Origin of the sequence: Staphylococcus lloydii (genome assembly GCF_015775975.1) — a bacterium.
Classification (GTDB): domain Bacteria; phylum Bacillota; class Bacilli; order Staphylococcales; family Staphylococcaceae; genus Staphylococcus; species Staphylococcus lloydii.
Genome location: NZ_CP064056.1, coordinates 461371 through 519041, shown reverse-complemented (window position 1 = coordinate 519041; position 57671 = coordinate 461371). Strand labels below are relative to the sequence as shown.

Here is a 57671-nt window from a genome sequence, read left to right as displayed (position 1 = left end):
TTAGGTAAATAATCAACATAAGGATAGTTAGTACCTAACATGATTAATAAATCTGCATCTTGTATTGTTTGATAAGATACTTTAGTACCGATTTTACCTAAGTTACCTAAATTATAAGGGTGCGCATCTGGTAAAATACCTTTCGCTGGTAAAGTAATAATTGAAGGTATTTTAGCCGCTTCAATAAATTCTCTTACTTCATCTTTAGCGTGTTTAGCACCAGTACCAATAATCATTACCGGACGTTTACTTTTATCGATTAATTTTGCTGCTTTTTTAATACTACGTGGTTTTGGAGCTACACGAGCAGGTGGTGCAGTATCTACTTTTGTATTCGTAGTGTCTTTAACTTTTTGTGATAATAAGTTATTAGGTAATATTAATACTGATACACCTTTTTTCTCATATGCTGTACGAATAGCTTCATTGACAATTCCAAAAACATCTTTATCTTTTTCAGTAATTTGATGTCTATACACAGCTACGTCTTCAACCATATTATAAATATCAGTTTCTTGGAATGCTTTAGTTCCAAGTTCTGTTGAATTAGTTTGGCCAGCTAAGATTAATTGAGGTACGTTATCCATCTTAGCATCATACATACCGTTTAATAAGTGAACGATACCAGGTCCACCAATACTTAGTGCTACACCAATTTTACCTGTTAATTTTGTGTAGCTTGCAGCTGCTAAGCTTCCAACTTCCTCATGTCTTACGTGTAGAAAATCAATGTTATCTCTTTCTGTTCTCAAGCTATCAACGACTGCGTCGATTGAATCTCCAGGGATACCATAAATATGATCTATATCCCAAGCTTGTAACGCTTTAACTAATGCATGATTTCCTTTAATTTTTGCCAATGTAAAAAGCTCCTTTCAAATACTCAATATTTTAAATTATACGATTTAGATTTTGCACTTTCAAAATAAATGCTTAATTCATAGTTTAATAAAGTAATAACAATAATAATGGTATGATAACCGAACTTAATATAGCATTTAATATCATACCAATCGAGCTAAATGCACCAGATTCGATATCAAGTTCAAGTGCCTTAGCTGTACCGAATGCATGGGATGAATTCCCATAAGTCAATCCACGGGCAATTGAGGTTTGGAATTTCGCAAGTTTTAACAAGTATGCCCCTAAAATACTACCTATTAATCCTGTACATATAATAAACATGACAGTAATTGTATCTGTGCCACCGAGTTGGTCTGATAATTCAATGCCTACTGCAGCTGTGATTGATCTTGGCAGTAAAGTTACTATAACTTCTTTTGAGTAACCCATTAGCTTTAAAGTAATAAATAGCAGAAAGAAATTAATTACAACTGCTGCAATAACGCTCGTAAAAATAATGTTAGCGTGTTGCAAAATCATTTTTCTATTTTTATATAACGGATAAGCTAAACATACGACCGTTGAATTTAACAAGTAATTAATCCATTTCCCACCTGTCATATAATCATTATAATCCTGACTAAAGATTAATAAGATAATAATGATAAATAATGAAGATATTAACGCTGGATTTAATAATGGATGCTTATACTTTTCTTGTAACTTTTTGGCCAACAGATAAGTTATAACTGTTAAGGCAATCATAATGAATGTTTGTAAAATCAACATCTAATGACTCCCACTATTGCCATCTGAAGTTTTGAACATTTTTTCAGCGATATAACCTGAAATCAATGCCACACTACAAGTACCGGCAATAACTAGTAAGAAAAATACAATGTAATTTAAATTAATATTAGAAGCAATATCCATTATACCAACGACAGATGGTACAAAGAAAAAGACCATTGTTGCAAGTAAGAAGTTCGCACCTTCTTTAATCCATTTTTCTGGAATTATTTTAAATTGTAATAATACGAAAAACAGTGCGAGTCCAACAATGCTACCTGCAATCGGTATATGCAATGCTTGTTGTAAAACATTACCTAAATACGTTATGCCTGAAATTACTGCAATTTGAATTATAATTTTGACTACTTTTAAAGCTAACTGCATTCAATCATCACCCTTTTCTTAATGATTCTAAATAGTGGTTGTTTTGATTACAGTTATTATTGTAAGCCCTGCATTCTTATAATAAAAATATTGATTTTACATACTTTTCATTACTTTTTTCTATGAAAACGATTACTTACATTACGAAACATAATAAGAGAGATGCTATGATAAGCCACAACTTTTATTAAAGTAGTTCAAAATAATTGAACAATCGTGCCTTATTGCATCTCACTCATTTGATACGATTTATAGTCTTTGCTCCATAAAGTCAATCCATTTTCGTGTTGCATGACTTAGATATTTATCTTTTTTCCAAATAACGCCTAATTCCCATTTCATTGAGGGGTCATCAAATGTAATAGCTTTAAAATCGCTATCTAACATTTGAACAATACTTTCAGGTAGAATACTGACGCCCAAATGAGCATTCAATAAATCATCTATGAAGTTCCACTGTGAGATTTTGGAAATCGTTTTAGGTATAAAACCTGCGTTTTTTGCCGTTTCTCTGATTTTGTCATTTAAGTAAAAATCTTCATTAAACAGAATAAAATCTTCTTCCTTTAATTCAGACATAGACACAGTGGCATTATTAGCTAGTCTATGTTCACTATTAAGTACGAGTTTTAAATCTTCTTGATATAATGAAATAGAATTAAAAATGGTGCTATCAACAGGTATAGTCGTTATGCCTATATCAATTTCATCATTAAACAATTGAGATTCAATCATTTTCCCACCGTTTTCAACCATATTATAGGTCACATTCGGATACAATTGATGGAATTCACCTAACAATTTAATAAATTGCTTCATATTCATGACTGCTGATAAACCTATACTTATATGCCCTGTTTCAAGGCCTAGCAAACTATTTATTTCAGTAGGCAGATTATTATATAAGGCTAATATTTCTTTACTTTTCTTATAAAATATTTCTCCAGCGTCTGTTAGTACAATTTGTCTTTTACTGCGGTCGAATAAAGGCATCGCCAATTCGTTTTCTAAATCTTTAATTGCTTTACTAATCGTTGGTTGCGCTATATAGAGTGCTTTCGATGCATTTGTCATGCCACCATGATTTACTACCTCTACAAAGTAATTCATTTGTTTTATATCCACAGCTCTTTACACCTACCTGTTCATTTTTCTATATTAACTAAAGTTTATCATGAATATGTCGCCACCCGTTATATAAACGATACTTTCAAATTAAATATCATCTTATATTACAGTAACATTATATATATTGCTATTATATTAAAGGTTGTTTTTGTTAAGGTAACGTGTATTGTTCAACTTGATAATTTCTTTTATTATTAGAAAAGTATTAATAATAAAAGAACTGGGGATAATTTATAAGGATGAAAAAATTATTGTGTCGCATCGCTATCGCCTTCACTTTGCTATTCACGACGAGCGTTACTTTCCAAATGATCAACAACACGAATATTTCTCATGCTGCTAAAAATTATTATGCAAAACACAACTGCACTTGGTATGTTTTCAACAAAAGAGCACAAGTACATAAGCCAATCCCAAATGGTTGGGGCAATGCAAAATATTGGTATACTAATGCCAAGCGTTCAGGTTATCGTGTAGGGACGAAACCTGCGCCAAAAGCAATTCTTCAATCGACTGCTGGTTACTATGGGCATGTTGCTTATGTAGAAACTGTTTATAAAAATGGTAGCATTAAAATATCAGAGTATAATTATAATCGTGCCCTTGCTTATGGCACACGCACGCTAAGTAAAAGTACCGCAAGTAAATATCGGTACATATATTAATTAAAAAGACAGTTATAAGTCACATTATTTGTACTTATAACTGTCTTTTTTTATTTATTGTTATTACGATATTCTTTTAACAGTTGCTCAGCAGTTGCTGTATTAGCTTGTGTTGCATTTTTCAAAGCGTTGGCCACATAACTAATTTCATCACCTTGAGCGCCAACTACAATCGCTAATGATTTATATTGTAACGACATGTGTCCTTGTTGAATCCCTTCGGATACTAATGCTCGGCATGCTGAAAAGTTTTGAGCTAGACCGACGGCCGCAACAACATGTCCTAGTTCTTGCGCGCTTGCTACATTTAATATATCTAATGAAGCTTGAGCTATTGGCAACACCTTCGTGCCGCCACCTACAGTTGCTAAAGTCATCGGCACCTCTATTGTGCCCACTAAACGTTGTCTATCACGATCATATTTCCACGTTGCAAGCCCACGATATTGCCCATCTTTGCTGGCATATGCATGCGCACTCGCTTCGGCACCCCGTGTATCATTTCCAGTTGCTAAGACAACGGCGTGTATGCCATTCATTACACCTTTGTTATGCGTAGCAGCACGATGAATATCCACATGAGCTAATACTGATGCCCTTTCCATACGATGCGCTACGGTTTCACCATCGAAGTCACCTTTAGCTAAGTCAGAGACTTCAATTTCGCCTTCAACCTTAACGACAGATGCTGTAGCATGATTAGACAATATACTCATTAATACATTACTATCTTGGAGTTCAAGCTTTAAATGTGCTGAAATTCCTTCTAATATAGTATTTAACATGTTAGCGCCCATCGCATCTTTCGTGTCGACAAAAACTTTGAGAGACAATAAGTTTTCAGTTGGGAAAGTGTCTATTTCGATTCGTCGATAGCCACCACCACGTTTAATAATGGAAGGATATGCCTCATCTGCGATTGATTTAATCTGCTCTTCCATTTGGTAAATTTTAGTTGCTAATGCTTCAGTATCTTGCACGTCATCAAACACGATTTGACCAATCATTAATCGTTCACTAGTGACCACTTTAAAACCACCAGTATTATTTACCAATTTGGCGCCATAGCTTGCTGCTGCTACGACAGATGGCTCTTCTACCATCATTGGTACTGCGTAATTTTTTTGATCAACTATAATGCTTGGTAGTACCCCCACTGGGATTGTACCTTGTCCTATAACATTTTCAATAAGACTGTTAGCAATATCTTCGTCTATAACTTGATTTTGCAATAAATGTTCTTTGTATTGTTCAGACAACAAGCCTTGAGTTGCCAGTTCATTTAACTTTTCTTCTCTAGATAGATGTCTAAATGATTTATCTAATGCGCCCATAATTGCTTAACGTCCTTTCTCTATTAATAAAGCTATGCCTAAGCCACCGCCTATACATGCAGTAGCAATACCTGTAGATTTATTTTCTTGTTCTAATATATTTACTAGTGTTGTTACTAAACGTGTACCACTTGCGCCGATTGGATGACCCAATGCTATTGCACCACCGTATAAATTCAATTGCTCATCTGCGATACCTAAATTAGCTTTAACCGGAATACTTTGAGCAGCAAATGCTTCCGTCATTTCGATAACATCTATATTCGCAATCGTATTACCGCTTTTTTCTAACAATTGTGACACTGCATAATAAGGTGCGTATCCCATATATTGTGGGTCACAACCAACTTCTGCATAATCTCCTACAAAGCCTAAAATATCATAGTTATGTTCTCTCGCATATTGCTCATCCATTAATATGATTGCTGCTGCACCATCATTAATACTTGATGCATTGCCACCTGTCACAGTACCATTTTCATCAAAAATAGTTTTTAACGTACTAAGCTTTTCAACACTGCTATTCGCTCTAATACCTTCATCTGAAGTCATCATTGCGCCTTCATTATCTTTTATAGGTACAATTTCGTTATTAAATTTACCTTGTTGCGTTGCTTGCGCAGCTTTTTGCTGAGAGTTATTAGCAAATTCATCTTGTTGTTCACGTGTAACACTATATTTTTGAGCAATTTTTTCTGCAGTTACACCCATAGGTACATGATGAAAGGCATCTGTTAGACCATCATGCATAAAACTATCTACTGGCGATTCATCACTATTTAAAAGTAACTTCGGTGCATTGGTCATACTTTCAACACCACCTACTGCAACTACTTTTGCTTCTCCCAATTGAATTAATTGTTTTCCTAATATAATGGATTTAAGACCAGAGCCACATACTTCGTTAATTGTCATTGCAGGCGTTGTATTAGGAATACCTGAATTGATACCTATTTGGCGAGCTGGATTTTGACCGCTACCACTTTGTAAGACATTCCCAAAAATAACTTGTTCGATTTCATTTGGATTAATATTTACTTCATCCAATGCTGCTTTAAGTGCAGTAGTTCCTAGTTCTACTGCCGAATAATCACTTAATTTTCCTCTAAATCTTCCAATCGGTGTTCTCTTGGCACTAACTATAGCTATTTTATTCATTGTTATTCCCCATTCCTTAATCTTTAAAATAATTGTATTTATGAAGCCTATTTTGGTATGATACAGGTGCTTATTTATTAATAGAAAGGTGTCGATACATAATGACTATCGGTATAGATCAACTTGATTTTTACGTTCCACAATTTTATGTAGATATGGCTAAACTAGCTGAAGCACGCAATGTAGAACCCAATAAATTTTTACTTGGTATCGGTCAAACAGAAATGTCTGTTAGCCCAGTAAGCCAAGATATTGTTTCAATGGGTGCTAATGCTGCTAAAAATATCGTCTCTGAAGAAGATAAAAAAAATATTTCAATGGTAATTGTTGCAACAGAATCTGCGATAGATTCTGCCAAAGCATCAGCCGTTCAAATACATAATCTACTGGGTATACAACCCTTTGCACGATGTTTTGAAATGAAGGAAGCATGCTACGCTGCTACACCTGCTATTCAACTTGCAAAAGATTATTTAGCAAATCGTCCAAATGAAAAAGTATTAGTAATTGCAAGTGATACTGCACGTTACGGACTACATTCTGGCGGTGAGCCAACTCAAGGCGCTGGCGCGGTTGCTATGTTAATTTCACACAATCCACGCATTCTCGAATTAAACGATGATGCAGTGGCATACACGCAAGACGTTTATGATTTTTGGAGACCATCTGGCCTATCATATCCATTAGTAGCCGGTGCTTTATCTAAAGATGCATATATCCAATCATTCCAAGAAAGCTGGAATGAATATGCAAAACGATACAATAAATCACTTTCAGATTTTGCTTCTTTATGTTTCCATGTTCCATTTACAAAAATGGGTAAAAAAGCGCTTGATTCAATTTTAACAGAAGATATTGATTCTGAAACGCATAACCGCTTAACATCAGGTTATGACGCTGCAACTTATTACAACAGATATGTAGGTAATATCTATACTGGATCATTGTATTTAAGTTTAATTTCTTTATTAGAAACACACGACTTAAAAGGTGGCCAAACTATTGGCTTATTTAGTTATGGTTCAGGTTCTGTCGGTGAATTCTTCAGTGGTAAACTTGTTGACGGTTATAGTGAAGTGCTAAACGTAGAGCACCATAAAGCTTTATTAAACTCTCGTACTGAATTATCAGTAGAGGAATATGAGCATTTCTTCAATCGTTTCGATAATCTTGAATTCGATCATGAAACCGAATTAACAAGCGACCAACATGGTATTTTTTACTTAAACGATATTAATGATCATATCCGTAATTATAATACCTTAAAATAAAATTTAAATCACTGGAAAAGATGCTTAATATGCTAATCTTTTCCTCTACAAAATAAATTAAGGCTAAGCACCCACATTAATTATTTAATGCGCATGCTTAGCCTTTTTATTTTTATGGTTTTGTACTATAACTTGGTACGTAAAATGAGGACATATCGACTTTTTCGTTGTTTAGTAATTTAATCTTTCTATCAATACCACCACCAAAACCTGTAAGACTTCCATTAGCGCCTACAACTCTATGACATGGAATAATAATTGAGATAGGATTACTTCCTACTGCGCCACCTACTGCTTGTGCAGACATTTTACTTTGTCCTCTTTCTGTAGCAATTTGTTGTGCAATATCCCCGTAAGTGACAGTCTCACCGTAAGGAATTTCCCGTAACTTCGACCATACGTTCATACGAAAATCGGTCCCTGTTGGTTTAAGCGAGAAATTTATCGTCGGCTTATTTCCTGAGAAATATTCATCTAACCAATGCGTGACCTTATCAAATATAGGTTGGTATTGTTCTTTTACTGTATCGTTTAACAATGTCTCATAATTTTGTTGGTTTTCAAACCATAACCCTGTTATATTTTCGCCATCCGTAGTAATCGTTAAATTCCCTACTGGTGACTTATATGATCGTTTAAATTGCATTTATGACACCTTCTTTCTTTAGAAATATCAGAATCTATATTTTCTATAAATTAAAACAATATACATAGCTTTATGTAAAACGTGACAAACATCACCAGTGCACCTATTCCCGTAATTATCGATTCAATAACAATTACCGTTTAGCACCAAATTTATTACTGCGTTTTGCCTTTATTTATAAATTTATCTTGCACGATAATCATACATAGCGCAATCTTTAAACTTAACAATCACAACAAAAAATAAGGCTGAGACATTAAGTCCCAACCTTTTTTTAATAATAATTTATTTATTTTGATTCGCAAACACCTGACTAATGCTTCTTAGTTTTTCTGGCGCATCACCTTGAGCCATTTTAACTTCTACGAAATGCATTTTATTACCTTGTGCTTTGATGTTTTCAAAAGTATGTTTCAAGTCTTGTGCATTTGCAACTTCATGTATACCAACATTATCTCCACCAAACACTTGTGGTAAAGCTTTGTAATCCCACATATGAATATCGTTGTAAGGTTGATGTTCTCCATGAATTAATCGTTCTACTGTATACCCATCGTTGTTAATTACAAAAATAATAGGATTTATTTGTTGTCTAATCATAGTTGATAATTCTTGTACAGTTAATTGTAATGAACCATCACCAATAAATAAAATATTTCTACGTTGTTGATCTGCCATTTGTGAGCCTAATAATGATGGTAAAGTGTAACCGATTGAGCCCCATAATGGTTGCCCAATAAATTTATTGTTTTTATATAACAATAAATCATATGCACCAAAGAAAGAAGTACCTTGTTCTGCTAAAATGACATCATCTAAACCAATAAATTGTTGCATCATTTTGAAGTAAGTTTCCTGTTCTAATGGCTCATTCGTCAACTCAATATGGTCATCAAGTTCACGATTTATTTCAGGGAACATCGCATCATTATGATAATCAATTGCTAATAGGCTATTTAGTATAGTCGGTAAATCTATATCTTCGCGTCTTGTTTCATTCATTTTGAAATTGCGGTGATTTAACATCACTACATCATCAATATCAAATTGGTATGAGAATCCAGCAGAAGCTGAATCAGTTATTTTTGCACCAATATTTAAAATAGCATCACTTTGATCGACATAATTTCTAACGTTTTCTTCTGCTACGCTACCGTCATATATACCTAGATAATGTTCATTTTCTTCGTTAAATGCACCTTTACCAAGTGATAATTGGGCTAATGGTATATTTGTTTTATTAACAAATTGTTCTAATTTTTCGTGTAAATCAAAACTATTAATTTCATGTCCTGTAATTATAACTGGTTGCGATGCACTACTTAATTTTTGTGAAATCATGTCAACAACTTGCTCGTTAATTGTTGATTCTTTCACAGTCGGCTGAAATGCTTCGTTTACTTCAATTTCAGTCATTGCAACATCTATTGGTAAATGTACATGTACTGGTCGACGTTCGTTGATAGCAGCGTTGATTAATCTAGGGATTTCTTCTATAGCATTATCAGTAGTGATATAACCTTGTGCCGTCGTAATGTGTTCAAACATTTTTCTATAATCATCAAAAGTGCCTTCTCCTAATGAGTGGTGCACAAATTTACGTTCTTGTTCTACTTTAGTTGTAGGCGCACCTGTTATAGCAATAACTGGTACACGTTCTGCGTACGAACCAGCAATACCATTTACTGCACTTAATTCTCCTACGCCAAATGTGGTAATCATTGCAGCTAGTCCATTCATTCTTGCATATCCATCTGCGGCGTAACTTGCATTTAATTCATTTGTATTGCCCACCCATTTTACGTCCTTGTGCTCAATAACATCGTCTAAAAATGCTAAGTTAAAATCTCCTGGAACACCAAAAATCTCATTTACTCCTGCGTTGTGAATAGCATCAATTAAATACTGTCCTACTCTCATTTTCATAATTCATTCCACCTTTCACAATTGGCCTTACAATTAATATAATAACTGTATATCATAAATAGGTCAACTATATTGACTTAATTATGACAACATATATATTTTTGCTATAATAGGTGCAACTATTTAATTCAAAGGAAGTTACACTATAATGACAAACCATCGTGATTACGAACACATGTTGTTTTATTTTGCTTATAAAACATTTATTAATAGAGCCGACGAAATTATTGAACAATCGGGTATGAATCGCCAACACCACCGTTTTTTATTTTTTATCAATAAACTACCAGGTATTACGATTAAACAATTATTAGCAGTTCTAGATATTTCAAAGCAAGGTTCACATGCCACATTGAAAACACTTAAAGAGAAAAAATTAATCATCGAACAACCGAGCCCTGATGATATGCGCGTCAAACAATTATTTATCACAGATGAAGGACATGAGTTAGTAGAACAACTCAATAGCGCACAAAATGATTTATTACGCCAAACCTTTAACGAAGGCGATAATGATTGGTATCGTATAATGGAAGAACTTGCCGATCATCGTGAAGGATTTAGAGATATAAAACACTTAATCAAAGAAGATAAACATTAAGCAAGACAAAAAAACTACCTATTAGCCACATAAGCTAATAGGTAGTTTTACTATGCATATTAAAACATCTCTGAAACTACTTTTTGTTCTAAGAAGTTTAATAAGTAGTCAGGGCTTCCTGTTTTGGCATCTGTACCAGACATTTTAAAGCCACCGAATGGGTGATAACCCATAACTGCCGCAGTACAACCACGATTTAGATATAAGTTACCTACATCGTAATCACGACATGCTCTAATCCAGTGCTCACGATTATTAGTGATGACTGCACCTGTTAAACCATAATCTGTGTCATTAGCAATTTCTAATAACTCATCAAAATCAGAACCTTTAACAAAGCCGACTACAGGTCCAAAGATTTCTTCTTGCATTACACGATCTTTAGATTTTAAGCCTGAAATAATTGTTGGTTCGATAAAGTAACCAGTACCATCGTCAGCACCGCCACCTTGTTCAATCTTACCTTCTTTACCACCAATTTCGATATAATCTTTAATCTTATCGAATTGTTTTTTGTTAATTACAGGACCCATGTAAGTGTTATTTAATGTGTTGCCCACTTCAATTTCTTGAGTTAATTTGATTGCTTTTTGTAACACTTCATCATGTACATCCTTGTGTACAATTGCTCTTGAACATGCTGAGCATTTTTGTCCAGAGAAGCCAAATGCAGATGACACGATTGATTCTGCTGCTAAATCAGTATCACAATCTTTATCTACGATAATCGCATCTTTACCGCCCATTTCAACGATAACGCGTTTTAAGAATTGTTGACCTTCTTGTACTTTAGCTGCGCGTTCAAAAATACGAACACCCGTCGCTCTTGAACCAGTAAATGTAACAAAGTGCGTATGTTTACTATCAACTAAATAGTCACCAATTTCTTTAGGGTCACCAGGCACAAAGTTAACTACACCTTTTGGTAGGCCTGCTTCTTCTAAAATTTCCATTAGTTTATACGCAGTTAATGGTGTATCTTCTGCTGGTTTTAATAATACAGTGTTACCTGCAACGACTGGTGCCAATGTCGTACCAGCCATAATAGCGAATGGGAAGTTCCAAGGTGGAATCGTAACACCAGTACCAATTGGTTTATAGAAGTACTTGTTATGTTCCCCTTCTCTATCCAATACTGGCTTACCATCAGCTAAGTCCATCATAGATCTTGCATAATACTCAATGAAGTCAATACCTTCACTTGCGTCGCCTACAGCTTCATCCCATGGTTTACCTGCTTCATAAACCATTACTGCCGCGATTTCTTCTTTTCTTCTGCGAATAATTGCAGCAACACGTAATAACACTTCTGCACGATCTCTATGAGACCATTTTCTCCATGATTCGTATGCTTCATTTGCCGCATCAAAAGCTTTATCTACTTCATTCTTAGATGCTTTTGATACTTCTGCAATTACTTCAGAAGTTTTTGCTGGATTAATAGACGTATACGTATCTTTTGTAAACGACTCTTCTCCATTTATTACTAAAGGAATTTTTGTATTCAATTCACCTTTAACTTTATTTAAGGCCTCTTTGAATGATTCTACGTTTTCAGGATTTGTAAAATCAATTCCAGGTTCATAACTATACTTTACTACCATCTTTTCTACCCCCATGTCGTTTGTAAATAGAAAAACTAAAAATGGAATCTTCCATTCATTTAATATTCTAGCTACTTCTAAGCATAATTGCAAACGCTTGCAGCCAATTTTCTGAATTTTCGTTGCACACTACTAATTAGGTATAGCTAAAACTTAAATTCCACGAGTGAAAACATTGATATGACGGCGTTCATTGGTATTGTAATTGAAATTTAATCTTTATTGAATGTAAATTAATATTGTATTTAATTTATATATGTTATGATTTCTTTTTGATTATACAGTGAATTGAAATTTACATTTATATAATGCACAACATTTTAAGAGAGGTATAGCCTTAATTATGAAAACTTATACATCAGTGATTTTTTGGATGCGCACAATCGCCTGTCTTAGTATTGTGCTTATTCATTCTATAACGACAACATTTATCCAAAGTGACAATTTAGGCAAAGGAACATTAATTCGTATCGTTCAATTGCTTTTAATGTTTAGTACGCCATTGTTTGTTTTTATATCTGAATTCTTATTAGCTAAAAACTATCATACTACTATTAAGAATGGATTCTTCAAAGATAAATTAATTTATCTAGGTATCCCCTATGTATTTATAAACATTGGTATTTCATATTTTTATTATAAACCCGATTCTTTTAAAGCCTTTATGGGACATTTAAATGACACCATGTTTCATGGCGGCGCAGTTACATATTTTATTGTAATCATTATGCAATTTTACTTATTGCATTTCTTTTTTGCTAAATATTTAGTGAGATGGAAACCTATACCTATGATAATTGGCACAACAATTTTCGCCACGCTATATTGGGCATTCAGACAATTTGTACCGCCAGCTCATGGCGACATCCTCTCTATGTTTTGGGATCGTGAAGGCTGGATGTTATTCCTAGGTTGGATTAGTTACTTTGTACTTGGTTTTTATACTGGCGTATATTATGAAACACTTATGAAAAATATTAAGAAATACACTATATCTATTATCATAGGGACAATTTTAGCTGCAGGTTTATTAATTTGTAACTATGTATTTGGAGTGAGTACTTGGGTAGAATCAAAACGTTTTGATATACCTATCTATGTCACAATGGTCATTTTAATGTTTTTCTTATTTTCATCGTACGTCAAATACGTGCCAAAATTCATATTATTTATAAGTAATTATTCTTTCTGTATCTATCTATTGCATTACTTTTTCGTCAATCAACTTGGGATGCTACGTGAAGATAGTGCGATAAGAAATATTGCTTTCACATTTATAATCACCTTAACTGTAGCCATTTGCTTAGCTTATTTACTAAACTTATTTAAATTCGGTAAATATGTAGTTGGTGGCATCGGTCATATCAAATATGAAAAGGTCTACGAAAGTTATAAACTTGGTAAAATGGATTAATACTACAATCAGCATATAATAAAAGAGAGCGCTAACTTTAGCGCTCTCTTTTATTATTTTGATGATGTACAAAATCTAGTTGCTATCACATGTAATAACGTAAAATTATTTTCTATTACTACGTTTATATTGTTGGCTATTTTGCGAATTTTTATTAGTCGCTTTATTCTTTACTTGCTTAGCTTGTTTTTTAGCATATTGCTTTGCCTTATCGCTACGTGCCATTAACATTATACCTGCGATTAACCATAATAATGAAGTGATTAAATTACCAGTCAATAGGTTAACAATGGCCATGAGTATTAATAGTATGCCTATTGTTTTAGGTATGCGACGCATTAATTGTGTCATAATTATTGCTAAAATAAAGCATACAATTGCTATGATAATGATAATAATCGCACCATGTTTTACAAGATCGAATAACTCTGATGGCGTGACTTGGGATAAACTTTGATGCAAACTCCCGTCAGCTTGCATCGATTGAATTCGATTCACCGCTTCTTTTTTAATACTATCGTCATTTAAAAATGGTAATACCAACGCTATTAAAGCAATCATTAGTATTTGGAATAGTATCCCTATCCATGTTAAAACCTTCTCAGCTGTACGTTTCATGTTTGTACCTCCTCAAACAAAATTCTTTACTCATTGTTAATTATAACTGTTGATATATAAATAACGCAAAACAACTTATATTCCTTACATTTATTATTTAAACCTCTACTTACTTTTTCAAACTATTAATCCCGTTACTTTTAATATTAAATATAATCATTATGTATATGTTTATATTGTGTAGGGTAATGAACATAAAACGATAAAAATGCATAAAGGAATGAATAGTAAATATGAACGATAGAGCAAGGAAACATAAATACATAGTTTATTCAATTTCAGTAGCTATTATTCTAATCGTTACTTTAATTGCAGGCATATTTCCTAAACCATTTGGCAGTTATGCCCAAACTTTATATTCTGCTATTACAAACACGTTCGGTTGGCTATTTCTAGTCATTATTTTTATTTTAGATATTTTCCTAATTAGTTTAGCTGTTTCGCGCTATGGACGCTTTAAATTAGGTGATGATAATGAGGAACCCGAATTTTCTCTTATGTCATGGATTGGGATGTTATTCTCAGCTGGTTTAGGTGTCGGCATTGTCTTTTGGGGTGTGGCAGAACCACTCTCTCATTATTTACATTCGCCATTCCCCAGCAAAGCATCAGGAGAATCAGCCGCTTCAGCGCGTTTAGCTATGGGTTACACATTTTTCCATTGGGGGATTTCACAATGGTCAATATTCGCTATAGCTGGTTTAACTGTAGCCTTTTTCCAGTTTAGAAAAAAGCGTGATGGTCTAATTTCGACTGCAATGGAACCTGTATTTGGCGAAAGCTATAAACGACCTATACGTAATATTATTGATATTTTGGCAATTATTGCCACAGTTATGGGTATTGCAACATCAATAGGTTTAGGCATTATGCAAATCAGTGGCGGTTTACATCACGTTTATGGCGTCCCTAATAATAATTTCACAAAAATCTGTATAACATTATTAATGGTTATTATATTTTTAGGGTCTGCAATTACAGGATTAAATAGAGGAGTAAAATGGCTTAGTAATATTAACATTGGTTTAGGTGCTATCTTACTTATTTTCATACTTATTTTTGGTGATTTAAGATTTATTTTAGAATCTTACACCTTAGCAATTGGAGATTATTTACGTCACTTTGTCGAATATAGTCTACGAATAAGTCCATACACCGGTCATAATGCTTGGATTCAACAATGGACTGTATTCTATTGGGCTTGGGTAATTTCTTGGTCTCCATTTATTGGCGGCTTTGTAGCAAGAGTATCTAGAGGTAGAACAATACGAGAGTTTGTAATTTGCGTGCTTATTGTCCCACCTTTAATCTCATTTGCTTGGATCGCTGCATTTGGGGGTACTGCCTTGAAAATTGCCTTAACACAAAATGATAATATTGCTCAACTTGTAGATAAAGATTATACGATAGCCTTATTCGAACTTTTATCTAAGTTCCCACTTGCAGATATTACTAGTGCAATAGCAATAGCACTGATATATATATTTATTATCACGAGTGCAGATTCTACAACACATATCGTAGCAAGTATGGCTACTGGTGGTCTAACACATCCTAAGACGATTCATAAAGTTATTTGGGGCGTATTGATTGGGGCTGTATCTATTGCAATGACATTAGCTGGTGGATTAACAAGTCTACAAACTGCTTCAGTGGTCACTGGTTTACCTTTTTCAATTATATTATTACTCATGGTGTTCTCAATCATGAAAGCATTAAGACGTGAGCCTATAGAACACTTTGAAATGACTTATATTGAAGACGATAAGGATTACTCTATTCCGTTAGAAAAACGTGAAATGGAAGAAAACGAAGATAGACATAAAGATTAGCGCCCTTAACACACATAGCCGCACATGGATTTGATATAATAACGTTATACAATTAAAGGGGATGGTAACATGGATTTAAGTCAAGCGTCGCCTAGTAAAATTAGACAATATATTCGTGAAGGGCAACTTCAGGGACATACAAGTGGTTTAGCAAAAGGCTATGTACAAGCGAATGTGGTGATATTACCTTCTGCATATGCATACGATTTTTTAAAATTTTGTTTTAGCAACCCTAAAACCTGTCCATTATTGGATGTATCTGAAGTCGGCGATCCTTCATTCCCAACTTTTGGTAATTCGGCGGATATTAGAACAGATGTAGCCAAGTATAACGTTTATGAAAACGGCACTTTAGTCTCTTCGCCTACCGATATCAGTCATCTTTATACCGAGGATTTGGTAAGCTTCTTAATCGGCTGTAGCTTTACATTTGAACATGCCTTATTAGACGCTAATATCCCGGTACGTCATATAGAAGAACAGCACAATGTACCGATGTATGTTACAAATATACCTGCAACTTCTAGCGGCGTATTTAAAGGTCCAATTACCGTAAGTATGCGTCCTATGACAATGCAAGAAGCTATTAGAGCGACTGAGATTACGACGCACTTCAAAAACGTTCATGGCACACCTATCCATATAGGTAATCCACAAGCAATAGGTATCGATAATATTAATAAACCAGATTTTGGAGAAGCTGTTTCTATTTATAATAATGAAGTCCCTGTTTTTTGGGGTTGTGGCGTTACACCACAATCAGTAGCATTAGAAGCTAAACCTTCATTAATGATTACACACGCTCCTGGTCATATGTTTATCACAGATGTAAGAGACAGTGACATGTCACATTAAGAAAAGCGCAATTTCAGTTGAAATTGCGCTTTTCTTTAATTTTCATTATCGTTTATAGATTTAACAACTTTTGCCGGTGCTCCGATTACAAGTTGGTTGTCACTAATACTTTGCGTCACAATACTACCTGCACCTACAACTACGCCATCGCCAATAGTCACGCCAGGCAAAATGATAACATTTGCGCCTAACCAAACATTGTTACCAATAATAATAGGTAATGCTTGTTCTAAACCTTTATTTCTCGTTATTGCATTTAAAGGATGATTAGCCGTATATAAACCACATTTAGGTCCTATAAAAGTATTGTCACCTATAGATATCGATGCACAATCCATAAGGTAGCAATCGTGATTAATAAATACGTTATCTCCGAGCATTATGTTGTAACCATAATCAACCATAAACGGACTTAGTATTTCTATATTACTATAAGCATTATTAAACAGTGAATTTAATATTTTGAGCCGTTGCTCTATATCACTCGGTTTAGTATGGTTTAAATCAAAACATAAATCTTTGGCTCTTATCCTTTCTTCTTTTAAAGTATTATCATAGTTAGCATCATACCACTCGCCAGCTAACATTTTCTTTTTTTCCTCCACTTTTAAGTCCCCCTAATAGTCATTACAACGAAAGTAATAAATGATAAATAAGTGTTCCTGCATAGTTACCGATAATGTAACCTAACGTCCCTATAATTAAAATCGGTCCGATTAAATTGGTCCATCGTTTCCCTATTGCTAATGCTGCTGCAGTAGTTGGACCGCCAGCAGTAGCATTACTAGCTAACAGTATTTCTTCAATTTTAAAATGGCATAATTTGCCGACAATTAAACTAAGTCCTAAGTTAAATATTAGTATGATAATGACAAAAACAAACAATAAAGGTGCTGTTTGTATAATCGTAACAAATGATGCAGGAATACCTATAACAACAAAGAAAATATATATTAGAAATGTTCCTATTTCCGATGCGCCAGCTAATTTTTCAAAGAAATCTCCCCAAATAGCCACCACAATTAAAGTGAACGTCGTTAATAATAAATACTGATCGCCAAAGAATGACACGATAATCGTTAAAAAGGCGTTACTCTTTGGTACCCACTGTTGTATTAACTCTGATAATTTAAAACTTACTGCTACCAATGCAAAAGCAGTTGCTACAGAAATTGCAATATCTAATATTTGAATCTTTTTCGGTTCCCAAAAAGATTGTTGTTCTTCATCTGTAGTTGTACCTTTATAGTCAGTTTTAAAATACTTTTTGACCACAGGCATGGCAGGTATTGCTATAAGTAATAAAAAGTAAAGCGCCATTACGCTATTATCTGCGACAACTGTCGACGATATCATATCTTTAGGTGTGTCTAGTTTAGAACTGATAGCCGCAAAATTCACGCCGCCACCGATATAACTACCTGTCATCATGGCCCCAATTTTTTCTAAATATGGAATCCATTTATGTAAAGTTAAAAACCCAACAACTACTCCAATCATTGTTCCTACTGATGCAATTAGAAAAATAACTAATAATCTTCTACTTTCTTTCCACACCTTTATAATGTTCGAACCGAATAACAATAAAGGAATAGATAAAGGTACAATATAGTCCCATACGGTATCATATACAGGTGCCTTCGTTGGTATTATTTTAAAATTGGATAATAACATCGCACCTACTAATGCAATGATTGCACCAGATATCGTACTAGCCCACTTATAACGTTGCTCAAGAAACAAACTTACCGTTGCCCAAATTATAATGATTGCCCATAATACCCATGTATCATCTTTCGCAATTACCGTATTTAACACCATTAGCGTCACCTCTTCGGTTTTATTGATTACAATGATTTGAATTAATTTATTCTATATTATCAATGAGTATCATGATTTAATCAACTTTTCAGAATATTGTAAAATTAATTCACATATTATTGTGCTGACAGTAGTTAATTGATATTCTTAGTGGTAGCAGTTTCATAAAACAAAGGGGGACGTTTTATATGAAACAAAAAATAGGATTAATACTTGGCCCAGCCTTATTTTTAATTTTCTATTTTATTCCTGGGATTACAGGTCTCAGTGATGCACCGAGAGCAGTATTAGCTGTGACTTTATTTGTAGCGACTTGGTGGATTACGGAAGCTATTCCTATTCCTGCAACTTCGTTATTACCACTAATCCTTTTACCATTAACTGGTGGTACAAGTGAAAAAATTGCAGCTTCTGCTTATGCTGATCCTATTGTTTTCATGTACATGGGTGGTTTTATTATTGCCATTGCACTAGAAAAATGGAACTTACATAAACGTATTGCGATGACAATAATAACGATGATGGGATCAAACAGTAACCGGATTATTCTAGGTACAATGATAGCTACTGCATTTATTTCAATGTGGATATCTAATGCCGCTACGGCTCTGATGATGTTACCGATCGCATTAGCACTAATTGAAGAAATTAAAGAAGCAAAGTTTTTATCACCTGAGTCTACCCATAAATTTTCTAAAGCATTATTATTAACAGTTGCATATTCCGCTTCCATTGGTGGTTTGGCAACATTAATAGGTTCTGTACCGAATGCGGTATTTGCAGCTGTAGCTTCTTCAAGTTTACATAGAACAGTATCATTCGCTCAATGGATGTTGTTTGCTGTACCAATCACAATTGTTTTATTGGCAGCATTATACTTCCTATTAACTAAATGGTTATTCAAAATTGAAGATGCGGATCAAGTATCTTCTGACTTTGCCAAAAAAGAGTTACATGATTTAGGTCCAATGAGCATCGAAGAAAAACTTACTGGTATCGTCTTTTTATTCGTTAGTATTTTGTGGATTTCTAGCAGTATATTACCTGCATCATTACATTTATCAGATACTGTAATTTCTATGAGTGGTGCTGTATTACTTTTCTTAATACCTGCTAAATCTAAAAAAGGCGGTTTACTCGTTTGGGATGACTTATCCAAACTTTCATGGGGCATTTTAATTTTATTTGGTGGTGGCCTTTCATTAGCTGCCGCATTTGAAGATTCAGGTTTAACAAAATGGATGGGTGGTCTATTAGATATTGTTAAACCATTACCACTTGTGCTAATCGTTATTATTTTGACGACAGCAATTTTATTCTTAACAGAAGTAATGTCAAATACTGCTGTGTCTAATATGTTAATGCCGATTAGTATTGGGCTGGCTGCTGCTATTCACCAAGATGCATTCTTTATCATGGCAGTTGTAGCACTTTCATCTACATGTGCCTTTATGTTACCTATTTCAACGCCACCAAATGCTGCGGTGTTTAGTTCAGACGAAATAGAAATGAAAGATATGATTAAAGCCGGATTTATTTTGAATATATTTACAATAATCATTATTTCCTTATTCGTTTACTTCTGGCTACCAATCGCTTTTGGTATCTAAACCACCATAATATACTACTAAGGTTTGATACAACTTCTATACTAAGGACGCATGATATTATTGTATTAAACAGTTACAATATATATATCAAGTATTTAAAGGAGTTATTAATTATGAAAACATTATTAAGAGGTGCCATTGCAGTATTATTAATACTTGGAGCTATCAAAACGTTCCAAGAACACGATGTAACTGAAGACGCTCATCATTACTACAATCAAGTTAAAAATGGCGAGATTTTGCAAAATGTTGAAAACATAAACTTCAAATCATTAAAGAATATTGATTTTAAAGATTTAAACCCAGCTGACTTCTTTTAAAGCTTTATTTTATTAAGGGAATACAGCACCTAAAACAAGTTTTTAAACTCCTATTCACTTACTTTTCATATATATAAGCAAAGACTGATGACACTTAAAAGAGACGTTAACTATAAAATGGTTAGCGTCTTTTTTTTAGTTATTTTTAAGACAACCTTGCTACAAACTCATCGTACCTATAATCATTTTTAAACATTATAATAGCCCATCCCAAACAATAAATTAAGGCGATTTCTATGTTATTAACAATAGAAATCGCCTATTTATATAAAAGAGATAATATTTATTTTCTGGAGGAACAGTTAAATTTTAAATTGGTAGTAGCGTCACACTAGTCATCAAATTGAATGTTTAACTATTCGATGAGAATGTATAAATGCCATTATCGCAAATATACAGTAAATAATTGAGTAAGCTATCATTACAATATAAACAGGTGTTAACGTACTCGAGCCCATTAATTTCATAAATGCTAAGGCTGCAAATAATGAATGTAATAATGACACCACTAAAGGCATACCAAAATTAAATGCTACTTTTAACGCTAAGCCTAATGTCATATCTTGATGCGTGTAACCCATTTTTCTTAAAATACGGAAGTTGCCGATTTCATCTTCAGTTTCATCCATTTGTTTAATATAGATAATACAACCAGCTGCAACTAAAAATGCTAAGCCTAAGAAACTTGTTACAAATAATAAAATACCTGTACTTTGATCTGCCTGTTTCTTAACTTCTCTTTGAGATGGTAAATTAGGGTTAATTTTATGTGCTATCTTTTCAGCCTGTGTCATTTGTTTATGATTAACAATATCAAATCCAGACTGTGTTCTCACGTCTTCACTATGTTGTTTTAAATCATTATATTTGTCCTCACTTACTAATAGTACTGGGCTATTAAACGATGTTTGTGTTGAAAATTCAGTCGTTTTACTTGTAGATGTCACTTTAAAAGCATGTTTTTTTGACCCTTGTACTACAATGTCTTTATTAAGTTCCGGATGTATGTCTGGCCCTGTTATTCCCATGTTAATTAGTTTAGCAGTGTTTCCTTTAACATCTTTATCATGGAAATATTTATTACTAGTCACTATCATCGTTTCAACATTGCTATACATTTGAGGCGCATTTAATACATTATCTTTTAACAACTTAGGTGTTGCAACTTCTTTATATTTTAACTTGTAATTAATATTGTGTTGCTTTAATTGTTCTGCAAACTTGTCAGCTTGCTTTGGTTTTTCAAACGTAAAATCTTGTGGAGAAGATGAGGCAATTTGATTACCTAATTGCACTTTACTGAGGGCGCCGAAACACAAGATAGTAACTGTCACGGCAGAAATAGTCGCAATAATTGTAAGCGACAAGGCATTCTTTTTCATACGGTGCATAATTGATGACGTAAATACTACATCTGTAATAGAAACATGACCTTTTTTCATACGTTTAGCCGTTTTAAATATGAGTGATACAGAGCTTCTAAAGAATAAATAAGCACCCACTACTGTTAAAGCTAAAATAATAAATGGTAATATCATTGCGGCCCCAAGGAATTTATTGAACATTTCTGTAGATAAGTAATAACCAATAAGAATCATTACAATGCCTAACACACCTGAAATCGTTTCTATAAATGTAACTTTTGGATTTTTGACATCTGATTTTGATTGATCACTCATCATTTGTAAAATACTACGTTTTTTAATAAATATATAATTTTGGCACATGATTAATACAAACGCTAGTACAAGCATCAAAATAGTTTGGAACAATGCTTGAAAATGGAAGTTAATCGACACACTCGTGTGTACATTGAGTACTTTAAGTACAATCATTAATAAAATTTTTGACCCAAATATACCAACAATCAATCCGATTATGCCTGTAATAACAAACATTGCCATTTGTTCAATCATCAACATGCGCATAATATTCTTTTTAGTCAGACCAATGAGTTGATACATGGCGAATTCTTTAGTACGTCGTTTAATAAATAAATGACTCGCATACATTAAAAAGATAATAATTATAATAAATAGAAAGTATGCACCTGTCGCAGCGCCTTTTTTAATAACGACAGTTGAATCGGCATTGTTAATGCTATGCGTGTACTTTAATGTAACGAAACTAAAGAATAAAACAATACTAACGATTAATGAAAAGATATACATTCCATAATGTTGTATATTTTTTTTGAAGTTTTTCAATACTATTTGATTAAACGTCATTTGTTACACCACCTAAGGCAGTTTGCATATGAATAATATTTTTGTAAAATTCATTATTTGTATCGTCGCCTTGGTATATTTCTGAATGAATACTGCCATCTTTTAACATAATAACTCTGTTAGAATAACTTGCAGCTACTGGGTCATGCGTAACCATGACAATCGTCGCACCGAGTTGCTTATTCATTTCTTCTAATCTATACAATAAGTCTTGTGCACTTTTTGAATCTAATGCACCTGTAGGTTCGTCGGCAAATATAATTGAAGGTTTATGCACGAAAGCACGTGCTGCTGCAGTACGTTGTTGTTGCCCACCTGAAATTTCATTTGGATATTTATGTCCTATTTCGCCTATACCTAAAGTTTTTGTTACTTCTTCATAGTTTTGCATCATTGTTGCTTTTGACAAGTTTTGTATAGATAAAGGCAACATAATGTTTTCTTTTACCGTTAACGTATTAAGTACACTATAATCTTGGAAGATAAAGCCCATTTCTTTTTTTCTAAAATCAGCCAATTTTTTATTACTCATTTTATTAATTTTTTGACCTTTAATTTCAACTATCCCACTCGTAATATAATCAATAGAACTTAACACGTTGAGCAACGTCGTTTTCCCTGAACCTGATGGCCCCATTATTGATACGAATTCCCCTTCTTCAATAGAGAAATCTAATCCTTTTAATACTTCTTGACGTTGATGTCTATTTCCATATGATTTTGTTAAACCATTTACGTTTAATATAGACATAACACACACTCCTTTTATCTAATTTGTAAGTTTATTGTAAAAAAAATTTGCTGTGATTACGTTCGTTTGACCTAACAAATTCTCCTCCAAATATGACAAAAATGTCACTTTGGCCATCTGTATCTTCCATTACGTTTTATTTCATCGTTTATATCTTATCATTTTCCTTAACAAAGGTAATAAAAATTCCAAACAGCTACGTTGACTTTTATACCTACTAGGGGTATATTGAAACCTATAAAGTTACTAAATTAACAAGGAGGTGCTAATCGATGAGTACTCATAAAAAAGACACACTCGCAATTACGGGTATGACGTGTGCTGCATGTGCAAACCGAATAGAAAAGAATTTAAATAAACTAGATCAAGTTACTGCTACGGTAAATCCATCTACCGAAAAAGCCACTGTTGAATACGATGCTCAACAAAATTCATTAGCAGACATTACACAGACGATACAAAAGACTGGTTATGATGTTGTAACTGATACTATTGAATTAGACGTATTTGGTATGACATGTGCTGCATGTTCTACACGTATTGAAAAGGTACTTAATCGTACACATGGTGTCCAACAGGCCACTGTCAACTTAACTACCGAACTAAGTACTGTCACATTCAATCCTGAAATCATATCTTCAAGCGAGTTAATTAAAAAAATTAAAAATATAGGTTATGATGCTCAGCTTAAAGCGAATTCTAAAGACAAAACATCTCAAAAAACTAAAGAATTACACCATAAATTAATTAAACTATGTGTTTCAGCCGTGTTATCTATACCATTACTATTGACGATGTTCGTACACTTATTTGGCTTACCGTTACCTCATCTATTTATGAATCCATACTTCCAGTTTGTATTAGCCACTATCGTACAATTTGGTATAGGCTGGCAATTCTACACTGGCGCTTATAAAAGTTTACGTAGCGGCTCGGCAAATATGGATGTCCTTGTTGCTTTAGGTACTACTGCCGCATATGGTTATAGTATTTACGAAACAATCAAATGGATTATCCAACCTAACATTACGCCTCATTTATATTTTGAAACGAGTGCCATATTAATTACATTGATACTTTTCGGTAAATATTTAGAGGCCCGTGCAAAGACTCACACGACACAAGCTTTAAATAAATTACTCAGTTTACAGAGCAAAGAAGCACGTGTTATTCGGAATGGTACTGCTCAGATGATACCAGTAAGTGAAGTTGTCGTTGGCGATATAATCGAAGTTAAACCCGGTGAAAAAATACCAGTAGATGGCACTGTAACTAAAGGCCAAACTGCGATTGATGAGTCTATGCTTACCGGAGAATCATTACCAATTGAAAAAACGACAAATGATCAAGTTATAGGCGCTACATTAAATAAAAATGGCGCAATTACTATGGAAGCTACACAAGTTGGTGAAGATACTGCACTTGCTTCAATTATTGAATCTGTAGAAGCTGCTCAAGGTTCTAAGGCACCTATCCAACGTTTAGCAGATGTTATTTCTAGTTATTTCGTCCCTATTGTCGTTGGTATTGCTATGATTACCTTTTTAATTTGGATTATTGTCGTCAATACCGGGCAATTTGAACCTGCTTTAATCGCTACAATATCTGTACTTGTTATTGCCTGTCCTTGTGCTTTAGGATTAGCCACGCCAACCTCTATTATGGTTGGTACAGGTAAAGCTGCTCAAAATGGTATTTTATTTAAAGGTGGAGGACATATAGAACAAGCACATAAATTAGATACAATTGTCTTTGACAAAACAGGAACATTAACTAATGGTAAACCCGAAGTCACTGACTTTACAGGTGATTTATCAACATTACAACTTGTCGCAAGTGCCGAATATTATTCTGAACACTCTTTAGCCGAAGCTATTGTAAATTATGCAACACACAAAGAACTTACATTACTTGAAAGTACAAATTTCGAAACAATACCGGGCCACGGTATTCAAGCGACCATAGACGACAAAGAAGTCTTGATAGGTAATTTAAAACTAATGAACAAACATGGAATAAGCGTAAATCATGTACAAGATGACTTATCTTCCTTTGAAAATGAAGGTAAAACGACGATGTACATTGCAGTATCGGGTACATTCGCTGGTATTATAGCCGTAGCAGATACCGTAAAATCAAATGCCAAACAAGCTATCGCGCAATTACACGCGTTAAATATTAATGTAGTGATGTTAACCGGCGATAACGAGCTTACTGCAAAAGCAATCGGCAAGCAAGTCGGTATCGATCATGTAATTGCAGGCGTTTTACCGGAACAAAAAGCTAATGAAATAAAGCAATTACAACAAAACCGTACTGTAGCAATGGTCGGTGATGGTATCAATGATGCACCTGCATTAGTCCAAGCACAAACTGGTATCGCTATAGGTACAGGTACCGAAGTTGCTATTGAAGCAGCTGATATCACTATTTTAGGTGGCGATTTATTACTCATTCCTAAAGCGTTAAAAGTGAGCCAATATACTATTCGCAATATCAGACAAAATCTTTTCTGGGCTTTCGGATATAATGTTGCGGGCATTCCTATTGCTGCAATTGGCTTGTTAGCCCCGTGGGTAGCAGGTGCCGCAATGGCATTAAGTTCTGTCAGCGTTGTTACGAATGCTTTAAGATTGAAACGTATGAAGTTATAATCTTATACTTTAAAGGAGGTGATTAATATGGCTACAAAAACAATTCAAGTCGAAGGTATGAGCTGTGAACATTGTAAAAGTGCAGTGTCAGGCGCTTTAAATAATCTAGATGGTGTATCACAAGCTGATGTTAATTTAGAAGCTGGTACCGTTGAGGTCAATTATGATGACGCCAAAGTTGATGATGCAACAATGGCTGAAGCTATAGAAGATCAAGGATATGACGTTAAGTAAACATTCACAGAAAAGCACGTTCCTATAACATTATAGAAACGTGCTTTTTTTATTGTTGATGATATAACGATTGTAATGATTTGAGTCTAGCAATCGCTTCTTTCAATTGTTCGTCGTCTAATGCTAACGACATTCGAACATAGTGTTTGCCATTTTGTCCAAATGGTATGCCCGGTGCTACAAGGATAGACTGTTCTTGTAATAAGTACGATACAAATTGTTCACCATCATAATTTGGAGGGGTTTGCAACCATAAAAATATACCCCCTGCCATTGGTTCATAAGGTATATTAACTTCGTCTAACTGTGCTTGAATATAATCTCTTCTATTTCTAAATTTAATATTTTGTTGTTCTAAAAAGTCGTCATAATTATTGAGTGCATAAGTTGCAGCATCTTGCAAAGCGCCGAACATACCGGCATGTGTATGCGATTGATACTTTTTTAATGCCCGTATTATCTCTTTATTTCCTACTGCAAAACCAACTCGAAAACCAGACATATTATAACCTTTAGAAAGAGAAAATATTTCAACCGCTAAATCTTTAGCCCCTTCAGTTTGCAAAATACTTGGGTTTTTAGCGTCAAAGCCGAATGCACTATAGGCAAAGTCATGTACTATTTTAGTTTTAGTTCCTTTAAATTGTTTTATTGCATCATCAAATACTTGTTGTGAAGCAACAGAACCCGTAGGATTGTTAGGGTAAGTAAGATAAACTAACTTCGTGTTAATTAATGTATCATTACTTATTTGTGTCCAATCCGGTAAATAATACGGTGGTGCTAATGGTAAAGTCTTAGGTATGCCATCAGCCAATTGTACACCTGCTAGGTAGTCTGTATATCCGGGATCAGGTAATAGTACATTTTCTCCAGGATTAACTATACAAGTAGGCAATCCTACCAGACCATTTTTTGTACCGTATAGAATACACACTTCTTCTTCAGAATCTAACTCCACACCATATTGTCGTTGATAAAAATTTACGATAGCTTGTTTAAATTCAACTTTCCCGTGAAATGCAACATATTTTTGATTTTCAGGTTGATATAGTGCATTTGCAAAATGATCTAAAATACCTTTAGGCGTCTCGCCATCCGGTATCCCTACAGCCATATTAATTAACGGTAAAGGTCCATGTTCAATTTCACGTCCCATTGTTTTACCAAAATAGCTTTCTGGTATTTGAGCTAATCTATCAGATATAATCAATACAACTACCCCTTCCATTATATTTACCAAATGTGTACTCAATAAATGCCAGCACATACTGTGCTGTTAAACTTTCAAATTAAGATTAAGTTTAACAAAAAGCGTTCGAGTGTCAACTTCATTATTAACTATAAATCATTCTTTAATTTTTATAGAATGAAAATAAAAAAAGCTAAGACATCTAACTATGTCCTAGCTTTTAAAAATATTTATTTTAACTAAATCTTACCACCAGTTGTTTTTGCTACGGAAAGATACAGCTGCGTCAACTGAACCATAACGTTGATTAGCGTAGTTGATTAAACCTTTAGTTTGTGTAGCTACTGAACCAGTTCCCCAAGATTCTTTAGTTTGTCCTAAGCCTCTGTATCCTAATTCGTTAACAGCGTTAGGGTTACCACTTGATTCTGGTAAAACGATAGTGTTCCAAAGCGCTTCAGTACCACCTGCAGCTAAGAATTGAGCTTTAACAGATCCACCAGTTGATGCTGATGAAGATGATGAAGAACTTGAAGTACTTTGTGTACTTTGTGTACTTTGAGTTGTTGTTTGTGTTGTTTGAGCACTTTGTGTAGTTTGTGCTTGGCTAGTAGAAGCTTTTGGAGCTGCTACAGTTTTAACTTCAGCTTGTTGAGAAGTTGTTTGTTGTGGTTGAGCAACTTGAGCTGAGTTGTTGTTTGTGTATGATGCTGAAGCATCTTGTTGAGCATCAACGTGTCCGTCTACTGACCAAGTCCATGTGTTACCATTTGATTGGAAGCTGAATGAATGACCAGCGTAGTTGAAGTTATAGTTATAAGCGCCAGCTTGTACTGGGTGCTCATTTAATTCTGATGAGTTGTTTAATGCTAATTCAGCTAAGTGCGCTTTGTTTACGTTACCTTCTGAAGCGTGTGCTTGGTTATGGTCACTGCTTGCTGCGTAACCTGTTACTCCTAATGCTACTGCTAATGATGATACTAATACTGACTTTTTCATAATTAAAAATCCTCCAGTTATTTTTGTTAGTAAAACTATATTTGAATTTAATAAATTTCGTATGTGCTAACTTAAAAAAATAATGTATTGCTTTTTCGACAAGACATAATATACCACAAAAAATCTTCATTTGTATTACACGTTAATAACAAAACATTTACAAAACATGTAAATTATATGACAACAATATCGTAATGTAACAATCTGTAACATTGTTCGATAAATTTAAACCAACTTAATAGCAAGCAATTTACCTATTTATAAACTTATGCGACAGTATTCGTCGGAATTTTTGTTATTATCAGAAAAATTACATGACATACTTTTATTACATTCTTGTAATATAATAATTTGCACGAAAATTAAGTTACTTAATAAAAATCAGTCAAATTTCACCCTAAAATCTAAAAAATAAAGTAAATTGAGCAAAGATATTGTGTAAATTACTTTGTAATAATACACTATAAGTGAAGATATTAGTTTGTAGCATTTATTAACGAGAAGTATTCAGCATTTAAGCAAGTTGGAAATGACTCCACGTTACCATTTGAAAGGAGGATTTTGTTATGACTACTTATAATGATACACGTTTACGAATTGACAAACTTTACGAAACACGGTCTCCACGTATTTCTACTATGATTGATGAAGGTGGACTTGGTGCCGATCGCTATTATGACATTGAAAAGTACAAACTGAGTCAATTGTCTGACGACCAACTATATAATTGGTATAGTCACAAAAGTGATATCGAGCTTGTTGAATTGTTAGAAGAATTAGTAAAAGATAATACTAAAAATACTAACTATCATTTAATTAGACCACTAAAATTAGTCATGTTAGAAAGAATGAAACAACTTTAAAAATATCGCTTATACGCTTATACGCTTAACTAAAAAGATGGACGTTCTCTAATTGATTAGAGAACGTCCTTTTTATTTTTCATTATTGGGATTATAAGTAATAATTACGCTAAAAATTTGAATATTTCTCTATCATATAATTTAAAGATTTTCATATAGATAGCATTGACCGTGAAGCCTACAATAAACGGTACGACAAAAAATGCTATAAACACTAATAATAACCTCATCAATGGATCAGCTTCCATTAATTTAAAAGCACTAATTGGACCTATCAAGCCGATTATTCCAAACCCAGCCGATTCCTTCGTGCCACTAATTTCTAATAATCCACCTACAAAACCTGAAATAATAGCTGTTGTAAATACTGGAAGTAAAATCATAGGGTGTCGAACCATATTGGGCATCATCATTTTCACGCCACCTAAAAATATCGTTAATGGTACGCCTGCTCTATTTATTTTAATCGTCCCGGCTACTAATGCCGCTTCACAGGCCACAATACCTATCGATGCTGAGCCAGCCGCTAAGCCTGTTATACCTATAGCTAATGAAGTTGCTACTGTTGAAATTGGAGATATAATAAGGAAACTAAAGACGATAGCGATTAAAATTGACATTAATATAGGTTGTAACTCAGTAAATGTATTAATAAGATTACCTATACCTGTAGTAATTAATTTTATGTATGGAAGTATCGTGACGCCTATTAAACTTGCTGAAACACCGACTAACGTTGGTAAAAATATTAATCCAAGGCTACCAAAGCGATTCCCAATTATTAAAATAAACAAAACTGCTATTGCAGCCGTAATCATAGTATTAATTAAGTCACCTACACCTACTAACACTACCGCTCCATTTTTAAATTGTGCAACGCCACTCCCAACAAAAGCAGAACTTGCTACGACAGCCGTTGCTAATGGTTGAAGCTTAAATTTCATTGCAATTAAAGTACCTACCAATAATGGTACGGTAAATTGAATGGCAAGGACTATTTGTAACGGGGTTTGAAAGATTGTATTTTTACTTGCTAAAAATTTTAATAATTCTCCTAGAATTGCGTTAGGCACAAGGCCTGCTACTATCGCAATTGCTACACCTGATAAAACATTGTATAAAAATTGTTTAGGACTGATTTTTTCCATATAAAATCTACCTCCTGGTAAAATATAAGATATAATATACCATGTATCATTTATAAAAAAAATAGTTATTAAAATTTTTATACAAAATTCACACCAAATATTAGCCCCTTACAAAATTAGCATTGTACATTTTGTAAGGAGCTAAAGTTTAAATTATTGCATGTCCTCTGCTGTGAGAACTAAACCTTGTGTTTTATTTTCATAAAATGTTAACTTTTCTAATTTATTGCCTTCAGGTATAACTCTAGCAAATTGGTCCCATATCCATAAAGCAATATTTTCGGCAGTTGTATTCATTGTAGGTAACGTTGCGTTTACTAATTGATTATCTAAATAAGGCGCAATGTATTCGTCATAAATTTTATCCACTTCATTAAAATCTAACGCCAAACCTAAGTCATCAATCGGCGATAAGATTTCAACATCGAATTGATAAAGTTGATTCTTTAAATCAATATGCTTCGTTTTCGAAAAATATATTCGGTTATCGCAAGTAAATTGAAAGTAATTTTTTATTCTGACTGAGGCATTTTTATATTTAAATTGTTCGGGTGGATGTACATTATTTATATCAGACATACACAAATCCTCCTTAGCGTATTGTTCTAATATATTTACCCTTTATTTCGATAACTAAAGATGTGGGCACTATCACAATTCGTAAATACTATGCTCTTTATCGGGTAGTTTATCTATAAACGGTTTGGGGTCTTCTGCATATTTATTTCCCACTCCATTTTTCATCCTTTGAAAATGTATGTGTGGCCCTGTAGTTTGTTTACCTGTATTCCCAGATAATGCAATTACATCTCCTGGCTTAACTTTATCTCCAACTTTGACCTTGTATTTATTAAGGTGCATGTACCATTGATGATATTGACCATTATTTTCTGCAATTTGTAATACTTTGCCACCGTACTCATTATCAAACGTTCGTGTAACTGTTCCAGGTGTAACAGCTTTTACTTTAGTATCTTCTGGCACACCATAGTCTATACCATAATGTTTACCTTCACTACTCAATTCTTTATTTTTATAGTCACCAAATGATTCAGTTTCCCTACTTTGTTGTTTAGAAATAAAGTCATTAAATTCAGCTGATTTTTTATCTACACCTATATTGTTTTGAAATGTATCATCCAAATGATGCCTGACATTACCAATATTAAATGTGTAGATAATGATAGGCACCATTATAATTAATATCCAAATACACGCTTTTATTATGCTTTTCACTTACTTAATCATCCCTTATATAAATAGATCGGATTATTAAGTATACTTTTCTACTATATTAAATGCGAATAATTTACACTTTATATAGTAGAAACTAGCCATATTTTATAATGTTAGACAAATTAAGTATTACTTTCTAGTTAATATAACGCATCACTATGTGTATCTGTACTATCAAACAATGTTTTTATTATTGTAAATAAATAGCTATTGTTAACTATTATTATCTTTAATGAATTTTAGTACGTCCCCAGTTAAAGGAATGGCATTATTACTTTCATTTTCAACGCCACCATAATGTAATGCTATCAACTCATTGTTATCGTTAAATACACCTGAACCAGAGTTACCGCCATATGTACTGGCATCATATGTCATACTTGAAGCACTATTTGATAAGATCTTACCTTTACTTTCCCACATTGTCGCAGTAGGTTTATCACCTGGATAGCCAGTTACTGTCATGTTATCTCCCTTTTGTTCTTGAGTTGGGTCACCAATAGTAACCGGATCAACTACATCACCTAAATGTTGGCCTTTGTCATTGGTTTTAAAATGAACTACTGCTAAGTCAGCATCCCCGTCATATTGCTCACTACTTTCTTCTTCAAATTCTCCATATGGGTATGTAGAACTATCAGAGGCCGCCGGTGCAAATTTCATGTTGCCGTTAGATAAGTCGGTCACGTGTTTATTTGTCAAAATGGTATTTTTTCCTATTACTACTCCTGTTGCAATATTTTCACCCATATCAACAAACCCTAATGATTGGTAATGCCCACTCGTAGTCTCAGTTATTTGGTGTCTATCTTCATTCGGTAATATAACCCTAACGTTAGGCTTATTCGATTGTTGTGTGTTTTGTGTATCATTATTAGTCGCAGCTTTAATATTATGGTGACTGAAATTAATTACAGAAGAAACAGCTAATACCGTCGCTAAACTTGTTATTACTTTTTTTGACATAATAAAAACCTCCTAATTTTTCTTATTACTTAATTTATATTTAATACGAAAAATAATCAATCGTTTTATAAAATTAATTTTAAAACATAATTACTTTAATAAACATTAGATTTAACAATTACGAGGAAAAACTATAATCAAATTACTAAGTACTGTTTAAATAGCTAAAATAAAAAGCCCGTACTTTGAAAAATAGTACAGGCTTTTTAAGAGAATTAAATTTCATTTTAAATCTTTAGATAATTACCAAGCATTAACATTTTAGCCATTCAGGTTTACTTGCCCCTCTTGGCGTTAATGTATATTTATATTCTCCTGGTGTTTCAGTCATTTCCACTTGATCAGTGACGCCAACATAATGACCTAATGGCGTATCGTCTTCGAATTGATCAGGACTTACTATGGTATGTTCATCGGTAGAATTATAAGTGCTAGTTACATAGTTTTTATCAAAAATACCTAGGGATAACAGATATAATGAAATACGACTTAGATTAACTTGAATTTTATAACTGCCACCTTCTTGCGCTCTTCTTTCAAGTGCTTTAATGGCAGCAGTTTCCATCAACCAAGAAATAACATAGTCATTGACTACAACGATTGGTGGTAATTTAGGTTTATCAGGTGTGCCTTCTAAATCCATAACGCCTGTTACACATCCAGCCGTTTGATCAAAACCATTTCTGTCTGACCACGGTCCTTCTTCACCATAACAACTAACTGAACAATGAATAATACCAGGTCTTTGTTCTGCTAATTCATGTGGCGTTAAATGTTTTTCAGTCATAAATCCGCTACGTTTATTCAAAAAGAAAATATCGGCGTCTTGTAATAATTCATCAAATTTTTGTCTGTGCGCGCGTTGGTTATCAATATCTAAATACGTTGAGCGCATGCCAATATGGGAAGTTAAAAGTAATGATTCTTCTTCAAATTCAGAAGGACGCCACACATTCAATACATCGGCTCCATGTAATGCTAAACCACGACCAAGTCCAGCCCCTGCAATTACATGACCCATCCCAAGTGCACGTATGCCATCTAAAGGTTGAGAAGGATTACTAGTAAAAGGTTCCGGATCAGATTCACCAATTTTTTCAATTGTCACTAATGGATTTTTAGCTATATATTCAAATTGTTCTTCATTTAAAAATTCTGGAACAGAGCGCACGACAGGCATCACAACACCATTTTCGGCAGCTTTCTCTTCTAAGTCATGTGAATGCCATTGTCTAATAGCATGTGAAATTGATTTTTTATTTGGCAGTGCATTTAACAATTCTAATGTATGTCTTTGTGCACTAGGATAAGGATTTAAAGGCATAACCCAGCGTCCATCTTTTGTTTGGTAGAAGTCAAAACGCGTAGGATTATCGGGAAATATTTGGGCTTTTGCTGCAAAACCATTCACTGTTTCCCACTTTTTTTCATAAAACGGAGAAAGTCTTTTTAATGCCTTTCTTATATCTACTTGAATATCTTGGCTAACTCCCGTTCTTGTCTTCCATAAAGATGCAATAGCTACCGATTTAGCTGCCAATCCAATTCCCGCAAGAGAAGCGATTTTCAAAGTACTCGGTTGTATAGGGTCTTTACCGTAAAATTCAACCTTGCCTCCTGTGTCATCTATAGAATAGCCAATACCGTTTAATACATTTTCTAATTCTTTATTAATGTTAAAATCATCTTGTTCGGCTGACTTGATACGTTGATTATAATTATTTAACAAAGTTTCTTTTAGTCTTTTACTATCCATCTAACTCCTCCTAGTATTTATTACTCCTAAGATAATAATTCTACTAACTTATGTATTTTGCAATTTTTCCGCCTATATATTTTTTGTTCACACAAAAATAAAGGTTGAGATACCGTCTGTTATCTCAACCTCGTAATTTATTAATTTAAAATTTTTGCCATCGAACGATCGACGCTCGTAGCATACATACCACCAAATTTTAATAAGTGAATCATTAAAATATATAACTTATAAAATTCCATACGGAACTCTGCACCTTTAGCTAATGGGAATTGTTTATTATATTCTTCATAAAATGCTTGATTAAAACCACCAAACACAGTAGTGATGCCCATATCAAACTCTCTATCACCATATAACGGGGCGGGATCAAATAAAGCAGGTTCCCCATCGGCTAGAAACATATGGTTGCCTCCCCACATATCCCCGTGGAGCAATGAAGGTTTACTATTATGTTCTTTTAAAGCCTTATTGATGACATCTTTAACTTGGTTAAAGGTATCTACGTCGTCCTCTATCCATAATCCTTTATCTACTAGCGCTTCTTGTAATGGTACTAAACGTCTTTCAACGAATAATTCTTGCCATGTATCACACCAACTATTATCGAATGAAATATCGCCACCTTCATGTGGCATTTCAAACCCAAATTTACCGTCAGATTGTTGTTGACTATGCATTTTAGCAACCAATTTTGCTAAATCCCGTTGGTCTCCACGTCCAGCTTCTTGTAAATAGCTTAATAATAAATAAGCATCGTTATCTATTTGACCGTTACCCTCTACGATAGGTGCTTTGATACCCGCTTCTTCAAATTTTTTCAAACCTGCAATTTCCGCGGCATAAAAATCTGCCTCTCTATTTTTTTGTACAAGTAAAAAATAAGTATCATTGTCTGTCTCTACTATATATGCATCATTAACATCGCCTCCACTAACCGGGGAAATGCTTTTAATATTATTTAGTGGAAGTTGTTCTTGCCATGATTGATTCATAACATCCCTACTTTCTTTCACGTCATATATTTATAATATTACCTGTTTCCTCACTTGTTAATCTCATTGCTGCAACTTCATTTACAAGATAAGTTAACTATTTGCTTATAGTAACTTTATTTTACCTTCCATTTTATTATAGAATAAAGATAATTATTAAAGCTAAATTGTATTTTCAAAATCAAATTATTGGAGCGTAATCAATGTATAAATTAATGAAACCTTTATTATTTAAGATGGATCCTGAAGAGGCTCATGGTAAAACAATTAATGCACTTAAATTAACACAAACTCATCCGTTAATGTTATCAACTATTAAACGTTTTTTTCATTATGAACATGCATCACTAACACAGCATATTAAAGGCATTACATTCCATAACCCAATTGGCCTTGCCGCAGGTTTTGATAAATCTTGCGAAGTACCAAAAGCACTTGAAATGGCAGGATTTGGCGCAATAGAACTTGGAGGTATAACACCGAAGCCACAAGATGGTAATCCTAAACCTCGCATGTATCGTTTACTTGAAGACGATGCATTAATAAACCGCATGGGTTTTAACAATCTGGGCATGAATAAAGCCTTAAGTAATTTAAGACGTTTTGCTTACTCATTACCTATAGGACTTAATGTAGGTGTTAATAAAACCACGACATACGAAGCAAGATATCAAGATTATATTAAAGTTATTGATACATTTAAAAATGATGTTACATATTTTACAGTCAATATTAGTTCACCAAACACAGCAAACTTACAAAACTTTCATGACAAAGATGAATTTACAATGTTGTGCCAAGCAATTACCGATTATAAGGAACAACATCACTTACAAATTCCAATATTTATAAAACTTACTTCTGACTTACAAACATCAGAATTAAAACACATATTACCTTCAATTGTTGAGACTTTTGATGGCATAGTATTAGCAAACACAACTCAGCATAGAGATAATTTGGCATCACCACATAAGAATGAATCTGGTGGCTTAAGTGGTAAACCACTATTTGAACGTAACTTAGAACTTATCAAATGGACTTATAAAGAGACTAATGGCGACTTCTTAATCATTGGTACAGGAGGAATCTTCACTACAGAAGATGTCATAACTATGTTACGTAGCGGGGCATCCTTAGTTCAAATTTATAGTTCACTCGTATTACAAGGACCTGGACTAACTAAAAAAATAAATAAAGAACTGGCTACTTATTTAGCTCAACACAACTATAATAATGTTAGCGAAATTATTGGATTAGATGTATAAACTTTATCTATTTATTTAACTATAGAGACATGTAATTTTTCAAAAACAGGGTATATGTATTGTAAAGGGGGCAAAGATTATGTATAAAAATATTTTATTAGCATATGACTTTGAAAACTCATTTACGAACGTGCCAAAAGCAATTGAAAATCTTAGTGGTGGCCAAAATGATGCTACGGTAACTATTTACAACGTTATATCTGATGCAGAATTACAGAGCTCTGTACGTTACGATAATAGACACGTTGAAGATTTAACAGACAAAAAGAAAGAAAGATTACAACCTTTCGTGGAACAACTTCAATCTACAGGCGTACAAGTTAATATAAAATTTAGCTCTGGCCCAATCAGAAACAGAATTTTAGGCGAACTTGAAACTAATAAATATGACGTTGTAGTAATGAGCAATAAACGTGATAAAGCAAACTTAGGAAACGTCTTAGGGAATGTAACGCATAAAGTAGCTAACAATTCACCAGTTCCCGTTCACATCGTAAACTAAATTTTAAATATTAGGAAAAGGTTACAGCCATAGTGCCATGGCTGTAGTCTTTTTTGTCTATTGATAGACACACAATATTTATCATTTTCTATCAAATACATTTTGTGGCATTCCAAATATAAATAAAAGAGTGGTCTCCTAATATCGTTGGAAATCACTCTTTTTAATATATGAATTAACTACTATTGTTGTTCTTTTAAATATTTTTCAATTACTTGTAAAACACCTGATTCTTCATTAGAAGGCGCTCGATGCTGTGCAACTTCTGCCAACTCTGGACTGCAACTTTCCATCGCATAACTATGCGGCGTTAACTGTAGCATTTCGATATCATTGTTAGCATCACCAAAAGCTAATAACTCATCTTCTTGAATATCCCATTTTGCTAACAACTCTTTTATCGCTTCTCCTTTATTAACATGCGGCACCAACAAATCTAAACTATCAAATCCACTCGTAACTGAGCGAATTGATTCACCAAATTTGTCGTTTAATTCGTTAACCACATTATTTAATAAATTTCCATCCGTAATGAGCATTGCTACTTTGACAATTTTATCATGGCTTAAATCATCGAAATTGTCTACATATGTAAGATCTTTATAATATAATTTAACGTGCTTTTTAAACGCTTCAGGCGCATCATGATGTAAATATGCAGTCTTAGCGCCGCTTAAAATAATATTTTTTATATGATGTTCCTGTTCTAAAAATTTAACTACATCTTCGATTAAAGTAGCATCGAAATGATGCGCATTAAGTAATTTATCTTTGAAAAATGTAACTGCCCCGTTTTCACCTACAAAAGTAATTTCTTCATCTTTATCCGGGAAAAATGATTGTAACTGTGCGTATTGATTACCACTGGCAACGATAAATTTTATGTTTTGTCGTTTAATTTCTGTAAATAATCGATCAAAATAAGCTCTATCATATGAATGCTCTGAATTTAAAAATGTTCCATCTTTGTCTACTGCTATTGCTTTAATCAAAATATCCCTCTTTCCTACATTGTTTATAACAAGAAAGAGAGTGTGACAGACGTCTAATTTTCAACATAGACTTCGTTGCCCCACTCTATTATCGATGACACCTTTTCATCACAAAAACGTAGTTGTTTATGTCATCTTACTACAGAAAATATAATACCATATTACCAGAGCTAAAGTAGCACTATAGTTATTATTTACATTGCAATGATATTAAAACGGTTACCATCTGGATCACTAAATAATCCTCCATAGTAGCCTTCCAATTTAGTTCCTCTTTGCAATACTTTACCATTTGTATCGTCTACTAAAGTTAACAACTCATCAACTTCTTCATTTGTAGATACAGATACAGAAACTAGTGCACCATTGTTCGTTGTGTCGTTCACATTCGCTGCTTTTTTAAATTGTTGTTGTTCAATCAACATAATAATATGACCGTCTGCCGTTTGAACACCTAACATTTTATCCAACATTTCTGCATTTTTCTTGATTTCAAAACCTATTTTGTCATAAAAAGCTTCACTTTGTTTCAAATCAGCAACACATAAATTTAACCAATTACCTGTGATGTTCATTTTAAATCCCCCTTTTTAAATAAAAACTGTTTCAACGATTAAGCATCACTTTTTGAATGATGTGTAAGTTGACGCATATGGTTAAAATCAACTTTTTCTAAAAGTTTAGCATACGTATTACTCGCATCATTTATAATTTCGGCTCCAGCTTCAGTTAAATAAATGTACATAGCACGATGATCTTCTACACATTCTCTCCTACATACATAACTAGGTGAAAAGCTTTCTAACCGATTAATTAATCGTGACATGGCACTTTGACTTAAATCTACTACCTTTATTAAATCATTGATTTTATACTTATTCCCTTTAGCATTGTTAATTTCATATAATACATAAAATTCTTTTAAGCTGAGGTTATATTGTTGTCTTAAACTTTTCTCCATCATCGTTTCAATATAATGCACATATTGCGTTAATTCTAACCACTGTGCAATTTGTTGATCTTGTCTCATATTTACAACTCACACCTCCTTAATAAATTGTTCATATTGTTTTTCATTCATTTAAGTATATATGATTTGTACAAGTATTTGAAGTTCTAGGCACTGTAATGCATAGACTAACTTATATTCAAATAAAAATAACTCCTACGATAGATAAACCTATCATGGGAGTCATTTTTAATATTTACGATGCAACTTATTTTTGTTGTTTTAATAATTTAGATTTTAAATCTTTACGTTCATAATCTAATGAATAAGGATCGTTCAACCAATAAATACCTTCATCAACTTTGATATCGTGATGTTGTGTTACCGCCTTACTATTTTTCCATACGTCTTTGTCACCAAATGATAACTTAGCACCTTTAGCTACTGGCGTAATAACATAGTCTCCAGTCATTTTTGGAATTTCTTCTTCTGAAATTTCCGCTAAATCATTTTTCTTAGTTGCTTTAGCAACATTAGATGGCATTTTTAGACCAAATGAATCATATAATACTTCACTTCCGTGACCGTATGTTTTACCTAGTACATATAATTTTTTATCGAAGTCTTTAATGATTGATACTGATGTATCATCACCAATTGCTTTCTTAATTTCTTTACCGTCATTTTTTGTCTTTTTATCCCAATTTTTAACCCATTGTTTCGCTTTATCTTCTTTACCTACAAGTTTACCTAATTCAATGTGTTGCTGTTTGTAATCATGTTTTTGATAATCAAATGCTACTGTAGGTGCTACTTTTTGTAGCTTTTTAAGATTTTTATCAGTGCTATAATCAATGATTAAATCTGGTTTTAATTTCGCTACACTTTCAACGTTTTCTGGGTCTACCTTTTTGACGTCTTTAAATTTATCTTTAAGTACTTTGCTGTCGTTTACGATTTTGGCAACACCAACTACGTTAGCATCCAACTGTTTTAAACCACCCGCATATGTAGCACCTAAAACAACGATACGTTTAGGTTTTTTAGGAACTTTTATCGTTTTCCCTGAATCTTGTTTATAATTTTTTGTTGCCTCTTTATCGTTCTTATTATCAGAACCATTACTACAAGCCGTTAAAACAAGTAACATTGCAATTAATGTGACAATTAATTTTTTCATTTTCTGAACCCCTCTTTTTCTTTAATACTAAAATAACGAACTGCTTTATCTGACGGTTATTGAATCTTATATGTATGACTCAAATCTTCTAAAAGATGCTGAAATATGGGTAATACCGTTTCGGCATTTATATTACGATAACCAGTAGTTGGTTTTATTACTCCTAATAATTGCGCTAAGGTTGTTTTACCTACGCCACTCTTTCTATAATACCAATTTTTTCAACTTTTTGAAGGTCAAAATTAATATTTTTTAAAATATTATGCTCTTTAATTTGATAGTATAAATTAAATAATTGAATCATAATTTCATCATATATGACTTTGCTACTTTGTTAAAATCTTTAGGTATAATTAGTTAAGTACTGCATGTAACATTTATTGAGATTCACAGTGCGCTGTGGTTCTCAATTTTCAATAAAATTACGCGTCTTGAACGATTATTCTATACACAACCTAATAATTTGGTATAAACTAATATCATTGAGAAAATTGCAAGAGCGAAATTAATTGGAGGACTTCTAATGACAACAATATTTGAGTATAACTTTACGGTCGAAACTTCTTGGATAGATCATAACGACCACATGCATGATGCTAAATATTATTCATTATTTAGTGATTGCGTCGTCTATTTCTTCAAATCTGTCGGTTATGAATTTGAACGTGAAGATTTGCCAGTAACCATTTTCAGTTTAGAATCACATATTTCTTTTTTAAAAGAATTACGTTTAGGTGATACTTTTACTGTAAGACCTTATATTTATGATTATGATGCCAAACGTACACATCTAATTTTAGTAATGACTAATGCACAAGGTGAAAAAGTGGCTACTTATGAAGTAATGATGATTAGTGTAAGTAATAAGACACGTAAGAGTGCACCATTCCCGGATAAAATTTATCAAACTATCGCAGATTATTATTCACAACAACCACAGTTTGAAGTACCTAAACAAATCGGTCACGTAATTGGGATTCCGAAAAAATAAATTAATAAATAAGAGGTTGAGAAATGATACTTTGCTCAACCTCTTATTTTATATTTGGCTTTATGTCTATGATTGCTTAAACATTTTATACAGTCCATCTTTTACAAATAATGCAAACTGCTTATAACTTTCACCTTTAGTATAGTTATTATTTATTATTACTGGGATATTTAAATTTAAAATTTGTGCAATGACCGTACGTATAAAGAACTCTGGTTCAACGTCACGCATCTCCCCATTACTGATAAACCATACAATTTTATCTTTTAAACTACTCGTTAGCTTATGAGTGAAAATATTAACTAATATATTTTGGAAATTCTCGTTAGTAATGGCTTCATTCAAGACAACTTTAAGAATACGTCTATTGTCATAAATGAATTGAGACCTATTGTCTACAAACAAATTGATAAACTCATCAAAATGTTTTGTGTCGTTTAATTCATCTGTAAATTGTTTAACAGCTACTGGCGCAATGTGGTCTCTTAAAATTGGAATTAAACCTGCATATAATAACATTCGTTTACTTTTAAACTGTTTAAATACTGTGCCTTCTGCGACATTTGCACGTTGCGCAATTTCTTTAGTACTCGTTTTATCAAAACCTTGCTCACTAAATAATGCAATAGCGCTTTCTATGACACGTCTTTGTTTATCGCTTAAATATTCCAGTTGTGGCACAATCGTTTCAACTAATGACTTGATATCTTGATTCATACTGACCTCCTATACTTTTCTATATCTTTTCATGCCTATAATATTTAAAATCAATAAGAAAATGAAAAATGCTAGTAATACAATTAAATAAATGTATATATCATTAAATCCATATCCCTTAATCATAATATTTTGCATCGTTTGCCCGGTATAAAATAATGGCATGATATGAGAAAAGTACTGTAACCCTTTATTCATTGATTCAATTGGTATAATACCAGCAAATAATACTTGTGGCACTATGACTAATGGTATAAATTGAATCATTTGGAATTCTGAGGAAGCAAAAGTTGATAATAATATACCAAATGTCACAGCGACGAGTGCTGTTAATATTGCTGTCAATAGTACGAACCATATCGAACCTACTAGGTCTATGTGTAGAATATAAATTGCATATAATACTACGACTACAGTTTGGATAACACTAAAACTACCATAACCGAAGACATAACCAAAAATAATTTCACTCCTTTTTATCGGAGAAGCAAGTAAGCGTTCTAATGTACCTGAAGTACGCTCTTTTAACAAGCCAATACCCGAAATTAAAAACGTAAAGAAAAAGACAAAGAACCCGATTAATATAGGGTTGATCATATCAAAATACGTAGAATCTGATGAACCATATAAATAATGAGACGTTAGTTTATATGGCTTAGCCATATCTTGCTTAGGGGTACTTTTCCCATTATCAGGCATTTTTTGTTGAATTTTAGTTAACGCTTGATGCAATTTATTAGTATTATCTTTCATCGCATTCATATTATGGCTCATTAGCCACTTTTGATTCGCACCTGTTAATTCTCCTGCTTGTGTAGGATTATCGTTAGCATAAGTCACTGATACTTTGTGACCATCGCTGTGCAAAAATCCTGTTAATTTGTCGTCTTTAATTTTATGGTTTATATCGTCGCTATTATTATAATGTTTAACGTGAATGTCTTTATCATGTAATTCAGAAATTAATGAATCTGGTACATCGTGAACGCCAACCTTCACACCATTCGTATTATCGGCAACTGTAAAAATATAATATAGTAACGACAATATTAATATAGGTGCAATAAGTAAGAGCGCCAACGTTCTTATATCTCGAATCGTTTGTTTAAAAATACGTCCTGCTATATACAACGAATTCATATTATCCCTCCATATTCAGAAATACGCCTTCAATCGTATCTGTGTGATATTGTTTTTTCACTTCATCGGGTGTACCCGTAGCCAATATCTTCCCTTGATTCATTAATACGAGTTTGTCACAACGTGTAGCTTCATCTAATACATGCGTTGTAACTATAATACATTTATCTTCTGATTTTGCTTTAGTTAAGTCCTTCCAAATTGCCTGACGTAATTTAGGATCAATCCCCACCGTTGGTTCGTCTAAAATAAGAATGTTTGGGTCTTGTAAAAAGCTAATAGCTAAAGATAAACGTCGTTTCATACCACCAGAATACATTTCGACTTTCTTATCCAAATCTTTGTCTAATTGCACCATCGAACTACATATGTCGACACGCTTTTTAATATCTTCTTTGTCATTTATATAAATTCTTGCAAAAAATGTTAAATTTTCACGTCCAGTCAAATCGTTATATAAAGCATCATTTTGAGCCATATAGCCAATATTCGATAATATTTTTCTATTGGGCATGGTATGTTCTTGAATCGAAACCTTGCCGTCATCTGTTTTCTCCATGCCTAAAATGCACTGGATTAACGTCGTCTTTCCAGTACCAGAAGGACCTATCAGCCCTACAACCTCACCTGAATTAAATGATATCGATATATCATTCAACACTTGTTGTTTACCAAAGGACTTACTTACATTTTTTACCTCTATCATAAAGTATGCCTCCTCGCTTTAATAAGATGAGTGAGCACTCACTTTATTTACATATTACTACTTTTTTGTTCGTTGTCAATAAAAATAGCGATACTAAAACACATAGTTTCAGTATCGCTATTAAATAAATATATTTAGTTATTTAACAACATCTAATGCTTGTTGTAAGTCTTGTACTAAGTCCTCTGTATCCTCAATTCCTACTGAAAGACGAATTAAGCCATCCGCAATACCTTCTTTTTCACGGACGTCTTTTGGAATAGATGCATGTGTCATAAGTGCCGGAACTGAAATTAAACTTTCAACAGCACCTAAACTTTCAGCTAAAGTAAAGTATTGTGATTTTTTAATAACCTCTTTAGCTTTATCAATATCTGCAACCTCAAATGCAACTACGCCAGTGTGGCCAGAAGATTGATTTTCATGAATTTCATGATTTAAATGGCTTGCAATACTCGGATGGAATACATTGTTTACGGCAACGTGATTTTGTAACATTTCGATAATAGCTAACGTATTACGTTGAATTTGATCCATTCTTAAGCCTAATGTTTTAATCCCTCTGATTAATAGATAACTATCTTGAGGTCCTAATACGCCACCTGTTGAATTTTGAATAAAACCAATACGTTCTGCTAAATCATCACGTTTTGTCGCAACTAATCCTGCTACAACATCACTATGACCACAAATATATTTCGTAGCAGAATGTAACACAATATCTACGCCAATCGCTAAAGGATTTTGGAAATAAGGTGTCATAAATGTATTATCCACTACAGAGATTAAATTATTTCTGTTAGCTATGTCTACAGCTGCTTTAATATCAGTAACACGTAATAACGGATTTGAAGGTGTTTCAATATACAGCATTTTCGTTTGTGGTGTGATGTGTTGTTCGATTTGATCAGCATGTGTTGTATCTATAAAATCAACCTTAATCCCATAGCGTGTAAACACTTTAGTTAAGGCACGATATGTTCCACCATAAACGTCTGAGTTAATTAATAAATGATCACCTTCATCTAATAACATAATAACTGCTGTAATTGCAGCCATACCTGAACCAAATGCAAAACCATAATTACCTTGTTCTAATTCTGCAATAACACTTTCTAATGAAGCACGTGTTGGATTAGCCGAACGTGAATATTCATAACCCTGTCTTAAATCACCAATGCCGTCCTGCATATAAGTACTTGTTTGATAAATGGGTGTTGTTACGGCTCCAGTGTAATCATCCGTTGTGTGTCCACCATGTATTAATTGAGTCTTTTTATTCATTATAATTCTCCTTTGTGTCTTGTTTTAAATTTGCTCTTCCAAGTGACTAGTACAAAGCCTAATAGTATAAATCAATTCCTATTTAATCGATAAGTATTATACATCAGCTTGATAATTAATAGCAAACAATCAAACCACAAATCCCTATCATTTTAATAAGATATATTGATTTCTAAAAGCGCAAATAGTATAGTTATAATTATCAGAAAATTCTAAATAAAAGGAGTGTCTTATAATGAGTGAACAAAAATGGCATTTAGATACACTATCAATTCATGCCGGTCAAGAAGTCGATGACTTTTCAAAATCCCGTGCAGTACCAATTTATCAAACATCAAGTTACACATTTGATGACACTGATCACGCCCAATCCCTATTCTCATTAGCAGAAGAAGGCAATATATATACCCGCATCATGAATCCAACTCAAAACGTTTTAGAAGAACGTATAGCCGCATTAGAAGGTGGCATAGGTGCATTAGCAACATCATCTGGCCAAGCAGCCATACATTTAGCATTGTTGAATATCGTAGAATCAGGTGATGAAATTGTTGCCTCTTCTAATTTATATGGTGGTACTTACAATTTATTAAATGTCACTTTTAAAAAACTGGGTATTAAAGTTCATTTTGTAGATCCAAGTCATCCTGAGAACTTTAAAGAAGCTATTACTGACAAAACAAAAGCAGTATATGCTGAAACGATTGGTAACCCTCGTATTGATGTACTAGATATTGAAGCTGTATCTAAAATCGCCCATGCCAATGACTTACCTTTAATTGTTGATAACACTTTCCCGACGCCGTATTTATTAAGACCTTTCGAATTTGGCGCGGATATTATCGTTCATTCAGCTACTAAATTTATCGGTGGACACGGTACGTCTATCGGTGGTGTTATCGTAGATAGCGGTAACTTCAATTGGAATAACGGCAAGTACCCTGGTTTAGTCGAACCTGACGAAAGTTATCATGGTATTTCTTATGTAAATGACGTTGGTGAAGCTGCTTATATTACGAAAGCACGTGTTCAATTATTACGTGACTTGGGCTCTGCAGTATCACCTTTTAACGTTCATGAATTTTTAATTGGTTTAGAAACTTTACATTTACGTATGCAACGACATTCTGAAAATGCATTACGCGTAGCTCAATATTTAAATGCACATCCTAAGGTAACGTGGGTAAATTATCCAGGGTTAGAAGACAATCCCTACCATAATTTAGCACAACACTATTTACCAGACGGTCAAGGCGCTATATTAACATTTGGTATTGATGGCACAGTTAACGAAATTTCAAGTTTCGTAGACGGCTTGCAGTTATTCTCACATTTAGCAAATGTAGGTGATTCTAAATCATTAGTAATTCACCCAGCAAGTACGACCCATTTACAATTATCAGAAGAAGAGCGCCAAGCTTCTGGCGTACTTCCCGAACTTGTTCGATTATCTATTGGTACAGAAAATATTGATGATATTATTAACGACTTAGAACAAGCATTAACAAAAGTTTAAGTCGTCATTCGATAAATATATTTAATACACCTACATGCATGCTTCCCTTGTGTGTAGGTGCTTTTGTGGCTTATCGCCTTTTCTTTAAGACTACCCTTCATTCTGACGTTAGACAAACCTCAGACTGACATATTTACTTTTTATTTAAATCCCTTTGAAATTATGGTTTGATACTGGGATAATTAATTTAATTCTCGTGATTGGAGGTATATTGATGGATAACGAAAGAGACAAAATTACGATGACTGTTATTCTATTGGCAGGCAAAATTTTACTTTCTTCTGGAGCAGAAGTCTCTCGAGTAGAAGATACGATGCGTCGCATGGCGATAAGTATGGGATATTATAACAGCCAAGGTTATGTTATTAACGTATTTATCAATTTTTCTTTAAGTTCTGATCACGACACACGTATTATTAGAATTGATAAAAACATCACGAATTTACTTAAAATTTTTCAAGTCAATTCAATTTCTAGAAAGTTAACGAGCAACCGCATCTCTATATATGAGGCACATGACAGTCTACAACGTATCGACCATACCTCATTAAGTAGTGCTTTATGGAAAAAAGTTATTGCTGCTGGTTTAATTTCATTGAGTTTTCTTTATTTATTAAACGGGACTTGGCAATATGTAATCATTACTTTTTTAGCAGGAGCTATTGGTTATTTCATAGTAGAGTATATGCAAAGTAAATCATTAACAATGTTTATCCCAGAATTTATAGGTTCATTTATTTTAGGCTCTATCGCCATCTTGGGATCAAAACTATTTGGTGTAAGTGGTAACTTAGGTTCTTCAATCATTGCTTCAGTCATGCCTATTGTACCTGGTGTCGTAATTACCACTGCTATTCAAGATTTATTTAGTCGTCATATGTTAATGTTTACAGCTAAGTTTCTAGAAGCGCTCGTAATTGCTTTTGCTATAGGTTCTGGTATAGCTATTGCGTATTTAATTTATTAAGGGGGTATCGTAATGACATTCGTCTTCTCTTTTTTCTTTAGTTTTACCGCTTCATATTTTTTCGCATTTATTTACGATGCACCTAAGAAATTATTTATACCTGCAGGTTTAGCAGGTGCTTCCGGTTATATTGTTCATTTTATTTTTATCGAAACCATGCACATGGATACTATCTATACGAGTTTAATTGGCAGTTTAACTTTAGGTTTAATTAGCCAATTATTAAGTCGTTTATTAAAATCTCCAGTCGTTATTTTTATGATACCTGGAATTATTCCTTTGGTGCCAGGGAGTTTAGCTTTTAGAGCAACCCAACAACTTGTAACACTCGATTTTACAAGTGCTGGTACAACATTTATTAGAGCAATCTTAATTGCAGGATCAATTGCTCTAGGCTTATTATTATCAGATCAATTATCAAAAACGCTAAACATTACAAAATATTGGCGCGTCAAAAAGAACAAATTATAAAAAATGATTGAGTATGTAAGATACGTTGGTTAACCGCGCATCATTCATACCCAATCATTTTTATTTTACGTCATATAATCCTGCCAAAACATTTGAGTTTAAGTTACTAATTTTGACTTTAAACTCTCCTTCTGTCATTAAATTATGGTTTCTCGCATAACTTTCAATACTTTCTTTATAAGGCAATGCACTATTCGTAACACCACCACCTAATACAATCGTATATACATTATATAAACTATAAATGTTATTACAAAGTTGTTGCGTCATTTTCATTACTTCATCCAACATCGCAGTAATTTCACTATGTTCATCATTTATATACATATCGATAGCTTGTCGTGTAGAAGTTTCTTCCCCCATAATATCAGTAGCTTTTCTACTAATAGCTAAGCCTGAAATTTCATTTTCTACACATCCATATTGTTTACATACAGGACATTGATAATCGCTATCTGTTTTAATGATTGTATGGCCAATTTCTCCAAAGTTCCCGTCTGCGCCATGTAATGGTTTACCGTTGTTCATGTATGCTAATCCTATGCCTGTACTTATCGTTAAGTATATAAGTGAGGATTCATTCACATCTAAGTCTCTGTATTCAGCTCTAATAGCCGCATCGGTATCATTGACAAAAGCAGGGTCAAAGTCACTTTGTTTACGTATGTAGTCACCTGCATTAAATCCATTATATTGCTGCAAATTAGGTGGATTTAAAAAGATGCCTTCTTTATATTCGCATGGCCCCGGCATAGCAATGTTCAAAGTTTGTGGCGCCAATTGTTTATATTTATTTTTATAATCTTTAGCTAATGAAACAATTTTATCAAATTGTTGTTGAGGACTTGTTGCAATAGTTTCAAAAGTTTGGAAATCAATAATTTCCATTTTCTCATCTATCACACCGACAATGGTCTTTGTACCTCCAATATCAACTGCTAATTTATACATCGTATACATCCTTCCATACTTTTAGACATAACTTACAATCATAGTAAGTTCACCATTAAATTGAACTGCGTTATCTTCTGAAGTTAAGACGAAGTGCTGACCCTTTTCAAGCTCGTAAGCTTCACCATCTACGATAATTTCACCCGAACCTTCTATAATAGAAACGAGGCAGTAATCTTGTGGCTTTTTAAAATTAACTTGCTGTGAGACATTCCATTTCTCGACTGTAAAAAATGGGCTAGCTACAAGTTGCGTATAATGCTCATCGTCTCTAGTTAACGCTTTGGGCGTGGCATTTGGTGAAGTTTGAGACAAATCAATCACTTCTTTACTTTCCTCTAAATGCAATGCACGTTGTTCACCATTTTTATCTGTTCTATCGTAATCATAAATACGGTAAGTCGTATCCGAAGATTGTTGTGTTTCTAATATCATAATGCCCTTACCTATAGCATGAACCGTACCTGCTGGGACATAGTAAAAATCACCTTTTTGTACTTTTACAGTATTAAACAATTGATCAAACTCACGATTGTCTATCATGTTATTTAACGTTTCTTGATTTTGTGCATTAACACCATATATGATTTCAGCGTCTTCTTCGGCATCTAGTATATACCAACACTCTGTCTTGCCGTATTCACCTTCATGCGCTTTAGCATAAGCATCGTCAGGATGAACCTGTACCGACAATTTATCTTGAGCATCTAAAATTTTCGTTAATAGTGGAAATGCTTCTCTGTCATCATTGCCAAAAAGCGCACGATTTTCTTCCCATACTTGATCCAACGTGTAATTTTTATAACGTCCATTTAAAATCGTATTTGCACCATTTGGATGAGCAGAAATCGCCCAACATTCTCCCGTATTGTCATAAGGTATATCATACCCGAATTCAGTTAATTTTGTGCCACCCCATATACGTTCTTGGAATACAGGTTTTAAAAATAATGGCATGTCATACACTCCCTCTATGTCTTTAAACTGTGATTTTGTACTATCTATACATGAGCCTAACCTAAAATATCGATAGTCATTGTAAACGTTTTCTACATTACCATTTTAATGAGTTACAGTAATTTAAGCAACTTATCTTACTAAATTTAGTACATGGAATAATAATCTACTATTAACAATTTATACAAAAACGTTAATCTGTTCATTTTTACGGGTAATAATATTATAATAATTTTAATAACTAATAATAGTGTGTTAACTACGAGTAACATAAGTTTTTGATACATAACAAAGGAGTGTTCTACATGCGTATATTAGTGTTGGGTGCTGGTGGTATCGGCGGCTATTTTGGCGGTCGTTTAGCAGAAAGTGGTAAAGACGTTACTTTTCTAGTGCGTAATAAACGTAAAGCATCATTATCAGAAAATGGTTTGGTAATTAATAGCGTCAATGGTAACTATGTATTTTCACCTAAATTAATCACCAAAGAAGATAGTGTTGAACCGTATGATGTCGTATTATTGTCGACGAAGGCATATCACCTAGAAAATGCTATTGAAGATTTGAAACCATTTATAGGAGAACAAACAGTTATCATACCTTTACTTAATGGCATTGCTCACGTTGAAAAATTGCAACAAGCTTTCGGCGAAAATAAAGTGTTTGGTGGCTTATGTATCATTGAAACTACATTAGATTCACAAGGTGAAATTAATCATACGAGTGATTTTGACCAATTAATTTTCGGTGAATTGAATGGTGAACAAACGGAACGTGCTAAAAAGATAGAAAGTGCACTATCCGGTACGCGAGCTAAAATAATATTAAGCGACAATATCAATAAAGATATGTGGCATAAATATTTAATGATTACTGTAATGTCTAGTGTTACTACGTTAATGCACGCACCAATCGGACCAATCAGGGACAGTGAAGACGGCAAATCGTATATTGAAGATATGTACAATGAAGTTGCTCAAATCATGCGTATACATCAGGCACCGATTTCAAACAATATCGTTAACAATTACATGAAATCATTAGATAATTTGTCTTACCATTTTAAAACTTCTATGCAACGTGACATGGAAAAAGGTCTCAATATTGAAGGACATCATATCCAAGGCTATATGCTAAACTTAGCTCATCAATATCATTTTGAAGCACCGTTATTACGTTCTGCTTATCAACACTTAAATGTCTATAACGAGATGTTAAATTAATCAAAACAACAAAAAGAAAGTCTGAGGCACCTTTTAGATGTCCCAGACTTTTTATTAAGTATTATTCCGCTTGTTTTCTATCTGCACGTTTTTGAATTAAAATCGAAACTGCAGCTATAATAACAACTAATATAATAATACCGATAATACCTAAATATTTTGCAATATTACCAAATACTATACCTACTGCTAAGAAATCTGTATCAGAGAATGTTGTAGAAGCGCCTCCTAAATCTCCTAAGAATGGCAAGAATAATAATGGTAAGAAGGTAATTAAAATACCATTAAGCGCCGAACCTGCCACTGCACCTTTAATGCCACCTCTGGCGTTACCGAAAACGCCTGCTGTTGCACCTAAGAAGAAGTGTGCTACTACGCCCGGTAATATAATAACTCCTCCGAAAAAGAATAGTATAAACATACCAATAACCCCTACGATGAAACTAACAAAGAAGCCAATAAGAACTGCATTTTGAGCATAAGGGAAAACAATTGGACAATCTAATGCCGGTTTTGTATTTGGTACGAGTTTTTCTGAAATACCTTTAAAGGCTGGCACAATCTCAGCTAAAATCAAACGCACACCTGATAAAATAATAAACACGCCTGCCGCAAAAGTTACACCTTGTATTAATGAAAAGACGATAAAGTTTTGTCCTTTACTAATATCAGCATGAACATATGCAGGTCCTGCAAAAAGTGATGCTACAAAGTACAGCAATGTCATAGTAATAGAAATACTAATTGTACTTTCTCTTAAGAATCCTAAACTTTTTGGGAATTTGATATCTTCTGTTGATTTAGATTGACCTTTAAACAGACTACCGACCATCCCTGCAGCCCAGTAACTAATTGTACCGAAGTGACCTAATGCAACTTGGTTGTTACCCGTTATTTTCTTCATCGTTGGGTGGGCCAATGCGGGCAAGACCGCCATAATTAAACCTAAAATAATCGCACCGATTATGACAGTTAAAGTACCTGTAATTTTGCCTACTGATAATAAAATGGCTAAAAAAGCTGCCATATAAAAAGTATGGTGTCCTGTTAAAAAGATATATTTTAAATTGGTAAACCTTGCAATTAATATATTCACAATCATACCGAATACCATAATTAATGCAGCCGTAGTTCCGTATTTATTTAACGCAATAGAAATGATAGCTTCATTATTTGGCACTACACCTTGCACACCAAAAGCGTGTTGAAATATTTTTCCGAAAGGCTCTAAGGATTGTGTAACTACATTTGCCCCAGCGCTTAATACAAGGAAACCTAAAATCGTTTTAATTGTACCTGATGTTACATCTACTGCTGATTTCTTTTGAACTAATAGGCCAACCAATGCTATCATAGCAACTAAAATTGCTGGTTGACTTAAAATATCAACGATAAAATCTAGAATCGGTTTCATAACATCCCCTCCAGTTTAAATTTTATAACTTACCTAATTGTTGTAATTTGTCATTTAATTTAGTTTGTAACTCATCTTTGTCTAAAATGTTATCCAGTACTAAAACATCTCCAAGATTTTTCGTATTTTCTTCAAGATCTCTACCACAGATAAATAAATCTGCCATATCTGGACTCGCTGACATAACGTCGCTGTGTTCTACTTCAATATCTGCAGGAGCATTTAAATTTTTCAATGCTTCTTGTGCATTCATTTCAACCATAAAACTACTTCCTAAACCATGTCCGCAAACTACTAATATTTTCATATTGATCATTCTCCTTTTAATATACTAATGAGTTTATTTTTATCTGTTGTTTGTAATAATTGTTCAACAATTTGTTGGTCTCCTAAAGATTGAGCCAATTGCTTTAATATTTCTAAATGTTTTGTATTATCTACAGCACTTAATACAAATATCAATGAAGCATAATGACCTTCTGCAGAAAAATTAATATGCTTTTCTAACTTCAACAAACTTAAACCAACTTTATTAACCGATTCATCTGGTCTGGCATGTGCAATTGCAATCTCTGGTGCTATGACGATGTAAGGTCCTAAATTATGCACACTATCAATCATCGCTTGTATATATCGTTCGTCGAAATACGATTGCTGCAATAATGGTTGCGAGGCAATTTCTATTGCTTCAGACCAATCATTTACTTGGTCTTTAATTTGAACTTTGTCTGGCGTTAACATTTCTAAACTCATCGGCTCCCCCCTATTTTTTACTTACTTCATCAATACTCGTTATAATTTGAGCTAAATCGCCTTGCAACAGCGATTCTCTTTTTTGTTCGTCCATAAGTAGTTCGCTTAGTTGTCTCAAGGCATTTAAATGAATTTTTGGTTGTTCGGTAGCTAAAGTTATCACAATTCGTACCGGGTCATATTGCTTATGATTAAAACGTATTCCTTCTTTGTAATGAACTATACTAAATCCTACACCTTGCTTTACTTGATCATGATTGGCATGGATAAGCGCAATTTGAGGACTAATAACCATATACGGGCCAAATTTATCAAGTTGTTGGATTATTGCATTAGCATATGACGTGTCGACAATACCTTGTTTTACTAATAAATCTACACTTTGAACAATTGCCGTATCTCGCTCTACCTTAGGTTGTGATGTTAATATATTGTTGTGAGGTAAAACTTGATTCAACGTTGGACCTACTGATTTGATACTACTTACATATTGTTCTCTTGCTTCATTAATAATAGTATTCAATTTCATGCGGTCTTCTGCAGTCAAAAAAGGGCTAACATTAATGACAGGCACAGACAATGATTTTACTGGCACCGTTGAAATAACATAATCTACCCCTTCATGTCTTAATTGCTCCTCCGAAATTTCATAAACAGAATATGCATCGACGACTTCTAATTCTGGATAAATATTGATGATTTTACTTTTTAACAACTGTGAAGTTCCAATGCCGGATCCACATAATAAAACTACTTTTATCGATTTCCTTCTTAATGATGAGCCACGTTCGATAGCCGATGCAAAATGCAATGTAATATAAGCAATTTCATGGTCATCAAAATGCATTTCATATGCTAATTCAATCGCATTAAGATGTCTGTTCAATGCGTCTACAATATGCCTATACTGTGTTTGAATTTCTTGCAGTAAAGGATTGTCATGACTCATGTTGAATTGCATACGATAAATTGCTGGCTGAAGATGTACGAGGAGTCCATTTAACAACTTATTGTCTGACATCAAATCGACGCCTAATTCACCACTCATAGATTCAATAAGTTCAAAAACCAAAAATTCTAAGTTGTCCGTTCGTTCAATCATTGCATTTTCCTCAACACTCTTTGCACCTAATAAATGCAAGGTGATAAAAGCTGCTTCACTTGTTGGAAATTGAATATTAAATATGTCTTCCAATCGTTGTGCAATAAGTGTCGCTATATGAAACTGCTCAGTTTGAGCTAATCGCTCGTATTCTGATTTCGGAATCTTGAACGTGTATGTTTCTTTTGTTCGATGTATGGCAATCAAAATATGATAAATCAAACCATCAATAGCACTTTGAACCAATTGATATTGCTGTTCCATTAAAATTGAAGTAACAGCTAAACGAATTTGCTTTAAATCTTGATTAGAAAACAACTGATTTCCTATTTGATGTGTATGCGTATCAAAATACTCATTCACGCGAGCTGCATACGCTTTTCTAAAGTTATGTTCATCACCTTCAATAATAAATCCTTTGTTTTTTACATATGTTAAAGCTAATCGTTGCTCTTCCAACCATTTTTGTACATCTTTCAAGTCTTCTACAATCGTTCTTCGTGAAACTGACACCATTTCTGCAAATGTCTGTGAGGACGTAGGCTGTGAGGACTCAAAAAGTTTTAAAATGATATAGAGTATCCGCTCACTTTTCGCATAATGTATAACTCTACTTTGAGATGTTTTAGTTTTAGTCATGTGCTGTTGCATAGGAATTATTTTAATCCCATTTGCTTTATCCCTTTCTAAAGTTATATGTAATACGTTGGTCATAGATTCAATGAATTCAATATCATATTGAATCGCACGTTCTGAAACTTGAAATTTTTCGGCTAAATCATGCACTGAAACATATTGTCCCTGTGCAGATACAAAATCAAGAATTTGTCGTTGTCTCATACTTAGCAACTGCATTGCCTCCTCACACTTATATTGTAAACGCTTTCTAGTTTTTATAGATGTGTAATGTGGTTCGCTTAAACTTCCGAAATATTGCACATCCAATTTACTAAGCGCTATTTATAATATAAGTGTAATAAAATAAGCAAAATAAAAAAGCCTAGTGCGACATTGCACTAGGCTTCTCTTATAACATTTAAGAATCGTTGTAATTCATTTGTTCTAGGGTGGTTCACAATTTGTTGTGGTTCACCTTGTTCACCAATATATCCGTCATGGATAAATACAATTTTATTGGATACTTCTTTAGCAAAGCGCATTTCGTGCGTTACAATTACCATCGTCATGCCTTCATTTGCCAATTCTTTAATCACATTTAATACATCATTTACCAATTCTGGATCTAATGCAGATGTTGGTTCATCAAATAACATAACTTGTGGGTTCATTGCCAAAGCTCTAGCAATTGCCACACGTTGTTGTTGTCCACCAGAAAGTGCATTTGGTCGTTGGTCTTTAACTTCGGTAAGGCCAACCTTAGCTAATAACGCCAATGACTGTTTTTCGGCCTCATCTTTTTTAACTTTTTTAACAGTTATGAGTCCTTCCATTACATTCTCTAAAGCTGTTTTATGTGGAAATAAGTTATAACTTTGGAAAACCATGCCAGACTTCTGACGCACTGCTATTTGTGATTTTTTGTCGTCATTACTGTATGTTTTGCCGTCGACATACACCGCACCTGAAGAAGGCAATTCTAACGCATTTATCATACGTAATAATGTCGTTTTACCAGAACCAGATCTCCCTATTAAAGTCACAACTTCACCTTGTTCCACAGTTAAATCTATGCCTTTAATCACTTCTGTATCACCAAACGATTTTTTTATATTTTTTAACTCAATCATGAGCGATACCCTCTTTCGAGATAAGATTCATAGTAGTTTTGTATGATAGATATAATGAAACATACGACCCAATATAATAAAGCGACTAATATATATATTGTTAAATATTCATAAGTCGTCGATGCAACTTCTTGCGCTTTTCTAAACATTTCTGCCACTAAGATAAAACCTAAGAGTGACGTATCTTTGATTAAACTCAAGAATGTATTACCTAGCGCAGGCACTGATACGCGAATTGCTTGCGGCAATATAATACGTTGTACGGTTTGTCTATAATTCATTCCGATTGAGTATGCAGCTTCTGTCTGTCCTTTAGGTATGGATAAAATACCACCTCGAATAATCTCTGAAGCATAAGCACCGACATTTAACGATAAGCCAATAATCGCTGCAACTACCGGTGCTAATGTCCACTGGCTATCGGAATTATTAGTAATTAATCTACCCAGTTCAGGTATACCGTAAAAGATAATAAATAGTTGTACAATCATAGGTGTTCCGCGAATAATTGAAATGTAAAATCTAGCAATTCCTTTCAACACACGGCTTGTAGATATTCTCATTAACGCTGTAAATAGAGCGACAATTAAACCAATAACGAATGTAACTAATGTTATTGGTATAGAATATTTTACAAGTCCTTCCAACATAGGACCAAATGCTTGTCCTGCTGCGTTTAAAGCGTGTTGTTGTTCGTGGTTAAGGTTTAGAAACATCTGCGCCAAACCATTTTTTACTTATTTTTGCTAATTCGCCATTATCTTTTAGTTTTTTAATTGCTTTATTCACTTTTTCAATTGTCTTTTTATCTTCTTTTTTAGTGAAAGTTAGTGCAGATTGGCTTTTTTCTGCATTGCCTTCGATTGCTTTAACTTTAGCATTTGGTTTTTGCTTTTTATAATCTAAATATGAAATATTGTCATTAAATGTACCCTCAACGCGATTAGATTGTAATAAATCCATAGCTTGGTTGAAGCCGTCAACTTTAGTTAATTC

At 33.6% G+C, this 57671-nt stretch carries 57 protein-coding genes (2 of these 57 only partly in view); 18 read left to right on the top strand and 39 right to left on the bottom strand.

What is annotated here, in order from left to right; translation table 11 throughout:
- The 4 genes from ISP08_RS02275 to cidR form a co-directional block, all read right to left on the bottom strand.
- A protein-coding gene (locus tag ISP08_RS02275; RefSeq protein ID WP_048793865.1) for a pyruvate oxidase crosses the window boundary here: on the bottom strand, nucleotides 1-860 show its beginning. 883 nt of this gene lie to the left of the window's left edge; 860 of the gene's 1743 nt are visible here — the first part of the coding sequence; its start codon is at nucleotides 858-860; its stop codon lies beyond the left edge, outside the window.
- A gap of 85 nt (nucleotides 861-945) precedes the next feature.
- Entirely contained in the window at nucleotides 946-1632 is a 687-nt protein-coding gene (locus tag ISP08_RS02270) for an LrgB family protein (protein ID WP_195719217.1), read from the bottom strand.
- Nucleotides 1633-2019, bottom strand: coding sequence for a CidA/LrgA family protein (locus ISP08_RS02265; protein ID WP_048793863.1), 387 nt, complete (start codon nucleotides 2017-2019; stop codon nucleotides 1633-1635).
- Nucleotides 2020-2268: 249 nt separating this feature from the next.
- The gene (gene cidR, locus ISP08_RS02260) at nucleotides 2269-3144 is read right to left on the bottom strand and encodes a cidABC operon transcriptional activator CidR (RefSeq protein ID WP_048793862.1); all 876 of its coding nucleotides are present in this window, start codon (nucleotides 3142-3144) and stop codon (nucleotides 2269-2271) included.
- Nucleotides 3145-3380: 236 nt separating this feature from the next.
- On the opposite strand from cidR, the gene ISP08_RS02255 reads away from it, so the two are divergent.
- The gene (locus ISP08_RS02255) at nucleotides 3381-3812 is read left to right on the top strand and encodes a CHAP domain-containing protein (RefSeq protein ID WP_048793861.1); all 432 of its coding nucleotides are present in this window, start codon (nucleotides 3381-3383) and stop codon (nucleotides 3810-3812) included.
- A gap of 50 nt (nucleotides 3813-3862) precedes the next feature.
- Here ISP08_RS02255 and ISP08_RS02250 read toward each other — a convergent pair whose 3' ends face one another.
- Nucleotides 3863-5146 carry a hydroxymethylglutaryl-CoA reductase, degradative gene (locus tag ISP08_RS02250; RefSeq protein ID WP_195719216.1) on the bottom strand — a complete coding sequence of 428 codons (1284 nt, stop codon included), beginning with the start codon at nucleotides 5144-5146 and terminating at the stop codon, nucleotides 3863-3865.
- Nucleotides 5147-5152: 6 nt separating this feature from the next.
- The gene (locus tag ISP08_RS02245) at nucleotides 5153-6304 is read right to left on the bottom strand and encodes a thiolase family protein (protein ID WP_195719215.1); all 1152 of its coding nucleotides are present in this window, start codon (nucleotides 6302-6304) and stop codon (nucleotides 5153-5155) included.
- Nucleotides 6305-6405: 101 nt separating this feature from the next.
- Here ISP08_RS02245 and ISP08_RS02240 point away from each other — a divergent pair, with 101 nt between their 5' ends.
- A complete protein-coding gene (locus tag ISP08_RS02240) occupies nucleotides 6406-7575 on the top strand; it encodes a hydroxymethylglutaryl-CoA synthase (RefSeq protein WP_195719214.1) in 1170 nt (389 codons plus the stop codon).
- 112 nt (nucleotides 7576-7687) lie between these two features.
- Here the strand turns inward: ISP08_RS02240 and ISP08_RS02235 are convergent, their stop codons facing one another.
- Nucleotides 7688-8221 carry a methylated-DNA--[protein]-cysteine S-methyltransferase gene (locus ISP08_RS02235; RefSeq protein WP_195719213.1) on the bottom strand — a complete coding sequence of 178 codons (534 nt, stop codon included), beginning with the start codon at nucleotides 8219-8221 and terminating at the stop codon, nucleotides 7688-7690.
- Between the two features lie 285 nt (nucleotides 8222-8506).
- A complete protein-coding gene (locus ISP08_RS02230; RefSeq protein WP_195719212.1) occupies nucleotides 8507-10147 on the bottom strand; it encodes an alpha-keto acid decarboxylase family protein in 1641 nt (546 codons plus the stop codon).
- A 145-nt stretch (nucleotides 10148-10292) separates the two neighbouring features.
- On the opposite strand from ISP08_RS02230, the gene ISP08_RS02225 reads away from it, so the two are divergent.
- On the top strand, nucleotides 10293-10748 hold the full coding sequence (locus tag ISP08_RS02225; RefSeq protein WP_411847791.1) for a MarR family winged helix-turn-helix transcriptional regulator: 456 nt from the start codon (nucleotides 10293-10295) through the stop codon (nucleotides 10746-10748).
- Between the two features lie 59 nt (nucleotides 10749-10807).
- Here ISP08_RS02225 and pruA read toward each other — a convergent pair whose 3' ends face one another.
- Nucleotides 10808-12352 (bottom strand): L-glutamate gamma-semialdehyde dehydrogenase, encoded by a 1545-nt coding sequence (gene pruA / locus ISP08_RS02220; protein ID WP_048793854.1) that lies wholly within the window; start codon nucleotides 12350-12352, stop codon nucleotides 10808-10810.
- A 343-nt stretch (nucleotides 12353-12695) separates the two neighbouring features.
- Between pruA and ISP08_RS02215 the strand changes: the two genes are divergently transcribed.
- Nucleotides 12696-13766, top strand: a complete 1071-nt coding sequence (locus tag ISP08_RS02215) for an acyltransferase family protein (RefSeq protein ID WP_195719210.1) — start codon at nucleotides 12696-12698, stop codon at nucleotides 13764-13766.
- A gap of 105 nt (nucleotides 13767-13871) precedes the next feature.
- On the opposite strand, the gene ISP08_RS02210 is transcribed toward ISP08_RS02215, so the two are convergent.
- Complete coding sequence (locus ISP08_RS02210; RefSeq protein ID WP_195719209.1) at nucleotides 13872-14384, bottom strand: DUF4064 domain-containing protein; 513 nt, start codon at nucleotides 14382-14384, stop codon at nucleotides 13872-13874.
- Between the two features lie 233 nt (nucleotides 14385-14617).
- On the opposite strand from ISP08_RS02210, the gene ISP08_RS02205 reads away from it, so the two are divergent.
- Together ISP08_RS02205 and ISP08_RS02200 are read left to right on the top strand one after the other, a co-directional pair.
- Nucleotides 14618-16216 (top strand): BCCT family transporter, encoded by a 1599-nt coding sequence (locus ISP08_RS02205; protein ID WP_195719208.1) that lies wholly within the window; start codon nucleotides 14618-14620, stop codon nucleotides 16214-16216.
- 69 nt (nucleotides 16217-16285) lie between these two features.
- The gene (locus ISP08_RS02200; RefSeq protein WP_195719207.1) at nucleotides 16286-17071 is read left to right on the top strand and encodes a putative hydro-lyase; all 786 of its coding nucleotides are present in this window, start codon (nucleotides 16286-16288) and stop codon (nucleotides 17069-17071) included.
- A gap of 35 nt (nucleotides 17072-17106) precedes the next feature.
- Here the strand turns inward: ISP08_RS02200 and ISP08_RS02195 are convergent, their stop codons facing one another.
- Together ISP08_RS02195 and ISP08_RS02190 are read right to left on the bottom strand one after the other, a co-directional pair.
- Nucleotides 17107-17676 carry a sugar O-acetyltransferase gene (locus ISP08_RS02195; RefSeq protein ID WP_195719206.1) on the bottom strand — a complete coding sequence of 190 codons (570 nt, stop codon included), beginning with the start codon at nucleotides 17674-17676 and terminating at the stop codon, nucleotides 17107-17109.
- A 22-nt stretch (nucleotides 17677-17698) separates the two neighbouring features.
- Nucleotides 17699-18892 (bottom strand): DUF819 family protein, encoded by a 1194-nt coding sequence (locus ISP08_RS02190; RefSeq protein ID WP_195719205.1) that lies wholly within the window; start codon nucleotides 18890-18892, stop codon nucleotides 17699-17701.
- Between the two features lie 188 nt (nucleotides 18893-19080).
- On the opposite strand from ISP08_RS02190, the gene ISP08_RS02185 reads away from it, so the two are divergent.
- Nucleotides 19081-20502, top strand: coding sequence for an SLC13 family permease (locus ISP08_RS02185; protein ID WP_048793847.1), 1422 nt, complete (start codon nucleotides 19081-19083; stop codon nucleotides 20500-20502).
- A 113-nt stretch (nucleotides 20503-20615) separates the two neighbouring features.
- The gene (locus tag ISP08_RS02180) at nucleotides 20616-20822 is read left to right on the top strand and encodes a hypothetical protein (RefSeq protein ID WP_048793846.1); all 207 of its coding nucleotides are present in this window, start codon (nucleotides 20616-20618) and stop codon (nucleotides 20820-20822) included.
- A gap of 338 nt (nucleotides 20823-21160) precedes the next feature.
- On the opposite strand, the gene ISP08_RS02175 is transcribed toward ISP08_RS02180, so the two are convergent.
- Nucleotides 21161-23050, bottom strand: coding sequence for an FtsX-like permease family protein (locus tag ISP08_RS02175; protein ID WP_195719204.1), 1890 nt, complete (start codon nucleotides 23048-23050; stop codon nucleotides 21161-21163).
- Entirely contained in the window at nucleotides 23040-23801 is a 762-nt protein-coding gene (locus tag ISP08_RS02170; protein ID WP_195719203.1) for an ABC transporter ATP-binding protein, read from the bottom strand. Before ISP08_RS02170 ends, ISP08_RS02175 begins: the two co-directional genes overlap by 11 nt.
- 272 nt (nucleotides 23802-24073) lie before the next feature.
- Here ISP08_RS02170 and ISP08_RS02165 point away from each other — a divergent pair, with 272 nt between their 5' ends.
- Complete coding sequence (locus tag ISP08_RS02165; RefSeq protein ID WP_195719202.1) at nucleotides 24074-26455, top strand: heavy metal translocating P-type ATPase; 2382 nt, start codon at nucleotides 24074-24076, stop codon at nucleotides 26453-26455.
- 27 nt (nucleotides 26456-26482) lie between these two features.
- Complete coding sequence (gene copZ / locus ISP08_RS02160) at nucleotides 26483-26689, top strand: copper chaperone CopZ (protein WP_048793842.1); 207 nt, start codon at nucleotides 26483-26485, stop codon at nucleotides 26687-26689.
- Nucleotides 26690-26738: 49 nt separating this feature from the next.
- On the opposite strand, the gene ISP08_RS02155 is transcribed toward copZ, so the two are convergent.
- Both ISP08_RS02155 and ISP08_RS02150 read right to left on the bottom strand, forming a co-directional pair.
- Nucleotides 26739-27902, bottom strand: a complete 1164-nt coding sequence (locus ISP08_RS02155; protein ID WP_195719201.1) for an aminotransferase class I/II-fold pyridoxal phosphate-dependent enzyme — start codon at nucleotides 27900-27902, stop codon at nucleotides 26739-26741.
- A 225-nt stretch (nucleotides 27903-28127) separates the two neighbouring features.
- Complete coding sequence (locus ISP08_RS02150) at nucleotides 28128-28880, bottom strand: aggregation-promoting factor C-terminal-like domain-containing protein (protein ID WP_195719200.1); 753 nt, start codon at nucleotides 28878-28880, stop codon at nucleotides 28128-28130.
- A gap of 566 nt (nucleotides 28881-29446) precedes the next feature.
- Between ISP08_RS02150 and ISP08_RS02145 the strand changes: the two genes are divergently transcribed.
- Nucleotides 29447-29743 (top strand): hypothetical protein, encoded by a 297-nt coding sequence (locus ISP08_RS02145; RefSeq protein WP_195719199.1) that lies wholly within the window; start codon nucleotides 29447-29449, stop codon nucleotides 29741-29743.
- Between the two features lie 104 nt (nucleotides 29744-29847).
- Here the strand turns inward: ISP08_RS02145 and ISP08_RS02140 are convergent, their stop codons facing one another.
- The 6 genes from ISP08_RS02140 to ISP08_RS02115 form a co-directional block, all read right to left on the bottom strand.
- On the bottom strand, nucleotides 29848-30891 hold the full coding sequence (locus tag ISP08_RS02140; RefSeq protein ID WP_048793838.1) for a PTS sugar transporter subunit IIC: 1044 nt from the start codon (nucleotides 30889-30891) through the stop codon (nucleotides 29848-29850).
- Between the two features lie 153 nt (nucleotides 30892-31044).
- Nucleotides 31045-31470 carry a 6-pyruvoyl trahydropterin synthase family protein gene (locus tag ISP08_RS02135; RefSeq protein ID WP_195719198.1) on the bottom strand — a complete coding sequence of 142 codons (426 nt, stop codon included), beginning with the start codon at nucleotides 31468-31470 and terminating at the stop codon, nucleotides 31045-31047.
- Between the two features lie 72 nt (nucleotides 31471-31542).
- Entirely contained in the window at nucleotides 31543-32085 is a 543-nt protein-coding gene (locus tag ISP08_RS02130; RefSeq protein ID WP_195719377.1) for a M23 family metallopeptidase, read from the bottom strand.
- 255 nt (nucleotides 32086-32340) lie between these two features.
- Entirely contained in the window at nucleotides 32341-33093 is a 753-nt protein-coding gene (locus tag ISP08_RS02125; RefSeq protein ID WP_195719197.1) for a trypsin-like serine peptidase, read from the bottom strand.
- A 253-nt stretch (nucleotides 33094-33346) separates the two neighbouring features.
- A complete protein-coding gene (locus ISP08_RS02120; protein ID WP_195719196.1) occupies nucleotides 33347-34849 on the bottom strand; it encodes a CoA transferase in 1503 nt (500 codons plus the stop codon).
- Nucleotides 34850-34989: 140 nt separating this feature from the next.
- Entirely contained in the window at nucleotides 34990-35844 is an 855-nt protein-coding gene (locus ISP08_RS02115) for a fructosamine kinase family protein (protein ID WP_195719195.1), read from the bottom strand.
- Nucleotides 35845-36047: 203 nt separating this feature from the next.
- Here ISP08_RS02115 and ISP08_RS02110 point away from each other — a divergent pair, with 203 nt between their 5' ends.
- Both ISP08_RS02110 and ISP08_RS02105 read left to right on the top strand, forming a co-directional pair.
- The gene (locus ISP08_RS02110; RefSeq protein WP_195719194.1) at nucleotides 36048-37112 is read left to right on the top strand and encodes a quinone-dependent dihydroorotate dehydrogenase; all 1065 of its coding nucleotides are present in this window, start codon (nucleotides 36048-36050) and stop codon (nucleotides 37110-37112) included.
- 79 nt (nucleotides 37113-37191) lie between these two features.
- On the top strand, nucleotides 37192-37614 hold the full coding sequence (locus ISP08_RS02105; protein ID WP_195719193.1) for a universal stress protein: 423 nt from the start codon (nucleotides 37192-37194) through the stop codon (nucleotides 37612-37614).
- A 182-nt stretch (nucleotides 37615-37796) separates the two neighbouring features.
- Here ISP08_RS02105 and ISP08_RS02100 read toward each other — a convergent pair whose 3' ends face one another.
- The 4 genes from ISP08_RS02100 to ISP08_RS02085 all read right to left on the bottom strand — a co-directional run bounded on the left by ISP08_RS02100 (nucleotide 37797) and on the right by ISP08_RS02085 (nucleotide 40735).
- A complete protein-coding gene (locus ISP08_RS02100) occupies nucleotides 37797-38606 on the bottom strand; it encodes a Cof-type HAD-IIB family hydrolase (protein WP_195719192.1) in 810 nt (269 codons plus the stop codon).
- 194 nt (nucleotides 38607-38800) lie between these two features.
- Nucleotides 38801-39181 (bottom strand): VOC family protein, encoded by a 381-nt coding sequence (locus ISP08_RS02095; protein ID WP_195719191.1) that lies wholly within the window; start codon nucleotides 39179-39181, stop codon nucleotides 38801-38803.
- A gap of 38 nt (nucleotides 39182-39219) precedes the next feature.
- Nucleotides 39220-39636 carry a MarR family winged helix-turn-helix transcriptional regulator gene (locus tag ISP08_RS02090; RefSeq protein WP_195719190.1) on the bottom strand — a complete coding sequence of 139 codons (417 nt, stop codon included), beginning with the start codon at nucleotides 39634-39636 and terminating at the stop codon, nucleotides 39220-39222.
- A 187-nt stretch (nucleotides 39637-39823) separates the two neighbouring features.
- A complete protein-coding gene (locus tag ISP08_RS02085; RefSeq protein ID WP_048793827.1) occupies nucleotides 39824-40735 on the bottom strand; it encodes an ABC transporter substrate-binding protein in 912 nt (303 codons plus the stop codon).
- A gap of 523 nt (nucleotides 40736-41258) precedes the next feature.
- Between ISP08_RS02085 and ISP08_RS02080 the strand changes: the two genes are divergently transcribed.
- Nucleotides 41259-41726, top strand: a complete 468-nt coding sequence (locus tag ISP08_RS02080) for a thioesterase family protein (protein WP_195719189.1) — start codon at nucleotides 41259-41261, stop codon at nucleotides 41724-41726.
- A gap of 66 nt (nucleotides 41727-41792) precedes the next feature.
- Here ISP08_RS02080 and ISP08_RS02075 read toward each other — a convergent pair whose 3' ends face one another.
- The 4 genes from ISP08_RS02075 to ISP08_RS02060 all read right to left on the bottom strand — a co-directional run bounded on the left by ISP08_RS02075 (nucleotide 41793) and on the right by ISP08_RS02060 (nucleotide 45573).
- Nucleotides 41793-42443, bottom strand: a complete 651-nt coding sequence (locus ISP08_RS02075; RefSeq protein ID WP_195719188.1) for a TetR/AcrR family transcriptional regulator — start codon at nucleotides 42441-42443, stop codon at nucleotides 41793-41795.
- 9 nt (nucleotides 42444-42452) lie between these two features.
- Entirely contained in the window at nucleotides 42453-43583 is a 1131-nt protein-coding gene (locus ISP08_RS02070; protein ID WP_195719187.1) for an ABC transporter permease, read from the bottom strand.
- A gap of 1 nt (nucleotide 43584) precedes the next feature.
- Complete coding sequence (locus ISP08_RS02065) at nucleotides 43585-44289, bottom strand: ABC transporter ATP-binding protein (protein WP_195719186.1); 705 nt, start codon at nucleotides 44287-44289, stop codon at nucleotides 43585-43587.
- 138 nt (nucleotides 44290-44427) lie between these two features.
- Nucleotides 44428-45573 carry an aminotransferase class I/II-fold pyridoxal phosphate-dependent enzyme gene (locus ISP08_RS02060; RefSeq protein ID WP_195719185.1) on the bottom strand — a complete coding sequence of 382 codons (1146 nt, stop codon included), beginning with the start codon at nucleotides 45571-45573 and terminating at the stop codon, nucleotides 44428-44430.
- Between the two features lie 235 nt (nucleotides 45574-45808).
- Between ISP08_RS02060 and ISP08_RS02055 the strand changes: the two genes are divergently transcribed.
- From ISP08_RS02055 to ISP08_RS02045, 3 genes are all read left to right on the top strand, one after another.
- Nucleotides 45809-47089: a homocysteine synthase gene (locus ISP08_RS02055; protein WP_195719184.1), complete on the top strand. Its 1281-nt coding sequence runs from the start codon at nucleotides 45809-45811 to the stop codon at nucleotides 47087-47089.
- Between the two features lie 214 nt (nucleotides 47090-47303).
- Nucleotides 47304-48056, top strand: a complete 753-nt coding sequence (locus tag ISP08_RS02050) for a threonine/serine exporter family protein (RefSeq protein WP_048793821.1) — start codon at nucleotides 47304-47306, stop codon at nucleotides 48054-48056.
- A 12-nt stretch (nucleotides 48057-48068) separates the two neighbouring features.
- On the top strand, nucleotides 48069-48527 hold the full coding sequence (locus ISP08_RS02045) for a threonine/serine exporter family protein (RefSeq protein WP_048793820.1): 459 nt from the start codon (nucleotides 48069-48071) through the stop codon (nucleotides 48525-48527).
- Between the two features lie 60 nt (nucleotides 48528-48587).
- Here the strand turns inward: ISP08_RS02045 and ISP08_RS02040 are convergent, their stop codons facing one another.
- Together ISP08_RS02040 and manA are read right to left on the bottom strand one after the other, a co-directional pair.
- Nucleotides 48588-49478: an ROK family protein gene (locus ISP08_RS02040; protein ID WP_195719183.1), complete on the bottom strand. Its 891-nt coding sequence runs from the start codon at nucleotides 49476-49478 to the stop codon at nucleotides 48588-48590.
- Between the two features lie 21 nt (nucleotides 49479-49499).
- A complete protein-coding gene (gene manA / locus ISP08_RS02035) occupies nucleotides 49500-50435 on the bottom strand; it encodes a mannose-6-phosphate isomerase, class I (RefSeq protein ID WP_195719182.1) in 936 nt (311 codons plus the stop codon).
- Nucleotides 50436-50740: 305 nt separating this feature from the next.
- Between manA and panE the strand changes: the two genes are divergently transcribed.
- Nucleotides 50741-51658, top strand: a complete 918-nt coding sequence (gene panE / locus ISP08_RS02030; RefSeq protein ID WP_195719181.1) for a 2-dehydropantoate 2-reductase — start codon at nucleotides 50741-50743, stop codon at nucleotides 51656-51658.
- A gap of 61 nt (nucleotides 51659-51719) precedes the next feature.
- On the opposite strand, the gene ISP08_RS02025 is transcribed toward panE, so the two are convergent.
- The 7 genes from ISP08_RS02025 to ISP08_RS01995 form a co-directional block, all read right to left on the bottom strand.
- Nucleotides 51720-53072, bottom strand: a complete 1353-nt coding sequence (locus ISP08_RS02025) for a PTS ascorbate transporter subunit IIC (protein ID WP_195719180.1) — start codon at nucleotides 53070-53072, stop codon at nucleotides 51720-51722.
- Between the two features lie 22 nt (nucleotides 53073-53094).
- Nucleotides 53095-53379, bottom strand: coding sequence for a PTS sugar transporter subunit IIB (locus tag ISP08_RS02020; protein ID WP_195719179.1), 285 nt, complete (start codon nucleotides 53377-53379; stop codon nucleotides 53095-53097).
- 5 nt (nucleotides 53380-53384) lie between these two features.
- Complete coding sequence (locus tag ISP08_RS02015) at nucleotides 53385-53825, bottom strand: PTS sugar transporter subunit IIA (protein WP_195719178.1); 441 nt, start codon at nucleotides 53823-53825, stop codon at nucleotides 53385-53387.
- Nucleotides 53826-53835: 10 nt separating this feature from the next.
- A complete protein-coding gene (locus ISP08_RS02010) occupies nucleotides 53836-55782 on the bottom strand; it encodes a BglG family transcription antiterminator (protein ID WP_325065081.1) in 1947 nt (648 codons plus the stop codon).
- A gap of 161 nt (nucleotides 55783-55943) precedes the next feature.
- Complete coding sequence (locus ISP08_RS02005) at nucleotides 55944-56675, bottom strand: amino acid ABC transporter ATP-binding protein (RefSeq protein ID WP_195719176.1); 732 nt, start codon at nucleotides 56673-56675, stop codon at nucleotides 55944-55946.
- Nucleotides 56672-57391 (bottom strand): amino acid ABC transporter permease, encoded by a 720-nt coding sequence (locus ISP08_RS02000; protein ID WP_195719175.1) that lies wholly within the window; start codon nucleotides 57389-57391, stop codon nucleotides 56672-56674. Before ISP08_RS02000 ends, ISP08_RS02005 begins: the two co-directional genes overlap by 4 nt.
- Nucleotides 57375-57671 carry the 3' portion of an amino acid ABC transporter substrate-binding protein gene (locus ISP08_RS01995; protein WP_195719174.1) on the bottom strand. The gene runs 498 nt beyond the window's last position, so the window shows 297 of its 795 coding nt (coding positions 499-795); its start codon lies off the right edge, out of view — the gene reads right to left on this strand; the stop codon is at nucleotides 57375-57377. Before ISP08_RS01995 ends, ISP08_RS02000 begins: the two co-directional genes overlap by 17 nt.

Bases quoted from the DNA above. Each gene is read 5' to 3' on its own strand.
- ISP08_RS02200 (WP_195719207.1), top strand. From the start codon at position 16,286: ATGGATTTAAGTCAAGCGTCGCCTAGTAAAATTAGACAATATATTCGT.
- ISP08_RS02175 (WP_195719204.1), bottom strand. From the start codon at position 23,050: ATGACGTTTAATCAAATAGTATTGAAAAACTTCAAAAAAAATATACAA.
- ISP08_RS02185 (WP_048793847.1), top strand. From the start codon at position 19,081: ATGAAACAAAAAATAGGATTAATACTTGGCCCAGCCTTATTTTTAATT.
- ISP08_RS02165 (WP_195719202.1), top strand. From the start codon at position 24,074: ATGAGTACTCATAAAAAAGACACACTCGCAATTACGGGTATGACGTGT.
- ISP08_RS02045 (WP_048793820.1), top strand. From the start codon at position 48,069: ATGACATTCGTCTTCTCTTTTTTCTTTAGTTTTACCGCTTCATATTTT.
- ISP08_RS02140 (WP_048793838.1), bottom strand. From the start codon at position 30,891: ATGGAAAAAATCAGTCCTAAACAATTTTTATACAATGTTTTATCAGGT.
- ISP08_RS02055 (WP_195719184.1), top strand. From the start codon at position 45,809: ATGAGTGAACAAAAATGGCATTTAGATACACTATCAATTCATGCCGGT.
- ISP08_RS02130 (WP_195719377.1), bottom strand. From the start codon at position 32,085: ATGGTGCCTATCATTATCTACACATTTAATATTGGTAATGTCAGGCAT.
- ISP08_RS02250 (WP_195719216.1), bottom strand. From the start codon at position 5,146: ATGGGCGCATTAGATAAATCATTTAGACATCTATCTAGAGAAGAAAAG.
- copZ (WP_048793842.1), top strand. From the start codon at position 26,483: ATGGCTACAAAAACAATTCAAGTCGAAGGTATGAGCTGTGAACATTGT.
- ISP08_RS02080 (WP_195719189.1), top strand. From the start codon at position 41,259: ATGACAACAATATTTGAGTATAACTTTACGGTCGAAACTTCTTGGATA.
- panE (WP_195719181.1), top strand. From the start codon at position 50,741: ATGCGTATATTAGTGTTGGGTGCTGGTGGTATCGGCGGCTATTTTGGC.
- ISP08_RS02230 (WP_195719212.1), bottom strand. From the start codon at position 10,147: ATGAAAATGAGAGTAGGACAGTATTTAATTGATGCTATTCACAACGCA.
- ISP08_RS02180 (WP_048793846.1), top strand. From the start codon at position 20,616: ATGAAAACATTATTAAGAGGTGCCATTGCAGTATTATTAATACTTGGA.
- ISP08_RS02135 (WP_195719198.1), bottom strand. From the start codon at position 31,470: ATGTCTGATATAAATAATGTACATCCACCCGAACAATTTAAATATAAA.
- ISP08_RS02170 (WP_195719203.1), bottom strand. From the start codon at position 23,801: ATGTCTATATTAAACGTAAATGGTTTAACAAAATCATATGGAAATAGA.
- ISP08_RS02070 (WP_195719187.1), bottom strand. From the start codon at position 43,583: ATGAATTCGTTGTATATAGCAGGACGTATTTTTAAACAAACGATTCGA.
- pruA (WP_048793854.1), bottom strand. From the start codon at position 12,352: ATGGTAGTAAAGTATAGTTATGAACCTGGAATTGATTTTACAAATCCT.
- ISP08_RS02110 (WP_195719194.1), top strand. From the start codon at position 36,048: ATGTATAAATTAATGAAACCTTTATTATTTAAGATGGATCCTGAAGAG.
- ISP08_RS02105 (WP_195719193.1), top strand. From the start codon at position 37,192: ATGTATAAAAATATTTTATTAGCATATGACTTTGAAAACTCATTTACG.
- ISP08_RS02060 (WP_195719185.1), bottom strand. From the start codon at position 45,573: ATGAATAAAAAGACTCAATTAATACATGGTGGACACACAACGGATGAT.
- ISP08_RS02090 (WP_195719190.1), bottom strand. From the start codon at position 39,636: ATGAGACAAGATCAACAAATTGCACAGTGGTTAGAATTAACGCAATAT.
- ISP08_RS02240 (WP_195719214.1), top strand. From the start codon at position 6,406: ATGACTATCGGTATAGATCAACTTGATTTTTACGTTCCACAATTTTAT.
- ISP08_RS02210 (WP_195719209.1), bottom strand. From the start codon at position 14,384: ATGAAACGTACAGCTGAGAAGGTTTTAACATGGATAGGGATACTATTC.
- ISP08_RS02025 (WP_195719180.1), bottom strand. From the start codon at position 53,072: ATGAAACCGATTCTAGATTTTATCGTTGATATTTTAAGTCAACCAGCA.
- ISP08_RS02015 (WP_195719178.1), bottom strand. From the start codon at position 53,825: ATGAGTTTAGAAATGTTAACGCCAGACAAAGTTCAAATTAAAGACCAA.
- ISP08_RS02245 (WP_195719215.1), bottom strand. From the start codon at position 6,304: ATGAATAAAATAGCTATAGTTAGTGCCAAGAGAACACCGATTGGAAGA.
- ISP08_RS02095 (WP_195719191.1), bottom strand. From the start codon at position 39,181: ATGAACATCACAGGTAATTGGTTAAATTTATGTGTTGCTGATTTGAAA.
- ISP08_RS02215 (WP_195719210.1), top strand. From the start codon at position 12,696: ATGAAAACTTATACATCAGTGATTTTTTGGATGCGCACAATCGCCTGT.
- ISP08_RS02190 (WP_195719205.1), bottom strand. From the start codon at position 18,892: ATGGTGTTAAATACGGTAATTGCGAAAGATGATACATGGGTATTATGG.
- ISP08_RS02020 (WP_195719179.1), bottom strand. From the start codon at position 53,379: ATGAAAATATTAGTAGTTTGCGGACATGGTTTAGGAAGTAGTTTTATG.
- ISP08_RS02125 (WP_195719197.1), bottom strand. From the start codon at position 33,093: ATGTCAAAAAAAGTAATAACAAGTTTAGCGACGGTATTAGCTGTTTCT.
- ISP08_RS02000 (WP_195719175.1), bottom strand. From the start codon at position 57,391: ATGTTTCTAAACCTTAACCACGAACAACAACACGCTTTAAACGCAGCA.
- ISP08_RS02115 (WP_195719195.1), bottom strand. From the start codon at position 35,844: ATGAATCAATCATGGCAAGAACAACTTCCACTAAATAATATTAAAAGC.
- ISP08_RS02040 (WP_195719183.1), bottom strand. From the start codon at position 49,478: ATGTATAAATTAGCAGTTGATATTGGAGGTACAAAGACCATTGTCGGT.
- ISP08_RS02010 (WP_325065081.1), bottom strand. From the start codon at position 55,782: ATGCAGTTGCTAAGTATGAGACAACGACAAATTCTTGATTTTGTATCT.
- ISP08_RS02265 (WP_048793863.1), bottom strand. From the start codon at position 2,019: ATGCAGTTAGCTTTAAAAGTAGTCAAAATTATAATTCAAATTGCAGTA.
- ISP08_RS02050 (WP_048793821.1), top strand. From the start codon at position 47,304: ATGGATAACGAAAGAGACAAAATTACGATGACTGTTATTCTATTGGCA.
- ISP08_RS02235 (WP_195719213.1), bottom strand. From the start codon at position 8,221: ATGCAATTTAAACGATCATATAAGTCACCAGTAGGGAATTTAACGATT.
- ISP08_RS02270 (WP_195719217.1), bottom strand. From the start codon at position 1,632: ATGTTGATTTTACAAACATTCATTATGATTGCCTTAACAGTTATAACT.
- ISP08_RS02150 (WP_195719200.1), bottom strand. From the start codon at position 28,880: ATGAAAAAGTCAGTATTAGTATCATCATTAGCAGTAGCATTAGGAGTA.
- ISP08_RS02065 (WP_195719186.1), bottom strand. From the start codon at position 44,289: ATGATAGAGGTAAAAAATGTAAGTAAGTCCTTTGGTAAACAACAAGTG.
- ISP08_RS02005 (WP_195719176.1), bottom strand. From the start codon at position 56,675: ATGATTGAGTTAAAAAATATAAAAAAATCGTTTGGTGATACAGAAGTG.
- ISP08_RS02120 (WP_195719196.1), bottom strand. From the start codon at position 34,849: ATGGATAGTAAAAGACTAAAAGAAACTTTGTTAAATAATTATAATCAA.
- manA (WP_195719182.1), bottom strand. From the start codon at position 50,435: ATGCCATTATTTTTAAAACCTGTATTCCAAGAACGTATATGGGGTGGC.
- ISP08_RS02075 (WP_195719188.1), bottom strand. From the start codon at position 42,443: ATGAATCAAGATATCAAGTCATTAGTTGAAACGATTGTGCCACAACTG.
- ISP08_RS02145 (WP_195719199.1), top strand. From the start codon at position 29,447: ATGACTACTTATAATGATACACGTTTACGAATTGACAAACTTTACGAA.
- ISP08_RS02205 (WP_195719208.1), top strand. From the start codon at position 14,618: ATGAACGATAGAGCAAGGAAACATAAATACATAGTTTATTCAATTTCA.
- ISP08_RS02085 (WP_048793827.1), bottom strand. From the start codon at position 40,735: ATGAAAAAATTAATTGTCACATTAATTGCAATGTTACTTGTTTTAACG.